At 68.1% G+C, this 57,141-nt stretch carries 45 protein-coding genes (1 of these 45 only partly in view); 16 read left to right on the forward strand and 29 right to left on the reverse strand.

What is annotated here, in order from left to right; genetic code table 11:
- Positions 1 to 3: 3 nt before the first annotated feature.
- Together AC6LJ9_RS08315 and AC6LJ9_RS08320 are read right to left on the reverse strand one after the other, a co-directional pair.
- On the reverse strand, positions 4 to 1,857 hold the full coding sequence (locus tag AC6LJ9_RS08315) for an ABC transporter ATP-binding protein (RefSeq protein ID WP_212313480.1): 1,854 nt from the start codon (positions 1,855 to 1,857) through the stop codon (positions 4 to 6).
- Between the two features lie 128 nt (positions 1,858 to 1,985).
- Positions 1,986 to 2,504, reverse strand: a complete 519-nt coding sequence (locus AC6LJ9_RS08320) for a MarR family winged helix-turn-helix transcriptional regulator (protein WP_498147188.1) — start codon at positions 2,502 to 2,504, stop codon at positions 1,986 to 1,988.
- A 219-nt stretch (positions 2,505 to 2,723) separates the two neighbouring features.
- Between AC6LJ9_RS08320 and AC6LJ9_RS08325 the strand changes: the two genes are divergently transcribed.
- Together AC6LJ9_RS08325 and AC6LJ9_RS08330 are read left to right on the forward strand one after the other, a co-directional pair.
- Positions 2,724 to 3,704 carry a tripartite tricarboxylate transporter substrate-binding protein gene (locus tag AC6LJ9_RS08325; protein ID WP_498147189.1) on the forward strand — a complete coding sequence of 327 codons (981 nt, stop codon included), beginning with the start codon at positions 2,724 to 2,726 and terminating at the stop codon, positions 3,702 to 3,704.
- Between the two features lie 14 nt (positions 3,705 to 3,718).
- Positions 3,719 to 5,287, forward strand: coding sequence for a sulfatase-like hydrolase/transferase (locus tag AC6LJ9_RS08330; protein ID WP_498147190.1), 1,569 nt, complete (start codon positions 3,719 to 3,721; stop codon positions 5,285 to 5,287).
- Between the two features lie 67 nt (positions 5,288 to 5,354).
- On the opposite strand, the gene AC6LJ9_RS08335 is transcribed toward AC6LJ9_RS08330, so the two are convergent.
- From AC6LJ9_RS08335 to AC6LJ9_RS08380, 10 genes are all read right to left on the reverse strand, one after another.
- A complete protein-coding gene (locus tag AC6LJ9_RS08335) occupies positions 5,355 to 7,052 on the reverse strand; it encodes an AMP-binding protein (protein ID WP_498147191.1) in 1,698 nt (565 codons plus the stop codon).
- 17 nt (positions 7,053 to 7,069) lie between these two features.
- Positions 7,070 to 7,660, reverse strand: coding sequence for a chalcone isomerase family protein (locus AC6LJ9_RS08340; RefSeq protein ID WP_212313485.1), 591 nt, complete (start codon positions 7,658 to 7,660; stop codon positions 7,070 to 7,072).
- Positions 7,624 to 8,169: a DUF4442 domain-containing protein gene (locus AC6LJ9_RS08345; protein ID WP_498147192.1), complete on the reverse strand. Its 546-nt coding sequence runs from the start codon at positions 8,167 to 8,169 to the stop codon at positions 7,624 to 7,626. The genes AC6LJ9_RS08340 and AC6LJ9_RS08345 overlap by 37 nt, the downstream gene beginning before the upstream one ends.
- Before the next feature lie 15 nt (positions 8,170 to 8,184).
- Entirely contained in the window at positions 8,185 to 9,381 is a 1,197-nt protein-coding gene (locus AC6LJ9_RS08350) for an acetyl-CoA C-acyltransferase (RefSeq protein WP_498147193.1), read from the reverse strand.
- A gap of 147 nt (positions 9,382 to 9,528) precedes the next feature.
- Entirely contained in the window at positions 9,529 to 11,919 is a 2,391-nt protein-coding gene (locus AC6LJ9_RS08355; RefSeq protein ID WP_498147194.1) for a 3-hydroxyacyl-CoA dehydrogenase/enoyl-CoA hydratase family protein, read from the reverse strand.
- A 223-nt stretch (positions 11,920 to 12,142) separates the two neighbouring features.
- Positions 12,143 to 13,471, reverse strand: coding sequence for an OmpP1/FadL family transporter (locus AC6LJ9_RS08360; protein ID WP_498147195.1), 1,329 nt, complete (start codon positions 13,469 to 13,471; stop codon positions 12,143 to 12,145).
- A gap of 93 nt (positions 13,472 to 13,564) precedes the next feature.
- Entirely contained in the window at positions 13,565 to 15,499 is a 1,935-nt protein-coding gene (locus tag AC6LJ9_RS08365; RefSeq protein WP_498147196.1) for a 3-hydroxyacyl-CoA dehydrogenase NAD-binding domain-containing protein, read from the reverse strand.
- A 40-nt stretch (positions 15,500 to 15,539) separates the two neighbouring features.
- The gene (locus AC6LJ9_RS08370) at positions 15,540 to 16,832 is read right to left on the reverse strand and encodes an acetyl-CoA C-acetyltransferase (RefSeq protein WP_498147197.1); all 1,293 of its coding nucleotides are present in this window, start codon (positions 16,830 to 16,832) and stop codon (positions 15,540 to 15,542) included.
- A 17-nt stretch (positions 16,833 to 16,849) separates the two neighbouring features.
- Positions 16,850 to 19,195 carry an acyl-CoA dehydrogenase gene (locus AC6LJ9_RS08375; protein WP_498147198.1) on the reverse strand — a complete coding sequence of 782 codons (2,346 nt, stop codon included), beginning with the start codon at positions 19,193 to 19,195 and terminating at the stop codon, positions 16,850 to 16,852.
- Positions 19,196 to 19,237: 42 nt separating this feature from the next.
- Entirely contained in the window at positions 19,238 to 19,909 is a 672-nt protein-coding gene (locus tag AC6LJ9_RS08380; protein ID WP_498147199.1) for a TetR/AcrR family transcriptional regulator, read from the reverse strand.
- Between the two features lie 381 nt (positions 19,910 to 20,290).
- Here AC6LJ9_RS08380 and AC6LJ9_RS08385 point away from each other — a divergent pair, with 381 nt between their 5' ends.
- The 3 genes from AC6LJ9_RS08385 (at position 20,291) to AC6LJ9_RS08395 (ending at position 24,192) form a co-directional block, all read left to right on the forward strand.
- Positions 20,291 to 21,880 carry a glucosamine inositolphosphorylceramide transferase family protein gene (locus AC6LJ9_RS08385; RefSeq protein WP_498147200.1) on the forward strand — a complete coding sequence of 530 codons (1,590 nt, stop codon included), beginning with the start codon at positions 20,291 to 20,293 and terminating at the stop codon, positions 21,878 to 21,880.
- A 554-nt stretch (positions 21,881 to 22,434) separates the two neighbouring features.
- Entirely contained in the window at positions 22,435 to 23,184 is a 750-nt protein-coding gene (locus AC6LJ9_RS08390) for a helix-turn-helix transcriptional regulator (RefSeq protein ID WP_498147201.1), read from the forward strand.
- 345 nt (positions 23,185 to 23,529) lie between these two features.
- Positions 23,530 to 24,192, forward strand: coding sequence for a response regulator transcription factor (locus AC6LJ9_RS08395; protein ID WP_498147202.1), 663 nt, complete (start codon positions 23,530 to 23,532; stop codon positions 24,190 to 24,192).
- Positions 24,193 to 24,206: 14 nt separating this feature from the next.
- On the opposite strand, the gene AC6LJ9_RS08400 is transcribed toward AC6LJ9_RS08395, so the two are convergent.
- From AC6LJ9_RS08400 to AC6LJ9_RS08460, 13 genes are all read right to left on the reverse strand, one after another.
- Positions 24,207 to 25,463 (reverse strand): glycosyltransferase WbuB, encoded by a 1,257-nt coding sequence (locus tag AC6LJ9_RS08400; RefSeq protein WP_498147203.1) that lies wholly within the window; start codon positions 25,461 to 25,463, stop codon positions 24,207 to 24,209.
- Positions 25,460 to 26,101, reverse strand: coding sequence for a putative colanic acid biosynthesis acetyltransferase (locus AC6LJ9_RS08405; protein ID WP_498147204.1), 642 nt, complete (start codon positions 26,099 to 26,101; stop codon positions 25,460 to 25,462). Before AC6LJ9_RS08405 ends, AC6LJ9_RS08400 begins: the two co-directional genes overlap by 4 nt.
- Positions 26,098 to 26,985 (reverse strand): glycosyltransferase family 2 protein, encoded by an 888-nt coding sequence (locus tag AC6LJ9_RS08410; protein WP_103276587.1) that lies wholly within the window; start codon positions 26,983 to 26,985, stop codon positions 26,098 to 26,100. The genes AC6LJ9_RS08405 and AC6LJ9_RS08410 overlap by 4 nt, the downstream gene beginning before the upstream one ends.
- A 13-nt stretch (positions 26,986 to 26,998) precedes the next feature.
- Positions 26,999 to 28,135: a glycosyltransferase gene (locus AC6LJ9_RS08415; RefSeq protein ID WP_498147205.1), complete on the reverse strand. Its 1,137-nt coding sequence runs from the start codon at positions 28,133 to 28,135 to the stop codon at positions 26,999 to 27,001.
- Complete coding sequence (locus AC6LJ9_RS08420) at positions 28,128 to 29,417, reverse strand: O-antigen ligase family protein (RefSeq protein WP_498147206.1); 1,290 nt, start codon at positions 29,415 to 29,417, stop codon at positions 28,128 to 28,130. Before AC6LJ9_RS08420 ends, AC6LJ9_RS08415 begins: the two co-directional genes overlap by 8 nt.
- Before the next feature lie 42 nt (positions 29,418 to 29,459).
- Positions 29,460 to 30,362 (reverse strand): glycosyltransferase family 2 protein, encoded by a 903-nt coding sequence (locus AC6LJ9_RS08425; protein ID WP_498147207.1) that lies wholly within the window; start codon positions 30,360 to 30,362, stop codon positions 29,460 to 29,462.
- 23 nt (positions 30,363 to 30,385) lie between these two features.
- Entirely contained in the window at positions 30,386 to 31,702 is a 1,317-nt protein-coding gene (locus AC6LJ9_RS08430; RefSeq protein WP_498147208.1) for a lipopolysaccharide biosynthesis protein, read from the reverse strand.
- A gap of 36 nt (positions 31,703 to 31,738) precedes the next feature.
- A complete protein-coding gene (locus tag AC6LJ9_RS08435) occupies positions 31,739 to 32,692 on the reverse strand; it encodes a GDP-L-fucose synthase family protein (RefSeq protein ID WP_498147209.1) in 954 nt (317 codons plus the stop codon).
- A gap of 6 nt (positions 32,693 to 32,698) precedes the next feature.
- Positions 32,699 to 33,808 (reverse strand): GDP-mannose 4,6-dehydratase, encoded by a 1,110-nt coding sequence (gene gmd / locus AC6LJ9_RS08440; protein WP_103275454.1) that lies wholly within the window; start codon positions 33,806 to 33,808, stop codon positions 32,699 to 32,701.
- A 10-nt stretch (positions 33,809 to 33,818) separates the two neighbouring features.
- Positions 33,819 to 34,226 carry a VanZ family protein gene (locus AC6LJ9_RS08445; RefSeq protein WP_498147210.1) on the reverse strand — a complete coding sequence of 136 codons (408 nt, stop codon included), beginning with the start codon at positions 34,224 to 34,226 and terminating at the stop codon, positions 33,819 to 33,821.
- Positions 34,213 to 35,643, reverse strand: coding sequence for a mannose-1-phosphate guanylyltransferase/mannose-6-phosphate isomerase (locus AC6LJ9_RS08450; protein ID WP_498147211.1), 1,431 nt, complete (start codon positions 35,641 to 35,643; stop codon positions 34,213 to 34,215). Before AC6LJ9_RS08450 ends, AC6LJ9_RS08445 begins: the two co-directional genes overlap by 14 nt.
- Complete coding sequence (locus tag AC6LJ9_RS08455; protein ID WP_498147253.1) at positions 35,640 to 36,101, reverse strand: GDP-mannose mannosyl hydrolase; 462 nt, start codon at positions 36,099 to 36,101, stop codon at positions 35,640 to 35,642. Before AC6LJ9_RS08455 ends, AC6LJ9_RS08450 begins: the two co-directional genes overlap by 4 nt.
- A 274-nt stretch (positions 36,102 to 36,375) precedes the next feature.
- Positions 36,376 to 37,785 carry an undecaprenyl-phosphate glucose phosphotransferase gene (locus tag AC6LJ9_RS08460; protein WP_498147212.1) on the reverse strand — a complete coding sequence of 470 codons (1,410 nt, stop codon included), beginning with the start codon at positions 37,783 to 37,785 and terminating at the stop codon, positions 36,376 to 36,378.
- Between the two features lie 248 nt (positions 37,786 to 38,033).
- Between AC6LJ9_RS08460 and AC6LJ9_RS08465 the strand changes: the two genes are divergently transcribed.
- The 6 genes from AC6LJ9_RS08465 (at position 38,034) to AC6LJ9_RS08490 (ending at position 46,634) form a co-directional block, all read left to right on the forward strand.
- Complete coding sequence (locus AC6LJ9_RS08465; RefSeq protein ID WP_498147254.1) at positions 38,034 to 39,170, forward strand: polysaccharide biosynthesis/export family protein; 1,137 nt, start codon at positions 38,034 to 38,036, stop codon at positions 39,168 to 39,170.
- A 65-nt stretch (positions 39,171 to 39,235) separates the two neighbouring features.
- Positions 39,236 to 41,497, forward strand: coding sequence for a GNVR domain-containing protein (locus AC6LJ9_RS08470; protein WP_498147213.1), 2,262 nt, complete (start codon positions 39,236 to 39,238; stop codon positions 41,495 to 41,497).
- 21 nt (positions 41,498 to 41,518) lie between these two features.
- A complete protein-coding gene (locus tag AC6LJ9_RS08475; RefSeq protein WP_498147214.1) occupies positions 41,519 to 42,922 on the forward strand; it encodes a phosphomannomutase/phosphoglucomutase in 1,404 nt (467 codons plus the stop codon).
- Between the two features lie 13 nt (positions 42,923 to 42,935).
- Positions 42,936 to 44,600, forward strand: a complete 1,665-nt coding sequence (gene pgi, locus AC6LJ9_RS08480) for a glucose-6-phosphate isomerase (RefSeq protein ID WP_498147215.1) — start codon at positions 42,936 to 42,938, stop codon at positions 44,598 to 44,600.
- A gap of 213 nt (positions 44,601 to 44,813) precedes the next feature.
- Complete coding sequence (epsC, locus tag AC6LJ9_RS08485; RefSeq protein WP_498147216.1) at positions 44,814 to 45,761, forward strand: serine O-acetyltransferase EpsC; 948 nt, start codon at positions 44,814 to 44,816, stop codon at positions 45,759 to 45,761.
- 54 nt (positions 45,762 to 45,815) lie between these two features.
- The gene (locus tag AC6LJ9_RS08490) at positions 45,816 to 46,634 is read left to right on the forward strand and encodes an NAD-dependent protein deacetylase (protein WP_498147217.1); all 819 of its coding nucleotides are present in this window, start codon (positions 45,816 to 45,818) and stop codon (positions 46,632 to 46,634) included.
- A 194-nt stretch (positions 46,635 to 46,828) separates the two neighbouring features.
- Here the strand turns inward: AC6LJ9_RS08490 and AC6LJ9_RS08495 are convergent, their stop codons facing one another.
- Entirely contained in the window at positions 46,829 to 47,683 is an 855-nt protein-coding gene (locus AC6LJ9_RS08495; RefSeq protein WP_212313528.1) for an inositol monophosphatase family protein, read from the reverse strand.
- Between the two features lie 45 nt (positions 47,684 to 47,728).
- Here AC6LJ9_RS08495 and AC6LJ9_RS08500 point away from each other — a divergent pair, with 45 nt between their 5' ends.
- The 3 genes from AC6LJ9_RS08500 to AC6LJ9_RS08510 all read left to right on the forward strand — a co-directional run bounded on the left by AC6LJ9_RS08500 (position 47,729) and on the right by AC6LJ9_RS08510 (position 49,642).
- Positions 47,729 to 48,358: a PM0498 family protein gene (locus tag AC6LJ9_RS08500; RefSeq protein ID WP_498147218.1), complete on the forward strand. Its 630-nt coding sequence runs from the start codon at positions 47,729 to 47,731 to the stop codon at positions 48,356 to 48,358.
- 161 nt (positions 48,359 to 48,519) lie between these two features.
- The gene (locus AC6LJ9_RS08505) at positions 48,520 to 48,975 is read left to right on the forward strand and encodes a DUF6911 family protein (protein WP_498147219.1); all 456 of its coding nucleotides are present in this window, start codon (positions 48,520 to 48,522) and stop codon (positions 48,973 to 48,975) included.
- Between the two features lie 94 nt (positions 48,976 to 49,069).
- Positions 49,070 to 49,642, forward strand: coding sequence for a hypothetical protein (locus AC6LJ9_RS08510; protein WP_498147220.1), 573 nt, complete (start codon positions 49,070 to 49,072; stop codon positions 49,640 to 49,642).
- Positions 49,643 to 49,785: 143 nt separating this feature from the next.
- On the opposite strand, the gene AC6LJ9_RS08515 is transcribed toward AC6LJ9_RS08510, so the two are convergent.
- Positions 49,786 to 51,246, reverse strand: a complete 1,461-nt coding sequence (locus AC6LJ9_RS08515; RefSeq protein ID WP_498147221.1) for an NAD-dependent succinate-semialdehyde dehydrogenase — start codon at positions 51,244 to 51,246, stop codon at positions 49,786 to 49,788.
- A 250-nt stretch (positions 51,247 to 51,496) separates the two neighbouring features.
- Positions 51,497 to 52,762: a 4-aminobutyrate--2-oxoglutarate transaminase gene (locus AC6LJ9_RS08520; protein ID WP_498147222.1), complete on the reverse strand. Its 1,266-nt coding sequence runs from the start codon at positions 52,760 to 52,762 to the stop codon at positions 51,497 to 51,499.
- 95 nt (positions 52,763 to 52,857) lie between these two features.
- On the opposite strand from AC6LJ9_RS08520, the gene pdxR reads away from it, so the two are divergent.
- Positions 52,858 to 54,363: a MocR-like pyridoxine biosynthesis transcription factor PdxR gene (gene pdxR / locus AC6LJ9_RS08525; RefSeq protein ID WP_498147223.1), complete on the forward strand. Its 1,506-nt coding sequence runs from the start codon at positions 52,858 to 52,860 to the stop codon at positions 54,361 to 54,363.
- Positions 54,364 to 54,392: 29 nt separating this feature from the next.
- Here pdxR and AC6LJ9_RS08530 read toward each other — a convergent pair whose 3' ends face one another.
- Positions 54,393 to 55,292 (reverse strand): DUF72 domain-containing protein, encoded by a 900-nt coding sequence (locus AC6LJ9_RS08530; RefSeq protein WP_498147224.1) that lies wholly within the window; start codon positions 55,290 to 55,292, stop codon positions 54,393 to 54,395.
- A 219-nt stretch (positions 55,293 to 55,511) separates the two neighbouring features.
- On the opposite strand from AC6LJ9_RS08530, the gene AC6LJ9_RS08535 reads away from it, so the two are divergent.
- On the forward strand, positions 55,512 to 57,141 hold the 5' portion of the coding sequence (locus tag AC6LJ9_RS08535; RefSeq protein ID WP_498147225.1) for an ATP-dependent helicase. Its footprint extends 494 nt past the window's final position; only the first 1,630 of its 2,124 coding nucleotides appear in the window; the start codon lies at positions 55,512 to 55,514; the stop codon falls past the right edge of the window.

A 57,141-nucleotide genomic window follows, 5' to 3' on the forward strand; every position in this document is an offset into this window, starting at 1 on the left:
CGCTCAATCCAGCCCCACGAACCCACCCGTCTGGTGGCTCCACAGCCGTGCATACAGCCCGCCCCGGGCCACCAGCTCGGCATGCGTGCCGACCTCGACGATGCGGCCCTGGTCCAGCACCACCAGCCGGTCCATGCGGGCGATGGTGGACAGCCGGTGCGCGATGGCGATCACGGTCTTGCCCTGCATCAGCGTCTCCAGGCTTTCCTGGATGGCGGATTCGACTTCCGAGTCCAGCGCCGAGGTGGCTTCGTCCAGGATCAGGATGGGAGCGTCCTTGAGCAGCACGCGGGCGATGGCGATGCGCTGGCGCTGGCCGCCGGACAGTTTGACGCCGCGTTCGCCGACGTGCGCGTCCAGGCCGCGGCGGCCTTCGCCGTCGACCAGGCCGGCGATGAAGTCGCCGGCCCGCGCGCGCCGCACCGCGTCCTGCAGCTGTTGCTCGGACGCGTCGGGGCGGCCATAGAGCAGGTTGTCGCGGATGGAACGGTGCAGCAGCGAGGTGTCCTGCGTGACCACGCCGATCTGCGAGCGCAGGCTTTCCTGGGTGACGCCGGCGATGTCCTGGCCGTCGATCAGGATGCGTCCGCCCTGCAGGTCGTACAGGCGCAGCAGCACGTTGACCAGCGTGGACTTGCCGGCGCCGGACGGGCCGATCAGGCCGATCTTCTCGCCGGCGCGCACCGTCAGGTCCAGATGCGGAATGACCTCGCGGGCGCCGCCATAGTGGAAGGACACGTCGTCGAAACGCACCTCGCCGCGCGCGATCGCCAGCGGGCGGGCAGCCGGCGCGTCGAGCACCTGCTTGGGCTGCGAGATGGTGCTCAGCGCATCCTGCACGATGCCGACGTTCTCGAAGATGCCGCTGACTTCCCACATGATCCAGGCCGACATGTTGTTGATGCGGATCACCAGGCCCAGCGCCAGCGTGATCGCGCCCAGCGTGATGCTGTCCTGGCTCCACAGCCACAGCGCCAGGCCGGCGGTGCCGACGATCAGCACGCCGTTCAGCGTGTTGATGGACACGTCCATCGCGGTGATGACGCGGGTCGACAGCTGCTGCTTTTCCGTCTGTTCGGCCAGCGCCTGGCGTGCGTAGTTCTCTTCCTGCCGGGCATGGGCGAAGAGCTTGAGCGTGCCGATGTTGGTATAGCCGTCGACGATGCGGCCCATGAGCTTGGAGCGCGCTTCCGACGCGGTCACGGCGCGCGCCTGCATGCGGGGCACGAAATAGCCCAGCATGCAGCAGTAGCCGACGATCCATAGCACCAGCGGGATCACCAGCCGCCAGTCGGCCTCGGCGAACAGGTACAGCGCGCTGACCACGTACAGGATGACGTGCCACAGCGCGTCCACCGACTGCACGGCGGAATCGCGCAGCGCGCTGCCGGCCTGCATGACGCGGTTGGCGACGCGGCCGGCGAAGTCGTTGTGGAAGAACGCCAGCCCCTGGCCCAGCACGTAGCGGTGGTTCTGCCAGCGCACCAGCGTGGTCAGGCTGGGCGCGATGGTCTGGTGGGTCAGCAGGTCGTGCGCGGCGATCGCCAGCGGGCGCAGCACCATCACCACCACCGCCATCCACAGCAGCAGGCCGGCGTGGCGCTGGAAGAACTCGGCGGGCGGCGTGTCGCGCGCCAGGTCGACGATGTCGGCCAGGAAGCTGAACAGCGCCACCTCGACCAGCGCGCCCGCCAGTCCCACCACCAGCAGCACGGCGAAGATCGGCCAGACCTGCAGCAGGTAGTAGGCGTAGAAGCGCAGCACGCGGCCGGGCGGGGTGATGTCCGGGGCGTCCTTGAACGGGTCTATCAGGCTTTCGAAACGACGGAAGATGGATTTGCTCTGGACGCCGGGCATGGATGATCCGTAGGGGCGCCTGGCCGGCCTTGTGGGCGCGGCGGGCGCGGACGGCCGTGGCGCGGCTGCGCGGACGGCAGACGCCTAGCGTAGCAAATGTTTGTGGAGACGCCGTTGAATGGGGGCCTCTACCTCGCCCGGCGGGTGCCGCCGGCGCGCCGGCTGGCTTTATCGGAAACGATGTTGTCCTCGGCCATGCGCCGGCCGCGTTGCTCGATGCGCGCCAGGAAGCCGCGCAGCTGCTCGACCTCGGTCGCGCTCAGGTCCTGCACCAGCATGTCGTTCAGGCGCGCGACCTCGGGCAGCAGCGCCAGGTAGCGTTCCTGCCCGCGCTCGGTGGCCTCGACCCTGACCACGCGCCGGTCGGCGCTGTCCTGCAGCCGGCGCAGCCAGCCCTTCTCGCACAGCGTGCCCAGCGTGCGCGACGTGCGCGCCAGATCCAGCTTGGCCGCCGCCGCCAGCTCGGCCGAGGTCATGATGCCGCCTTCCACCGCGCAGGCCAGCAACCGCCACTCGCGCCGTGTGATGCCGTAGCGGCCTTCGCACAGGCGCACGAACACCGGGTTGGATTGCGACCAGGCCTGGTAGAGACGGTACATCAGCATATCGGACAGGCTGGCCTGGCCGGGGGCTGGGGGCGTTGCCATGGCGTCTCCCGCGGGCCGAGCTGTTGCCCGTCGCGCATGCATATCGTTATGGAAAGTACTGGATTAGATCAACAAAGCGTCGCGTTGCTAAATTCATTTTGCCCATTTGGGCATGCGCCGGGCATAGGGAATAGCCCCCGGAGCAACCACGGGGAATGGCCCCGGCATCCGGCCAACCGGCCGGGGAGCGCCAGGGCCGCAGCGAACCAGGAGATAGCGATGCGCAACAGATTGAGCGGCTGGGCGACGGGCCTGGCCTTGGCGGCCAGCGTGGCGGCCTGTCCCGCCGTACAGGCCCAGCCGCCGCTGGACGGCGCGCTGACCATCGTGGTGGGCTATCCGCCCGGCGGCAGTTCCGACCGCGTTGCGCGGCTGGTGGCGGACCGGCTCAAGGAGCGCATCGGTGCGCCGGTGGTGGTCGAGAACAAGACCGGGGCTGGCGGCCGCATCGCCGCCCAGGGCCTGCATGCGGCCGGGGCGGCGCAGAACGTGCTGATGCTGGCCAATCCGGCCGTCATGGTGGTGGCGCCGCTGGTCTACGACAAGCCTGGCTACGACGCGCAACGCGATTTCAAGCCGGTGTCGCTGGTGAGCCGCTACAAGTTCGCGCTGGCGGTGGCGGCGGATTCCAAGGTGCGCGACGTGGCCGGCCTGCGCCAGGTCCTGCGCGACGATCCCCGGCTGTTCTCGGTGGGCGTGCCCGCCACCGGCAGCCTGCCGCATTTCTTCGCGCTGATGCTGGGCCGCGCCATCAGCCAGGAGCCCGAGATCGTCGGCTACCGGGGATCGGCGCCGCTGATCTCCGAGCTGATCGGCGGCGTCCTGCCGCAGGCCATCGACACGCTGGACACGCTGCTGCCGCAGCACCGCGCCGGCAAGATCCGCATCCTGGCGACGTCGGGCCAGACGCGCGATCCCGACCTGCCAGACGTGCCGACCTTCCGCGAGACCGGCGTGGACCTGGCCGCCGACGGCTGGAACGCCTTCTTCGCGCCGGCCGCCATGCCGGCGGACAAGGCCGAGCGGCTGGGCCGCGACATCGCCGCCGTGCTGGATGAGCCGGCCCTGCGCGAGGCCGTGCGCGCCGCCTACCTGGAACCGGTGTCGGCCGACGCCGCCCGCAGCGCCGAGGCGCTGGACGCCTACCGCAAGCAGTGGGAGCCGGTGGTGCGCGCGTCCGGCTTCACGGCCACGCAATAAGGACGGAGGCAGACATGGGCGCCGTCCAGAATGTGCTGTTCATCATGGCCGACCAGCTGCGGGCCGACCACCTGGGCTGCTACGGCCATCCCTACCTGGAGACGCCCAGCCTGGACGGGCTGGCGGCGCGCGGCGCGCGCTTCACGCGCGCCTTCGTCAACTCCGGGGTGTGCGGCCCGTCGCGCATGAGCTATTACACCGGCCGCTATCCATCGCGCCACGGCGCGACCTGGAACCGCGTGCCGCTCTCGGTCAACGAGATCACGCTGGGCGAGTATCTGGCCGGCCAGGGCCGCGACCTGGCGCTGGCCGGCAAGACCCACGTGATACCGGACAAGGCGGGCATGGAGCGGCTTTCCCTCGACGGCGCGTCCGAACTGGGCATCCTGTTGAACCGGGGCGGCTTCGTCGAGCTGGACCGCTACGACGGCCACCATGAACCCGGGGCCGAGAGCGGCTATCCGGCCTTCCTGCGGCGTCACGGCTACGACAGCGCCGATCCCTGGAGCGACTACGTCATCGCCGGCGTGGACGCGTCCGGGCAGGTGGTCAGCGGCTGGAACATGCGCAATGTGCATCTGCCCTCGCGCGTGGCCGAGGCGCATTCCGAGACCGCCTACATGACGGACCAGGCGCTGGACTTCATGAAGCGGCGCGGCGGCCAGCCCTGGGTGCTGCATCTGAGCTATGTGAAGCCGCACTGGCCCTACATGGCGCCGGATCCCTACCATCGGCGCTACCGCGCGGACCAGTGCCTGCCCGTGCGCCGCAGCCTTGCCGAGCTGGAGAATGCGCATCCGGTGGTGACCGCCTACCGGCAGCACGAGGAAAGCGTCAGCTTTTCCAGCGACGATTGCGTGCGCGTGGTGCGTCCGGCCTACCAGGGCCTGATCCGGCAGCTGGACGACCATCTGGGACGCCTGTTCGACTACATGGAAGGCGCGGGCCTGATGAAGAACACGCTGATCGTGTTCACCGCCGACCACGGTGATTTCCTGGGCGACCATTGGCTGGGCGAGAAGGAACTGTTCTACGACACCGTGCAGCGCGTGCCCTTCATCGTCATGGATCCGTCCGGCGAGGCCGACGCCACGCGCGGCCAGGCGCTGGACCACATGGTCGAAAGCGTGGACCTGGTGCCCACCGTGCTGCGCGCGCTGGACGCGCCCCGGCCGGCGCACCGGCTGGAGGGGCGCGAACTGCAGGACGTGTTGCATGGCCTGCCTGCCGGCCAGCCCTGGCGCGACTGCGTGTATTCGGAGCTGGACTACAGTTTCCGCCAGGCTCGATTGCTGCGCGGCAAGACGCCGCGCAATGCCCGCGCCTGGTCGGTGCGCACTGACCGGTGGCGCTATGTGTACTGGCTGGACGAGCCCGAGCAGCTGTACGACCTGCAGGCCGATCCCGACGAGTTCCAGGACCTGGGGACCAGCGCCGCGCACGCCGAGGTGCGCGCGGCCTTGCGCCAGCGCCTGCTGGAGTGGATGCTGCGCGGCCGCACCCGCACCACGATGAGCGACGAGGCGGTGGAGCGAGCCACCAACGCGCACAAGCGCGCGGGCGTCTATTTCGGGCAGTGGTAGGCGGCGCGCCGTCGCGGCCGCGCCAAATCGAAGCGGGCCGGCGTCGCCGGCCCGCCGCGACGCGGGATCAGGCCTGGGCGGATGCCTTGGCCTTGGCCTGCGCCTGGGCTTCCGGCTTGAGTTCGCGCCGCAGGATCTTGCCCACGTTGGTGCGCGGCAGGTCCTCGCGGAACTCCACGTAGCGCGGCACCTTGTAGCCGGTGAGCTGGGTGCGGCAATGGGCGATCAGCGTCTCGGCGTCCAGGTTCGGATCCTTGCGGATGACGTAGAGCTTGACCGCCTCGCCGGAGCGTTCGTCCGGCACGCCGACCGCCGCCACCTCGCGCACGCCGGGGTGCAGCGCGGCCGCGTCCTCGACTTCGTTCGGATAGACGTTGAAGCCGGACACCAGGATCATGTCCTTCTTGCGGTCCACCAGGAACACATAGCCGGCTTCGTCCACGTAGCCGATATCGCCGGTGCGCAGGAAGCCGTCCGCGTACAGCACCAGCGCGGTCTCGTCCGGGCGCTTCCAGTAGCCGCGCGTGACCTGGGGGCCGCGCACGCAGATCTCGCCGCGTTCGCCGATGGGCAGTTCGCGGCCCTCGTCGTCGCGGATGGAGATGTCGGTGGACGGCACCGGCAGGCCGATGGAGCCGGTGAATTCCTTCACGTCCAGCGGGTTGATGGTCACGGCGGGCGAGGTCTCGGTCAGGCCATAGGCCTGGGCCAGCGAGCGGCCGGTGACGGCGCGCCAGCGGTCAGCCACCGAACGCTGCACCGCCATGCCGCCGCCCAGCGTCAGGCGCAGGCGCGAGAAATCCAGCTTGGCGAAATCGGGGTTGTTCAGCAGCGCGTTGAACAGCGTGTTGACCCCGGTGAAGGCGCTGACCGGCGCCTTGGACATTTCCTTGATCAGCCCCGGAATGTCGCGCGGATTGACGATGAGCAGGTTGCTGGCGCCGATCTTCATGAACGTCAGGCAGTTCGCCGTCAGCGCGAAGATGTGATACAGCGGCAGCGCCGTCACGATGAGTTCTTCGCCGTCCCGGACCAGCGGCCTGACCCAGGCGTGCGCCTGGCTGACGTTGGCCATCAGGTTGCTGTGCGACAGCATGGCCGCCTTGGCCACGCCGGTGGTGCCGCCCGTGTATTGCAGGCAGGCCAGGTCGTTCTGGTTCAGCTCGACCTCGGTGAAGGGCAGGGCGCGGCCGGCGCGCAGCGCCTGGCCCAGCCGCTGCGCGCCGGGAATCGACCAGGCCGGCACCATGCGCTTGACGCGCTTGACCACCAGGTCGACCAGCCGGCCCTTGAGCGGGCCCAGCAGTTCGCCGATGGAGGTGACCAGCACGCGCTCGATGGCGGTCTTGGGCAGGGCCTGCTGCAACGTGGCCGCGAAGTTGTCCGCCACCACGATGGCGCGCGCGCCCGAGTCGGCCAGCTGGTGCTCAAGCTCGTGCGCGGTGTAGAGCGGATTGCAGTTGACCACCACGCAGCCGGCGCGCCAGGCGCCGAACAGGCAGACAGGATATTGCAGCAGGTTGGGCATCATCAGCGCGATGCGGTCGCCCTTGCCCAGCCCGTTGGCGTGCAGCCAGGCGGCGAAGTCGCGCGTCAGCGCGTCCAGCTCGGCGTAGCTGATCGACTTGCCCATGCTGATGTACGAGGTCTTGCCGGCATATTGCCGGCAGCTGTCCCGCACCACCGTCACCATCGTCGACACGCCGTCGAGCTGGATGTCGGCGGGCACGCCTGGGGGGTAGCTCTTTTGCCAGATTCGTTCCATATCGTTGGGGATTCCGCCTAGTTGCCCAGCAGGGCCTTCTTCAGAGAGGACTGCGACGGGTTTTCGCCCAGCCATACACGCAGCAGGGCACGGGCGAAGGCGGGATCGTCGATGCGTCCGCGCGCCTTGCCGTTGTCGCTGACCGACACGCCCTTGGCGTCGAAGTCCAGGTCGATCACGTCGCCTTCCTTGGCCGAGCCCACGCTGGCCATCAGGGCCGAGAGGCGTTGGGCCGGTTCCTTCAGCGCTTCCAGCTCCTGCTTGGGCGTATTGTCGCGCAATCCGTCCTGCAGCGCCCCGTCCAGGCTCTTGCTGTCGACGTCGCGCAGCATGTGCAGCCGCATGCGGCGGGGTTCCGCGCTATTGACCAGCGCGGCGGCGTCGCTGGTCTTGGCGGTCGCGTACAGCGCGGCCACGTAGACCTTCACGACGAACTTGGTGCGCACGCCGGCGCCGTTGAGCACCAGCGCGCGGCCGCCCTCGGACAGCTGGTCCGGGACGCGCAGGCCGCCGACTTCGACGTCGGCCGCCAGGGCCGGGGCGCCCGCCAGCGCGGCGGCCAGGATCAGGCTCAGGGCGGCGATTCGCCCTCCGGGGATGCGATGCATGTGTCACCTCCTTGGGTCTTCTGCTTGTAGAACTTCTTGTTTGCGATATAGATCGTTCGTTCCACGACGGCGTAGACAACGCCGTCCTTGTCCTGCAGTTCCACCGTGTACGTCCGGGTGGTTTCATGCTCGCGCGCCAGGATTTCGCGGATTTCCGCGATTTCCCCGGCAGGCAGGCGGAAATCCACGTACAGGGTGGTGAAGGCGGGCTTGCGGTAGCGGATGGACGCCGCCTTGTCCCACACGATGTGATCCGAGCCGAGCGCGGCCATCAGCATCGTGGGGTGGGCGCCGTCGGTCACCGCGAACAGCGAGCCGCCGTACATCGAGCCAACGATATTGCGGGTGCGCCGCAACAGCGGCAGCTTGATCCGGATGTGATGAAAATCCGGAGATACGTGCAGCACCCGCCCGCCGGTGGCGCGGAACGCCGGATGCAGGTTGAATCCCACCCGCATCAGCCGCGCGCGCCATTCGGGGGACAGGCGCTTGAACCAATAAGGCTTCACTGGATACCCGCCGTCCTACAGCGCCTCGAACAGGCCCGCCGCGCCCATGCCGGTGCCGATGCACATCGTCACCAGCCCGTGCTTGCCGCCGGTGCGGCGCAGGCCGTGGACCAGCGTGGCCGTGCGGATCGCGCCGGTGGCGCCCAGCGGGTGGCCCAGGGCGATGGCGCCGCCCAGCGGGTTGACCTTGGTCGGGTCCAGCTTGAGTTCGCGCATCACCGCCAGCGACTGCGCGGCGAAGGCTTCGTTCAGTTCGATCCAGTCCAGCGCATCCTGCGCGATGCCGCCGCGCTCCAGCACCTTCGGGATCGCGGCCACCGGCCCGATGCCCATGACCTCGGGCGGCACGCCGGCCACGGCGAAGCTGACGAAGCGCGCCAGCGGTTGCAGGTTGAATTCGCGCAGGATGCGGTCGGACACCAGGATCACGGCGGCCGCGCCGTCGGACATCTGCGAGCTGTTGCCGGCCGTGACGCTGCCGCGCGCGGCGAATACCGGGCGCAGCTTGGCCAGCGATTCGGCGCTGCTGTCGGGGCGCGGGCCTTCGTCCGTCTCGACCAGCCGGCGCGCCACGCGCACCGCGCCGTTGGCGTCGGGCAGGTGCGACACCACCTCGAAGGGCGTGGTCTCGGCCTTGAAATGGCCGGCCGCGATGGCGGCGCAGGCCTTCTGGTGCGAGGCCAGCGCGAAGGCGTCCTGGTCCTCGCGCGACACCTTCCAGCGCTCGGCGACCTTCTCGCCGGTCAGGCCCATGCCGAAGGCCATGCCCAGGTTTTCTTCGTGCGCGAAGATGGCCGGGTTCATCGACACCTTGTTGCCCATGATTTGCGGCATGGCGCTCATGGACTCGGTGCCCGCGCCGATCATGATGTCGGCCTCGCCGGTGCGGATGCGGGCGGCGGCGTCGGCCACCGCCTGCAGGCCGGAGGCGCAGAAACGGTTGACGGTGACGCCCGCCACGCTCTGCGGCAGCCCGGCCAGCAGCAGCCCGATGCGCGCGACGTTCATGCCCAGTTCGGCCTCGGGCATGGCGCAGCCCGCGATCACGTCCTCGATGCGCGCGGGATCCAGCCCCGGCGCCTGCGCCAGCGCCCCATTCAGCGCCGCCGCCAGCATGTCGTCCGGCCGCGTGGTCGCATACGCGCCATTGCGCTTGCCCACCGGCAGCCGCGTCGCGGCAACGATATACGCGTCTTGAATTTGCTTGCTCATCTCATATCCTCAAATATCCATGGACCCAAACTCTCCCAACCCACAACGGCGCCCCACGATCGGGGCCGCGCGGATCCGGCTCCGCCGGTCCGCAGCCGGCGCCCCCTTGAGGGGGAAGCGCCAAAGGCGCTTCGGGGGTGGACCCCATCAATTCCGCAGAGGCTTGCCGGTTTCCAATGTGTGGCGGATGCGGGCCTGGGTCTCTTGCGTGCGCAGCAGCGCCACGAACTCCTTGCGCTCCACGGTCAGCAGCCATTCCTCGTCCACGCGCGTGCCGGTCTCGATCTCGCCGCCGCACAGCGCCACGGCGGCGCTGCGCGCCACGCGGTAGTCGTGCGCGCTGATCATGCCGCCCTCGCGCATGTTGACCAGCATCATCTCGAAGTTGGCGATGCCGTTGCGGCCGGCGACGGGCACGCTCTGCAGCCTGGCCGGCGGCACGTAGCCGGCCTGGGCGGCGGCGCGGGCCTGGCCGATGGCCACGAACAGCAGCTCGTCCGGATGGAACAGCACGATGTCCTGCTCGCGGGCGAAGCCGGTTTCGATGGCCTCGCGCGCGCTCTTGGCGACCTGCGCGGTGGCGATGGTCTGGAAGATCGGCTGCAGGAACGGGAAGACCTCGCCCGGCGTGGCGGTCTTGGCCGCCAGCGCGGCCGCGCGGCCGGCGAATTCCTTGCTGCCGCCGCCGGCCGGGATCAGGCCCACGCCGGCCTCGACCAGGCCGACGTAGCTTTCCAGCGCCAGCACGCGGTGCGAGGCATGCATCAGGAACTCGCAGCCGCCGCCCAGCGCCATGCCCTGCACGGCGGCGACGGTGGGGATCTGCGCGTACTTGAAGGCCTGCGAGGCGCGCTGGAATTTCTCGACCGTGGCTTCCAGCATGTCCCACTGGCCGGCGGCGCAGGCTTCGACCACCTGCTGCAGGTTGGCGCCCACGGCGAAGGGCGCCGGATGCCAGATGACCAGGCCGTCGAACTCGCGCTCGGCGCGGGCCACGGCCTGCAGGATGCCTTCCAGCACCTCGGCGCCCAGCGTGTGGTTCTTGGAGATGACCGACAGGATGGCCACGCCCGGATCCACCTCGGGCAGGTTCCACAGGCGCACGCCTTCGTTCTCCCAGACGGTGACGCCGCGATTGTCGGGCGCTTCGCCGAACACGCGCTCGGGATAGATCTGGCGGCGGTACACCGGCAGGGCCGAGCGCGCATGCAGCTTGCCGCTGCGCGCCGAATACGAACCCTCGGGCGCGTGCACGCCCTGGCGGGCGGGCTCCAGCGCCCAGGCGGGCAGCGGGCTGTCGCTCATGGCGCGGCCGGCGGCGATGTCCTCGGCCACGGCCTGGGCGATCTGTTGCCAGCCGGCGGCCTGCCAGGTCTCGAACGGGCCCTGGGCCCAGCCGAAGCCCCAGCGCATGGCCAGGTCCAGGTCGCGCGCATTGTCGGCCACGTTGGCCAGCTGCGCGGCGCTGTAGTGGAAGATGTCGCGGAACAGGCTCCACAGGAACTGGGCCTGCGGATGGCTGCTGGCGCGCAGCGCGGCGAAGCGCCTGGCCGGATCGCGTTCCTTGAGGATCGCGGCCACCTCGTCGGCCAGCTTGCCGGCGCCGGGGCGGTAGTCTTGGGTTTTCAGGTCCAGCACCTGGATCTCGCGGCCGGCCTTGCGATAGACGCCGGCGCCGCTCTTCTGGCCCAGCGCGCCCTTGGAAATCAGCGCGGCCAGCCACTCGGGCTGCTTGAAATAGCGGTGCCAGGGATCGTCGGCCAGGTTCTTGTCCATGGTGCCGATCACGTGCGCCAGCGTATCCAGGCCGACCACGTCGGCGGTGCGATAGGTGGCGCTCTTGGGACGGCCGATCTTCGGGCCGGTCAGCGCGTCGACTTCGTCGAAGCCCAGGCCCAGGCGGGCGGTGTGGTGCATGGCCGCCAGGATCGAGAACACGCCGATCCGGTTGGCGACGAAATTGGGGGTGTCCAGCGCGCGGATCACGCCCTTGCCCAGCGTCGACGTGAGCCAGGTTTCGAGCTGGTCCAGCACGCGCGGCTCGGTGTGCGAGGTGGCGATGATCTCTACCAGCCGCATGTAGCGCGGCGGGTTGAAGAAATGGATGCCGCAGAAGCGGTGGCGCAGCTGCTCGGGCAGGGCGTGGCCCAGCGCGTCGATCGACAGGCCGGACGTGTTCGAGGCGATGATGGCGCCGGGCGCCACGTGCGGCGCGATGCGCTCGTACAGCGCGGTCTTCCAGTCCATGCGCTCGGCGATGGCCTCGATGATCAGGTCGCAGCCCTGCAGCCGTTCGATATGGTCGTCATAGTTGGCGGGCTGGATCAGGGCCAGGCGCGCGGCGCCGGCCAGCGGCGCGGGTTCGAGCTTCTTCAGGCCGGCCAGCGCCTTCTTGACGATGCCGTTGCGGTCGCCTTCTTTGGCGGCGAGATCGAACAGCGTGACGGGCACGCCGGCGTTGGCCAGGTGGGCGGCGATCTGCGCGCCCATGACGCCGGCACCCAGCACGGCGACGTGTTTAACGACGAACTTGCTCAAGGAAGTCTCCAAAAAATGCCCAAGGCTGTGCGCCTTGTTGCGCTTGCCGTCCCCGCGCAAGAAGGGACATGTTGCTCCGGTCCTTCACGAAACGGGCGCCACCCGCCGCGCATACAACGGGTGGCCCCTATCTCTGTCCAAACCGCGCGGAGCCGGCTTTGCCGGTCCGGTCCGCGGCGGCGCCCTTGATGGAGAGCGCGTGGCGCTCCAGGGTGGGCAGCCCTTAGAAGCGCGACGAGACCTGCAGGCCGAAGATGTGGCCGCTGCTGTCGTAGCTGCCCGCCACGCGGCCCTTGGCCAGGGCGTTGCCGGAGTTCGTGTCGATGTACGTCTTGCGCAGGTACAGGTAGGTGTAGCCCACGTCCAGCGTCGTGTTCTTGGTGGCCTGCCACTGCACGCCGGTCGAGAACCAGTAGCGGTCGTTGTCCGGCAGCGAGGTGGGGCGGTCGGCTTCCTTGTGGACCGGCGACTGGTCATAGGCCAGGCCGAACTTCCACTTCCAGTCGGGCGCGAACTTGTAGTTCGCGCCGACGGCCAGACGCCACGTGTCGCGGAAGTTCAGCGGCAGCTCGTCATCCTTGGCGCCGGTGCCCGAGTTGCGGATCTTCAGCGCGGGGATGCTGCTCCAGCCGGTCCAGGAGATGTCGCCCAGCAGTTCCCAGCGCTCGTTCAGCTGGTGCGTGGCGCTCAGGATCAGCGTGTCCGGCAGGTCCACGTTGGCCTTGGCGTCGAACGACACGGATTGCCGGGTCGGCCCGATGTTGTCGATGTCGGTGTCGCCCTTGGCCGTCTGGCGGATCTTGGAGCGGTACGACAGGCCGATGCGGGTGTCCTCGGTGGGTTGCAGCATGAAGCCCACGTTCCAGCCCCAGGCGTCGCCCTTCATGTCGAGGTCGGCGTCGCCGTTGGTGAAGACCGGACGGCCAGGCATCGGCACCTGCACCACGGTCTTCTTCTTGTAGTTCGCGTCGATGCGCTGCCAGTTCAGGCCGAAGCCCATCGAGAACTTGTCGTTGACCTTGTAGGCCACCGAGGGATTCACGTTGATGGTCTTGATGTCGAACTTGTTGGAGTGGTATTGGCCGGCCCAGCCCTCGTCGTACTTGGTCATCAGGCCGAACGGCGCGCCGATGCCCAGGCCGATGAACCACTTTTCATTGAGTTGCAGCGAGGCATACATGTTCGGCACCACGCCCAGCTTGCCGGCGTCGCCGCCGTTGCCGCCGGTGGGACGTGCGCCGCTCAGTCCAGAGCCGGGTATGCCGGGCACGCCGGGATTGCGGCTGTCGCCGTTGTCCGAGAACTTGAACGAGGGCTTGATCAGGTTGACCCCGCCCGAGAAGTTGAAGCCCGGCAGGTATGTCATGCCGGCCGGGTTGTAGTAGATGATGCTGGCGTTTTCCGGATTTGCCGCCGAGCCCGCGTACGCGTTGCCCAGGCCGCTGGCGTTCTGCTCCAGGAGCTGGAAGCCGGCGGAGTGGGCGACGGTGGACGCGCCCAGGCCGGCCACGATGACCGACAGGGTGCTCAGGGACAATGAACGTCTGCTCATGGTACTGCCTCCTCGTGTTGGATAGGTGTCGTTATGGCACTGCCGGGCTCGGCGGCCCGGTCTATCGGCGTGAGCCGTATTTCTTCTACCGCGCTACGTATTGGTCCTGCCTTGGTAATGCAAGGGACCGCCCGTGAAGGGGGCGAATCCCGTTCCGAAAATCACGCCGGCGTCGGCCAGGTCGGCGTCGGCGACGATGCCCTGGTCGACGCGCTGCCGGGTCGCGTCGATCAGTGGCTGGATCAGGCCGGCCGCGAGGCCGGCGGGGGCGGCGGAGGCCCCGGGTTTGTCCTTGACGGGCTTGCCGTCGCGCCAGGCATAGAAGCCCTGGCCGGTCTTGCGGCCCAGCTGGCCGCGCGACAGCCGTTCCGCCAGGCAGCGCGGCGGCTCCTGGCCGCCGGCCAGTTCCTCGCCGGCGGCGCGGGCGATGTCCAGGCCCACGGTGTCGGCCAGTTCCAGCGGTCCCATCGGCATGCCGAAGGCCACCAGGGCCGCGTCGATCGCGGCCGGCGCGACGCCCGCGTCCACGCTGCGCATGGCCTGCAGCATGTAGGGCGCCAGCACCGCGTTGACCAGGAAGCCGGGCGCGCTCTTGACCGGCAGGGCGAGCTTGTCGATCTGGCCGACGAAGGCGCTGGCGCGCGCCAGCGCATCGGCCGCCGTGCCGTCGGCGTGCACCACTTCCACCAGCGGCATCTTGGCCACGGGATTGAAGAAGTGGATGCCGACCAGACGCTCGGGCCGCGCCAGTCCCGCGCGCAACGTTTCCAGAGACAGGCTGGACGTATTGGTGGCCAGCACCGCATCGGGCTTCATGCGCGGTTCCAGCGCGCGGTACAGCGCGAGCTTGGCCTCGGGCTGTTCGCTGATGGCCTCGATCACGATGTCGGCCAGCGCCGCGCCGGTGCCGGCGGGATCGGGGATCAGGCGGTCCATGGCGGCGCGGGCCGCGCGCGGATCCTTCAGGCGGCGCGCGTACAGCGTCGCGGCGCGCTTGATGGCGGGCGCGATGCGGGCCATGTCCTGGTCCTGCAGCGTGACGGTCAGGCCCTTGTAGGCGCACCAGGCGGCGATGTCGCCGCCCATGACGCCGGCGCCGACCACGTGGATCCGTTGCGCCGGGGCGGCGCCGGGCTGCCGGCCGTTGGCCTTGAGCCGCTCCTGCAGGCGGAACACGCGCAGCAGGTTGCGGGCGGTGTCGGACGCGATGATGCCGTCGATCAGCGAGGGCGCGCGCTGGGCGTCGCCGTCATGCCGTTCCCACAGCGTCACGATGGCCGGCGCGGCGGGATAGTGGTCCAGGGGATCCTTGGCCGCGATCTGCTTGCGCGCGCGGTTGGCGACAATGGCCTTGAGCGGCCAGCGGTTGGTCCAGGCGGCCAGGCCGCGCGCCTGGCGCGCCGGCTTGCCGGACAGCACCGTGGCGCGCGCGGCGGCTTCCAGCAGGCGCGGCGGCACGCGCGCGTCGGCCAGGCCCAGCGCGGCGGCGCGGCGCGCGTCGGCGCCTCGGCCGGTGAGCATCATGTCCAGCGCAGCCGGCGCGCCGATCAGGCGCGGCAGCCGCAGCATGCCGCCCCAGCCGGGAAAGATGCCCAGCATGACCTCGGGCAACGCCAGCGACACGCCGGGCTGGTCCGCCACGAGGCGATAGCGGCAGGCCAGCGCCAGTTCCAGGCCGCCTCCCAGGCAGTGACCCTGGATCAAGGCCAGCGTGGGATAGCGCACGGCGGCCAGACGGTTGAACAGGTTCCAGCCGCGCGCCACCAGCGCGCGGCCCTGGTCGGGCGTGTCCAGGCTGGCGAATTCATTGACGTCGGCGCCCACGATGAAACCGGTCGGCTTGCCCGAGCGGATCACCAGGCCCTTGGGCGGGTCCTTGTCCAGCGCGTCCAGCACCAGGGCGAGTTCCGCCATGGTGTCGGCCGACAGGGCATTGACCGCGCTGGCTGCGCGGTCGAAGGTCAGCCAGGCCAGGCCGTCGGGGTCGCGCGCCAGGCGCCAGTGCGAGAGGGTATCCAGTGCGCTCATCGGGCGGTCTCCGTGATACGCGTCGAGGCGGTGTTGCGGCTCATGCGCGCTCCTCCAGGGTTTCGACCAGCATGGCGCCGCCTTGGCCGCCGCCAATGCAGATGGCGGCCATGCCGCGCCGCGCGCGGCGGCGCTTGAGCGCGTCCAGCAGGTGCAGCACGATGCGGGCGCCGGACGCGCCGACGGGATGGCCGATGGCGATGGCGCCGCCGTCGATGTTCAGGCGATCGGTGTCGAGCTGGCCCCAGGCCGGCGTGCCGAAGTGCTCCTGGCAATAGGCCTCGTCGCGCCATGCGGCCAGGCAGCCTAGCACCTGGGCGGCAAAGGCCTCGTTGATCTCCCACAAGTCCAGGTCATTCAGGCCCAGGCCGTGGCGTTGCAGGATGGGCGTGGCGGCATGCACCGGACCCAGGCCCATCTGCGCCGGATCCAGGCCGGCCCACTGGCTGTCGACGATGCGGCCCAGCGGACGCAGGTTCCAGCGCCGCACGGCCTCTTCCGAGGCCAGCACCAGCATGGCCGCGCCGTCGGTGACCTGCGAGCTGTTGCCGGCGGTGATGTTGCCCCAGGGCTTGTCGAACACGGGCTTGAGCTTGGCCAGCTTTTCCGGGGTGGAGTCGGCGCGCACGCCGTCGTCCTCGGGATAGAGCGTGCCCTTGGCGTCGATGATCGGCACGATCTCGGCCAGGGCGCCGGCGGCGCGCGCCGCCAGCGCGCGCTGGTGGCTGCCGGCCGAGTAGGCGTCCATGGCGGCGCGGTCGATGCCGAAGCGGGTGGCGACGTTTTCGGCCGTCTGGCCCATCGACAGTCCGACCACGGGATCGGTCAGGCCTTTCAGCAGGCCGATGACGGGCGCCAGGTTGCGCAGCTTGAAGCGGCGTAGCGCGGACAGCTTGGCGCCCAGGCCGCGCGCGGCGTACCAGCCGGACAGCCAGCGCACCATGTCGTCCGAGAACAGCAGCGGCGCGCGCGACAGCGCGTCCACGCCGCCGGCCACCACCAGCTGCGAACGGCCCGACTGGATGTTGGCGATGGCCGAGTCCAGCGCCTGCATGCCCGAGGCGCAGTTGCGCATCACGGTCCAGCCCGGCACGCGGTTGCCGCAGCCCAGGCGCAGCGCGATCACGCGGCCGATGTTGACTTCGTCGGGCGAGGGCGCGGCGCAGCCGATGATGACCTCGTCCACGTCGGTGGGCGAGAAGGGCTGGCGCAGCAGCAGCGCGCGCCCGGCCTGCACGGCAAGGTCGCCCGCCGAAAACGGGCCGGGACCCGTGCGCGCCTTCAGGAAAGGCGTGCGGGACCCGTCCACGACATATACCGGTTTGAATGCCATCCGTGCGTCCTCGGTGCTCATGCGGCCCGGCGCTCGGCGGCGGGACGGATCGCGCCCGCGCCAAGATCGAAGGGGAAATCGTCCACCTTGACCACGGTGTCGCGCAAGGTGTTTCTGCGCTTGACCACGGCGTATTCCTCGTCGGTCAGGCCGCCGGCCGCATAGGCGGCGTCGGCGATGTCGCGCACGTTGGCCTGCGGATTGCCGTCCAGCGCGCCGCGCTTTTCCAGCTCGCGGATCTTGGCCTCGATGGGTTCGGCCTCCAGCGTGGCGGCCAGCGCCAGCTCGATGGCGCCCACCGGCTCGTCGGCGGTGGCGGGCAGGTGGCAGCCGGCGGTCAGGCGGTCGCGGGCGGCGCCCGGGTTGATCAGCAGCTTGGCGACTTGCTGGCCCAGTTCGTCCGAGGGCAGCGATTGTGGATGGCCCCAGGGGAAGACGATGCGGCGCAGGCCCCAGGCGACGAAGCGGTTCGGGTAGTTTTCCAGCACGCCGTCGAAGGCTTCTTGCAGGCGGAACAGCGCGTCCTGGATCGACCAGTGCGCCAGCGGGGCGTCGGCGGCCTGGCGGCCTTCGTCCTGGTAGCGCTTGAGCGTGGCGCTGATCAGGTACATCTGCGACAGGATGTCGCCCAGGCGGGCGGACAGGCGCTCGCGGCGCTTCAGGCTGCCGCCCAGCACCAGCATGGAGGTGTCGGCCAGCAGCGCGAAGGCAGCGCTGTAGCGGCTGAGCTGCTGGTAGTAGCGCTTCATCTCGGGCGCGACGTCGGCGTTCACGCCGACCAGGCGGGCGCCGGTCAGCGAGGTGCCCAGCGCGCGCAGCTTGTTCTTCACGACGAAGCCCACGTGGCCCCAGAAGGCGCGGTCGAAGTCATGCAGCCCTTGCTGGCGGTCGGACGATTGCGCGGCCTGCATCTCGGCCAGCACGTAGGGATGGCAGCGGATCGCGCCCTGGCCGAAGATGATCAGGCTGCGGGTCAGGATGTTGGCGCCTTCCACGGTGATGCCGATGGGGATCTGCTGGTAGGCGCGGCCCAGGAAGTTGGACGGTCCCAGGCAGATGCCCTTGCCGCCGATCACATCCATGCCGTCGTTGACGACCTGGCGCGCGCGCTCGGTGACGTGGTATTTGACGATGGCGGAGACGACCGAGGGCTTTTCGCCCAGGTCCACCGCGCCGGCGGTCATGCTGCGCGCGGCGTCCATCATGTAGGTGTGGCCGCCGATGCGCGCCAGCGCTTCCTCGACGCCCTCGAACTTGCCCACCGGGGTGCGGAACTGGCTGCGCACGCGGGCATAGGCGCCCACGGCGCGGGCGGTCAGCTTGGACATGCCGGTGTTGGAGGACGGCAGCGAGATTGAGCGGCCGGCCGCCAGGCATTCCATCAGCATGCGCCAGCCCTGGCCGGCCATGGCGGGACCGCCGATGATGAAGTCCAGCGGCATGAACACATCCTGGCCGCGCGTCGGGCCGTTCATGAACATGGCGTTCAGCGGGAAGTGGCGGCGGCCCGTGTCCACGCCGGGGTGGTCGTGCGGCACCAGCGCGCAGGTGATGCCCAGGTCCTTCTCGTCGCCCAGCAGGCCGTCCGGATCATAGAGGCGGAACGCCAGGCCGAGCAGGGTGCAGACCGGCGCCAGCGTGATGTAGCGCTTGTCCCAGGTGACGCGCATGCCGACGACTTCGCGGCCCTGCCATTCGCCCTTGCAGACGATGCCGCTGTCGGGAATGGCGGCGGCGTCCGAGCCGGCCCAGGGGCTGGTCAGCGCGAAGGCCGGCACTTCCTCGCCGCGCGCCAGGCGCGGCAGGTAGTGGTTCTTCTGCGCATCGGTGCCGTAGTGCAGCAGCAGCTCGGCCGGGCCCAGCGAGTTCGGCACCATGACCGACACGGCCAGCGCCGACGAGCGGGTCGACAGCTTGGTCACGATCTCGGAATGCGCATAGGCGGAAAAGCCCAGGCCGCCGTAGGACTTGGGAATGATCATGCCCAGGAAGCCCTGGCTCTTCAGGTAGTTCCAGACATCGGCGGGCAGGTCGAAGCGTTCCTGCGTGACCTCCCAGTCATTGACCATGCGGCAGGCTTCTTCGGCCTGGTTGTCCAGGAAGCGCTGCTCATCGTCGGACAGGCACGGGCGCGGATAGGCGTGCAGGCGGCTCCAGTCGGGACGGCCGCGGAACAGCTCGCCCTCCCACCATACGGTGCCGGCCTCGAGCGCGTCGCGCTCGGTGTCAGACATCTGCGGCAGCACCTTGCGGTACATGTTGAAGATCGGGGCCGACAGCACGGCTCGCCGCAAGGGACGCAGCCCCAGCAGGACCACGGCCAGAAGCGCCAAGACGAGCAGCGCAAGAAGGATCGGGTGCATTTTCTTGTCTCCTATCGCAATGTTCGGCCCGTTGCCGGGGGCCTAACAGGATGGCCGCTGCGGCAGCGGCGCGCGCAAACCCCCGAGCAGGAAGCTCATCAGGCGCGGCAGCAGCAGTTCGGGATTGTTGGGTTGTTCGGCTTCGTCGATGACCCAGCCGGTGACCGAGCGCAGCAGGTCCGTGCCGATGATGGCGTAGGACGTCGCGCCCAGCATGAATTGAAAGCGCCACATGATTTCGGCGCGCGGCACGTCCGGCAGCGCCGCGAACAGCGCGTTGCGGTAGCGGTCCAGCACGTCCGCGTACTCCTCCGCGAACAGCGCGCGGATGAAGTCCGTGGGGTCGGTCATGGTGCGTTCGAGCAGCGGCAGGAAAGTGCTGCCTGCCTGCTCCGGGTCCGCGGCCAGGCGCAGCAGCGTGCCGAAGAAGGCGTCAACGATTTGCGAGGGCTTGAGCGGCTTGCCCTCGGCTTGCGCTTCGAGCTCGTCCAGCAGGCGCATGCGCTCGCTGTTGAGCACAGCCAGGCGGCGCTTGAGCACCGCCTGCACCAGCGACTCCTTGAAGCCGAAGTGGTAATTCACGGACGCGAGATTCACGCCGGCCGCGCCAGTGATCTGGCGCATCGACGTGCCGTCATGACCCTGCTGGGCGAACAACGCCTCGGCAGTGTCCAGGATGGATTCCCGGGTTGAGGAGGATCTGAGTTCTTGCATGAGGTTGAATTCAAACGTTCGTTTAAATTTAGTATGCGACAGATTTTCGGCCAGAGCGAGTCCCTGCAATCCCGAATAGGGTTTACCCCAGGGGGATGGGATGAGACGGGTGGATGCCGTCCGGCGCGAACCTTGCGCGGCGCGCTGCCACGTCCGGATGGATGAGCGCCGCTAGCGAAATTGGCCGAGGCGGGCGCGGCGGAAGGGCGCGCCATGCGCCATTTGGCTTCGTGCGGCGGTCCTAGGCTGAAAGCTCGCTGGAAGATGCCTGCGAAACGTTTCAGTATCCGCAGGAAGGCTGTGTAGCCATGCCCCATGGTTGCGCCGCCAGCCCGCCGGCTGGCGGCGGCTGGCCCTTGCCCCGACACAGGAGCTGGAACGATGAAGACCTACAGAGTGGGACTGCTGGTCGACGGATACGAGCAGCCCGGCTGGATGCATGAACTGGTCGAATGGCTGGCGCACAGCCAGGACTTCCAGATCGCTGCCCTGCTGGTGGTCGGCCGCGCGGGCGTGGAAACGAAGGCGCGTTTCGGCGCCAGGGCTTTCTTCGGCGCGCTGTCCCGTTTCGAGTCCCGGCTGCTGGGAGCCAAGCCGCGCGCGCAGCTGGCCTGCCGCGACCTGCGCGAACACCTGCCCGGTCCCGACACGGAGATCGTCGAGATGACGGCGGGCAGCGGCGCGGAGCGGCTGGCGCCGCCGGGTCTGGACCTGGTGATCGTGCTGGGCGCGCCGCCGGTGCCGCGCGAGCGGATCGCGGGCTGGGCGCGGCAGGGCGCATGGCAGTTGAGCTATTCCGACGTTGCCGTTGCCAGCGGCAGTTATGCGGGATTCTGGGAGGTTTATCAACGGGCGGATCACACCACGGTCAAGCTGTGGCGCCTGGGCGCGAGCGAGTATGACGACGAACTGCTGGACCAGCGCAGTTTCAACACCGAGATCTTTTGGCTGAAGAATCGGGCGCGCGCATTCTGCCTGGGCAACTTCATGGTCCGCGACGCGCTGCAGGCGCTGGCGCGCGCGCGCCGCACGCCGCCGGCAGGCATGCAGATCATGAGCGGGGAGCGGCGCCGGGATCCGGCGGCGTGGGACGGAGCGGCGTATGTCGCGCGCCAGGCCTGGTTAATGGCTGATTTTATTGTGCGGCGCATCATGAAACGCAACGTACGCTGGCGCATAGGCCTGTTTCCGTCGGGCCGCCAGCAGGCGGTGATATCCGAAGCGATTGTGTTGCAGCCACCCAAGGGCAGGTTTTTCGCCGATCCCTTCGTATATACCCACGATAAGAAACCCTATATATTTTTCGAGGACTACGATTTCTCCTCGCGCAAAGGGACGATCTCTGTCGCGACCTACTCCGACGGGGCTTTCCGCCTTCTGGGGACAGCGCTGAACCTGCCATACCATTTGTCGTTTCCGTATATATTTGAATATGATGGCGTCACCTACATGGTGCCGGAAACTTGCGGAAATCGCAGCATAGAATTATGGAAATGCACGGATTTTCCATTGAAGTGGGAGCTTCAATATAATCTCATGAGTAATGTCTCTGCTGTCGATACAATAATATTCAAACACGGGGAATACTGGTGGCTATTGACCAATATCGACAGGACGGACGGGCAGAGCCATTGCGATGAGCTGTTCGCATTCTTCGCGGATTCGCCGCTCTCCACCAACTGGCAGCCGCATGCCTGCAACCCCATCGTGCGCAACCCGATGCGGGCGCGCAACGCCGGAATCGTTGTCTCTCCTGGCGGAGACGTCATCCGCTGCGCGCAGTACCAAGGCTTCTGCCACTACGGCAAGGGCGTGTCGCTCAACCGGATCGAGCAGCTGTCGCCATACTCCTACGTCGAGGATGATGGCGAAATACACTACGCCAGTTTTCTGAGACGGCGTCATGCTTCGATGCACCATTGGCACCATCAGGGCGGTCACACGGTATTCGACTTCGCCTATATGGAGTAAATGACCGGGTGCCTGAAAAAATAAAAATGTTACCTATATTGCGATTAATCGGCCCATCTCCCGGGGCGTTGTGTCCGGCGCAACATATCGATAATTCTTGCCACGCCAGCGTCGCGCCGCTGCAGGCACCAAGATGGTGCCGTGCTCATCCCTCAAAGCTCGCCAGCCGCCGCATTCCAGGCTGTCATTAGGCTTTCTCCGCCTATGGGAAGGCCTTTTTCCCTCTATGAAACTCCGCGTAAACCCTAGCGTCGAAATGGATGAGAACGTGTTTTCATCCTTATTTATGAGGGCGATTAAGGCTAACGATTGATTTCTGTTTTTATCGGATTATATCGCCCTGAAACGTCTTGATTTTGCAAATCCCGAACCATAAGATGGACTCATGCCATCCGCCGTATTGGTGGCTACCAAAGTCTCCCAGCCAAAATACCCGGATGCGATGTATTCACATATTCCGGGGCGCCGCGGACCTGCTTCGCGGGGCTGGAAAAATAAGTCTTCAGTACAGCGAAGATCCCTTCTAGGCCTGTCTAGTAAACCGGGAGGACATCATGGCCAAGATGGTCCTGATTGAAGCTCATCCGCTGCTGCGGCTGGGTTTGTGGCAGATTCTGAGCAAGTTGGATGACGTTTGGGAGATCGAGGGGATGGGCCTGGCGGACGTGTCCACGGCCGATGGCGTCCATGCCGGCGCCGATCTCCTGATCTACGGACTTCCGGTGGACACGGATGAGGCCTGGAGCGCGTTGCATGAGATCCAGCGCGTGCTCACCCCCAAGCGCATCCTGCTGTTGACCGATGTGATGCCCCTGCCGATGCCCGTCCAGGGCCTGCCGGGCGCCAGCGTCTACGGCTGTCTGATGAAGACCGCGTCGGTCGAGATCCTGGAGGCCGCGATCCGGCTGGTGATGGCGGGCGGACAGTGCTTCCCCAGCGAACAGGCCTTGCAGGCGCCCGCCCAGGCGATCTGCGCGTTGCCGGCGCATGACGCCGATGACGCCGCGGCCAAGGGCGCCATGCCGATCAGCGCGGGCGCACAATTGCTGCAGATCACGCCGCGCCAGTACGAGGTGCTGGTGTTGCTGGCCAGGGGCTATCCGATCAAGACGGTCAGCCGAATGCTCAACATTTCGGTCGCCACCGCCAAGACGCATGCCTGCACGCTCTATCAGCGCCTGCATGTGAAGAACAAGGGCGAGGCCGTGTACGCAGCGTTGCAACGCGGCGCCACGCTGGAATGGCACGAGCCCAACGGCAGGGAAGTCGACGCAGGACAACTGTACGGCCGCAAGGCAGGCTGATACCGCGCGCGCCAGCTGCCGACCCGGCAGGCAGCCTGGCCCGACGCGATGCCGCCCCGCCTTCCCTCCTAGTGCATTCATCGCAGTTCCGCCTGCATTGCGCAGCGCCTCAGTCCTCCCCCAATCATCCTCCTGAACGAGATTCAACGGCGATAGCCGCTGATAGCATGGTTCGTGTCCGCAAGTGCGGGCCGGGACGGCGAACCACAGCACGCCGCCCGGGCCGCAGCAGCGGACGGGATTCCCGTGAACCGCGCCGTTGCGCGGCCGCGCGCGCATCGCGATCCGTCGCGCGTGCGACATGGGAACCGCATTTGGGCCCTGTGTCGCAAGGTTCCATCCGGGATGACAACCGTTCTAATCGAAGACTATGCGCTGCTTCGCGTCGCCATTCAGCATGTGCTGGAACGCGTGCGCAAAACGGACGACATCCTGGCGATCTCGCCGGCCCAGATGCTCAACCTGCCCAATTCGCTCAACCGCCCGGTGGAAATGCTGGTGGTCGGTTGCGGCGGCATCGCCGAGAACGATATCGCGCTGTTGACGCAGGCCATCGCCTTCTTCGGGCCCAGGCTGGCGATGGTGCTGTATTCCGTGCTGGATCAGGGCGTGATGGCGGCCTGCGCCCGCGCGGGCGTGGCCGGCTATCTGCCCAAGGCCTCCAGCCCCGACGCCCTGGCGGCCGCGGTCAGCCTGGTCCAGGCGGGAGGCGAATGCTATCCGCAGCCTGCCGGCCGGCCGCTGCCGCGCACCACCGCGCCGGCGCTGGAGCTGCGCGAGCTGACGCAGCGGCAGGCGGAGATCCTGCAGCTGCTGGTGCAGGGCAAGACCATGCGCGAGATCGGCGAGCAGGTGGGCATATCGGTGGCCACCGTGAAGAGCCATGCGCGCACGCTGTACTGGAAGCTCAATGCGCGCAACCAGGCCGAGGCCGCCTATGTCGCCGTGCAGCTGGGACTGGTCAGCGGCGTGGGCCTGCCGCCGACGCCGCGCGAACCTTCGGATTGATCGGGCGGACGCCGTCAGGCGTCGCGGGCGCGCGAGGCTTGCGTCCTGCCTTGGACGGCCAGGGCCGTCAGCTCGCGCTCGGCCGCGCCCAGCACCGCGTCCACGTGCAGATGAGCCAGGGCATGGCGCCGCGCGGTCTGGCCCAGCGCGGCCCTGGCCGCGCCATCTCGCGCCAGGCTGAGCACGGCCTCGGCCATGGCCGGCGCGTCTTCGGGGGGAGTCAGCAGGCCGCAGCGCGTGATCACGCCCGCCAACTCCGTGCCCGGCGCGGCGCCGCAGACCACCGGACGGCCGCTGGCCAGCATGCCGGTCAGCTTGGACGGCATGACGAGGTCGGCCGCGCCCGCGCGCTGAGGCAGCAGATGGATGTCCGCCATGCACAGCAGCTCGCCCAGGCGTTCGACGGGCTGCAGGTCCAGGAAGCGCACGCGCGCCAGTCCGGCGCAGCGCGCCTGCAGCGCGGCCCGTTCCGGTCCCTGGCCGCAGAACACGAACCATAGTTTTTCTTCGCCATCCAGAAGGCGGGCGACGTCGGCCAGGATCTGCAGCCCTTGCTTGCCGCCCATGTTGCCCGAATACAGCGCCACGATCGCGTCGGCGGGGATGCCGAGTTGCGCGCGGCAGGCGCCGCCGTCCAGGTCCGGCGTGATCGCGTGCGCGTCGATCCAGTTCGGCAGCAGCACGGCGCGGGCAGGCTCCACGCCCTTGTCCCCGGCCAGCGCCAGCATGCGCTCGGAAATGGTGGAAACGCGGTCGAAGCGGCGCATCAGCCAGCGCTCGGCCCGGGCGACGGCGCGGCGCAGCCACGCGCCCTTGAGCAGGCCCAGTTCGAACGCGGCGTCCACTTCGTAATCCTGTACGTGCAGCCAGGCGCGGGCGCCGCACATCCTGGCTGCCAGCCAGGCCGCGGGCGCGCAGAACAGCGCCGGCTCGACCACCAGGATGACGTCGGGCCGTCCGGCGGCGGCGCGCAGCAGGCTGGGCAGGCTGGACAGGGCGAAGCTGGCCAGGTGCAGCAGGCGCTTGGCGCCGCCGGGCCGCGCCGGCACCCACAGCGGGGCGCGGCGCACGGACACGCCGGCGCGCTCCTCGCGCGCGTAGCGTCCCGCGCGATAGCCGTCCTGCACACGCCATTGCGGATAGTAGGGCGGGGCCGTGACCACGCTGACGCTGTGTCCGCGCGCGGCGAGCCATTCGGCCATTTCCGCGCTGTACTTGCCGATGCCCGTCAGTTCGGGAGCGTAGTTGATGCCGTAGATCAGGATCTTCATGCGCGCTCCGAACCGCGCGGCCGCACCGGCCGGCAGGGCGTGCCATGGCAGATCATGGCGGGCGGCAGGCTGCGGAAGACGGCGCTGCGCGCGCCCACCACGGTTTCGCGGCCCACGGTCACGCCGGGGGCGACGAACACGTCGGTGGCGACCCAGGCGCCGTCCTCGATGCGCACCGCGCGCTCGCGCAGCGGGAAGTCGGGCTGGTCAGGATCGTGGTCGGCGGCGCACAGGTAGCTGCGCTGCGACACCACGGCATGCGCGCCGATGTGCACCGGCCCCAGGCTGTAGATCACTGCGTCGTCGCCGATCCAGGCATGTTCGCCGATGTCGACCTTCCAGGGATAGGTCACGGTGGCGCTGGGCCGGATCAGCACCTTGGCGCCGACGCGCGCGCCGAACAGCCGCAGCAGCCAGCGCCGGAACCCATAGGCGAACTGCGGCGACCAGCGGAACAGGGAACCCTGGACCAACCACCAGAGCTGCACCGTCAGCGCCGAGCGGCCGCGCTGGCCGGGCGCCAGCTTGAACTGGTCCAGCCGCTGCAGCGCGCAGGGCGGGTCGCCGGCGCGGTGCGCGGCATCCGCCGCATCCGCCTCGCGCGCCGGGCCGGCGTGGAATCGCCGGGCGGGGATCATTTTGCCGCTCCCGCCACCACCTTGTCGTCGCCATCCTCGGCGCAGGCCTGCCGCGCCTTGCGGATTTCCTCGGTCTTGATGCGGATCTGCCAGTAGTACATGGCGCGCGCGACCGCGTAGTCGAAGCCGGCCTTGCCGTCCAGGAAGCCCAGGCGAAACACATACGAATGCAGGAAGGAGATCGGGGCCTTGAACGGCAGCGCGTGGAACAGCCGCTTGAGCAGCGCGCGGCCGCCCAGGTTGGCTTCGCGCGGGTCGTTCATCAGGCCCTTGACGCGCAGGCTTGCCTCCCAGTCCGAATAGCGGTTGTGCTTGTCGAAGTAGTGGAACAGCGAGTCGTGGTCGTTGTGGACCATGGGTTCGCGCAGCGCGAAGGTCTGCCCCTGGACCTGCGGCTGGTAGTGGCCCTCGACTTCCCACATATGGGCCACGTCCAGGTCGTCATAGTCCAGGAAGCGCGAGCGGTCGCGGGCCAGCAGCGCCAGCTTGTAGACGCGATGGCCGTGCCGCAGCTTGCGGCCGCAGAACACATAGTCGAAGGGCACGAAGGCGCCGCCGGCGCCGGCCTCGAAGCGCGGCAGGCTGGCGCGGATCTCGCGCGCCAGCGCCGGCGTCATCTCCTCGTCGGCGTCCACGTACAGGACGACCGGGTGCGAGAACGGCAGCTGCTCCAGGCACCATTGCTTCTTCTTCGGATACTTGCCGTTCCACTGGAAGTCCACCACCTTCGCGCCCAGCGAGGCGGCCAGCGCGCACGTCGCGTCGGTGCTGCGCGAGTCGATGACGAAGACTTCGTCGAACTCGGCCAGCGCCTTCAGGCACTTGGCGATGTTGCGCTCTTCGTTCTTGGTCATGACCACAACGGATACCGGTATTTTCTGCATGATGCGATCCAGGTCAGGGCGCGCCACGGCGCATCAAGGGCTGGAACAGCGCAATGACGTCGCGGCAGTGCCGGTCTAGGGAAAATGCGTCGGCGCGGGCCGGCCCGTCGGCGGCCAGCCGTTCCCGCGTCGCCGTGTCGTAGGCCAGGCGCCGGACCGCCGCCGCCAGCGCTGGCGCGTCGCCGACCGGGACCAGCAGGCCGTAGCGGCCGGCGTCCAGGATCTCGGCCGGGCCGTGCGGACAGTCGGTGGAAATCACCGGCACGCCCAGGCACAGGGCCTCCACCAGCACGTTGCCGAAGCTCTCGCGCACGGAGGTCAGGGCGAAGGCGCCGGCCCGGGCGATCGTGGGGAAGGGGTTGTCGATATGTCCGGCCAGGCGTACCGCCGAACGCGACGGACGCGCGTCGATGCGGCGCTGCAGGGCCGCGTGCTCCGAGCCTTCTCCCAGGATGGTGAAGGCGATGCGCGGATCGTCCAGCAGCGCGGCCGCGTCGATCAGCGTGGCGTAGTCCTTGACCGCCTCCAGCCTGCCGACCGCGACGACCTGGTACGGCTCATCCGTGGCGGGCGCCGCCGGGGGCTTCGGCGCGGCGCTTTGTTCGCGCACGTCATCCAGCGGCACGCCGTTGTAGATGGTGTGTACCTTGCCGCGCAGCGGCGGGAACATGCTGACCAGGTCTTCCTTCACGCCTTCCGAGACGCCGACCACGGCGTCATGGCGGCGGTAGGTCTGGCTGACCAGCCAGTACTTCAGGCGGCGCATGCGCGAGGCGCCGTAGTGGATCGCGGGGCTGCTGTGCTCGAAGGCCACGATGGCGAAGCGGCCGCGCAGGATCTTGCGGGCGGCCACGGCCAGCATGTTGCACAGCAGTCCGTGCGAGCAGACGATGGCCGGCTTGTCGCGGCGGATCTGCGCCAGCAGCCTGGCGAAGGCCAGCGGCAGCGCCAGCCGCAGCGCCAGCGGCGATTCCATGACCGGCAAGGCCTTGACCACCTTCGGATTGTCGATGGGGTACTCGCGGTTGCGGGCGCGCAGCAGGAACAGCGAGGCATCGACGCCGTGGGCGGGCAGGCCGTCGGCGATGAAGGCCACGCATCTTCCCACGCCGCCGTGCAGGTCCGGCGCGACAAACAGGACATCAGGCATGGGGCAGCACTCGCGTCAGGGTCCGGCGCGGCGCGTCCGGACGGTTGCTGGGGCTGGCGGAATCCAGCACGGGCACCGGCATGGCCCGCGCGTTGCGCAGCAGGGACAGGCAGTAGCACAGCAGGAACCCGGTGAAGGCGGTCTTGGGCGCATAGGCCAGGCCGCCCGACATGGAATCGATGAAGATATAGATGGGCACGGTGGCCAGCAGGTAGCGCCGGTGCAGCTCCAGGCCGGGATGCGCGTAGCGCCGGAACAGCGACAGCAGCAGGATCAGCAGGGGCGGCAGCATGATCATGACGGTGCCGACCAGGCCGAACTTCATCAGGTAGAAGGCCCAGGAGTTGTGCGCGAAGGTGCTCAGCTCGAAGCCGTTCTCGCCCATGACCCAGCTGCGGAATCCCGCGCCCTTGCCGAACACCGGGCTTTGCGCGAAGAAGTCCATCTGGCCTTGCATCTCCTGCACGCGCGCGCCGTAGCTGGAGTCCTCGTCCAGCCGTTCGACGCTGAAGATGCGGTTGGTCAGCACGTCCAGGTAGCCGATGCTGGCGAACACCAGCACGCCGGCGACGGCGGCGGGCGCGAAGATCAGCACGACCCGACGGCGCACCTCGGAGCCCGACGCCAGCATCATGGCCAGCAGCACGGACACGGCCAGCTGCAGGTACTGGCTGCGGTTCAGCGAGAACACCAGCGCCAGCAGCATATAGAGCGTCAAGGCGTAGGCCTTGGGGCCCGAGATCCTGAGCGTGCGCCGGAAGTAGAGCAGCGACACCACGCCCAGCGGAATGGCCCAGACGCCCAGCCGGACATTGCGCACCGGGTTGGCGATATTGAAGCCCTGCAGCTGTTGCAGCAGCATCAGCGTGGCCACCGTCAGGCAGGCGGCGATGATGTACTTCTGCAGCACGGCATAGGCATGCGGCGTGTCGATGTCCTTGTAGCAAAGAAAGGGCGTGCTGAGGAAATAGAAGACGATGCGCAGATCGCGCGCCACGTCGCCGGTCTCGATGCCGGGATGGTCGATGGACACCAGCAGCAGGTAGGCCACCGACAGCACCTGCGCGCCCAGCAGCAGGCCCAGCGTGCCGCGCGGCAGCGCGTAGGCCGCCGGATCCGCCAGCCGCATCGCCTTGACGACGAGGATGGCGACGAAGATGACGTCGAAGGGCGACAGCTTGAAGCTGCCCACGCCGAGGATGAAGCTGTCGTCGTTCAGGGCCAGCGCCGTGAAGGCGAACAGGCCCAGCAGATGCAGAGTGGAAAGGTGGCGGCTGGGCATGGCGGCGGCTCCGTGGCTCAGGGCGGATGGTGGAAGGCGCGCCTAGTGCGCGGTCCAGTCGTCGCGGCCCAGCAGCCGGGTGGCAAGCTTTTCGAACAGGTAGGACAGGTCGCCCTGGCGGGCATGGGCCGCTACCTTCGAGGCGCGGCAGGACAGCTGGAACAGCCTGCCCAGGCCGGGCTCGCTGTCGCGGATGCGTTCCACGATCTGCTTGCGCTCTTCCAGCAGCACGTCCTGCATCAGCGCGGTCTTGGTCTCGTCGTGCACGGTGTACACGCCCATGGCCTCGGGAACGATGACGTTCTTGCCTTCGCGCAGCAGGCGACTCCACAGTTCCAGGTCCATGCAGTAGCGCATGCTCTCCTGCAGCAGGCCGTGTTTCTTCAGCAGGTCGCGGCGGAAGATGGCGGACTGGTTCGGAATGGACGCCTTGACCACGGTCAGCGTGCCCCGGCTGACCGGGGTGTAGTGGATCTTGCGGAAGATGCGGTTGTCGGCGTCGGCCACGAACAGGTTGCCGCTGACGATCGGCGCCCGGCCGCGCGCGGCCGCCGCGCCCAGCTTGCGCAGCGCGCCCGGGAAGTACAGGTCATCCGAGTTCTGCCAGCCCACGTATTCGCCGGTGGCGCGCTCGAAGCCCTTGTTGATGGCATGCGACTGGCCGCGGTCGGGCCGGCTTTCCCAATGGGCCAGGTAGCGTTCGTATTTGCGGATGATGTCCACGCTGCCATCGGTGGAGCCGCCGTCGATGATGATGTATTCCAGCCGCGGATAGCCCTGGTTCAGCACGGACAGGATGGTCCGTTCCAGGAAGCGGGCCTGGTTGTACGAGGGCGTCACGATGCTCAGCTTGGGCAGCAGGCCGCCGGCGATGGGGGCGGGCGGACGCAGCTCGCGGACGAAGTCGACCAGTTCGCGGGTACATTCGTTGTGGCGCTTGCTCATGTGGGGCCTCTTCCTGGTTCGGCTCAGCGGGTGGCGGCGGGCATGGCGCCCTGGAATTCCGGGCGGGACTGGCGGATCGCCAAGGCGACGCCGGCCAGGGTGATGGCGGCATAGGCCATGCGGCCCCAGGCCGCGGCCTGTTCGCCGGCGCTGGTGGCGAGCGCGGCCATGATGGCGAGCATGGCCAGTCCTCCCAATCCATTCAGAATGGCGACGGCGCGCGAATTGCCCATGCCCAGCAGCGAAAAATGCGCGGCCGCGTTCAAGGACAGCAGGCCGGACGCGGCGATCAGCAGCCGGAATGTGTGCAGATGGCCGGCCGCGATGGCGGGTCCCAGCATCAGGTCCAGCAGCGGCCGGCTGGCGGCCAGCACGGCCAGCGTGGCGCCGGCCGACAGCGCCAGGTTCCACAGCATCTGCCGGCGGACTTCGCGTTCGGCGGCGCCGGGAAAGGGCGGCGCCGCCAGCAGCCGGCTGACGCGCGGCATGGCTTTCTGGAACACCGCCACCGAGGCGGTATGGATCATCTGGCCGACCTGCACGCCGACGGTATAGATCGCCAGCGCGGCCGGGCCCATCAGGCCGCCGACCAGCACCCGGTCCACCGAGCCGAAGGCCAGCGCGCTCAGGCTGTTGAGCCAGGACCAGCGCGAGAAGCGGAAGGCCGCCATCATGGCGGGACGGTCGATCACCGGGCGCAGCAGCGCATGGCCGTAGGCGCGCGAGAACACGAACATCTTGACGGTGCCGGCCAGCAGCAGGCCGAGCGCCTGCGCCAGGGCGGTCCAGGTCGGGGAGGCCGTGAACAGCGCCACGGCGCAGGCCAGCGCCATGGTGCCGGCGCGGCTGAAGGCCTCGCACAGCGCCGTGGCGCGGAAGTCCTCGCGTCCTTTCAGGCAGCCGGACAGCAGCTGGTCGTATTGCTGGGTCAGGTAGACGGCCAGCGCCGGCATGGCCAGCAGCGTGACCGCCACGCCGCCGAAGGTGGCGCCGGGCCAGCCCAGGCCCACCACCAGCCACAGCAGCATGGCGATGGCCGAGACCACGGCCAGCGCGCAGCTTATCAACGCCATGCCCACGCCCGCGGCGCGGTAGGCGCCGCGCGGTTCGTGCGCGCGTTCGGACACCAGCTTGGTGGCCGTGACCGCGGCGCCCAGGTTGGCGGCGTTGCCGAACCCGGCCAGCGCGATGATCATGGAATACTGCCCGAAGCCCACCGTGCCCAGCTGCCGGAACAGCAGGGGCAGGGCGACCAGCGCGGCGGCCGGTCCCGCGCCGTACTCCACCAGCCCCCAGAAGGAGGCATTGCCGGCGACGTGTCTGCTGAGGAAAGCGCGCATCGGTAAGCCTGTCTGTCGTCCTCGCGGGCGCGACCCTCAGGCCACGGGCACCGCCTGTTGCGGATGCTCCCGCAGGAAATGGCCATAGGCCAGCTCGATGCCGTGCGCGAGCGAGATCTCCGGACGCCAGCCCAATGCCCGGATGCGTTCGGAATCCATCAGCTTGCGCGGCGTGCCGTCGGGCTTGGAACGGTCATAGTCGATCTCGCCGCGAAAACCGACCACGCGCGCCACCAGCGTGGCCAGTTCCGCGATCGCGATGTCCTGGCCGGCGCCGATGTTGTAGACGCCCGTGGCGTCCGGGTGCTCCATCAGCATGACGCAGGCGCGCGCCAGATCGTCGACGTAGAGGAACTCGCGCAGCGGCGCGCCGGTGCCCCAGATCGTCACGCTGGCCTGTCCGGCCTCGCGGCCTTCGTGGAACTTGCGGATCAGCGCCGGCAGCACGTGGCTGCTGTGCAGGTCGTAGTTGTCGCGCGGGCCATACAGGTTGGTCGGCATGGCGCAGATGAAGCGCGCGCCGTATTGCCGCTGGTAGGCCTCGCACAGCTTCAGGCCGGCGATCTTGGCGATGGCGTAGGGCTCGTTGGTCGATTCCAGCGGGCCCGTCAGCAGCGCGTCCTCGCGCAGCGGCTGCGGCGCCTCGCGCGGATAGATGCACGAGGAACCCAGGAACAGCAGCTTGCGCACGCCGGCCGCGTAGGCGGCGCGGATGACGTTGCACTGGATCATCAGGTTCCGGTAGAGGAAGTCCACCGGGTGGTTCTGGTTGGCCAGGATGCCGCCGACCTTGGCGGCCGCCAGGTACACCACGTCCACCTGCGTGGTCGAAAAGAAGCGGTGGACCTGGTTCTGGTTCTCCAGGTCCAGCTCCTGCCGGCCGCGCGTGATCACGTTGCGATAGCCGCGCCGGTCCAGCTCGCGGGCCAGCGCCGCGCCCACCATGCCGCGATGGCCGGCGACAAATACCCGCTGATCCAGGTTCGTCATGGCGGCTTACTCCTTGTAGGCGTAGATTTCATAGCCGTTCTGCTCGACCAGCGCGTCGCGCCGGGCTTCCTTCAGGTCGCTCTCGACCATTTCCTTGACCAGCTGCGCGAAACTGGTGCGCGGCGACCAGCCCAGCTTCTCGCGGGCCTTGGTGGGGTCGCCCAGCAGCGTCTCGACCTCGGTCGGGCGGAAATAGCGCGGGTCCACCCGCACGATCACCTGGCCCGGCTTGATGTCGTGGATGGGGCTGAACAGCACGGTGGCGGTTTCTTCCACCCCTTCGCCTTCCCAGGCCAGCAGCAGGCCCAGCTCGCGCGCGGCGGTGTTGATGAACTCACGCACGCTGTACTGCCGGCCGGTGGCGATGACATAGTCCTCGGGCTTGTCCTGCTGCAGCATCAGCCACTGCATTTCCACGTAGTCGCGCGCGTGGCCCCAATCGCGCAGGGCGGACAGGTTGCCCAGGTACAGGCATTCCTGCAGGCCCAGCACGATGCGCGCCAGGCCGCGCGTGATCTTGCGCGTGACGAAGGTCTCGCCGCGCTTGGGCGACTCGTGGTTGAAGAGGATGCCGTTGCAGGCGTACATGCCGTAGGCCTCGCGGTAGTTCACGCTGATCCAGTAGGCGTAGAGCTTGGCGGCGGCATAGGGGCTGCGCGGATAGAACGGTGTGGTCTCGCGCTGCGGCGTTTCCTGCACCAGGCCGTACAGCTCGGAGGTCGAGGCCTGGTAGAAGCGTGACTTGTCTTCCAGCTTCAGGATGCGAATCGCTTCCAGCAGGCGCAGCGTGCCCAGGCCGTCGGCGTTGGCGGTGTATTCCGGCTCCTCGAACGACACGCCGACATGGCTCTGCGCCGCGAGGTTGTAGATCTCGTCGGGCTGTACCGATTGCACGATGCGGATCAGGCTGCATGAATCCGTCATGTCGCCGTGGTGCAGCACGAAGTTGCGCGGCTGGTCGTGCGGATCCTGGTACAGATGATCGATGCGCGCGGTGTTGAACAGCGAGGCCCGCCGCTTGATGCCGTGCACCTCGTAGCCCTTGGCGAGCAGGAACTCCGCCAGATAGGCGCCGTCTTGGCCTGTGACGCCGGTAATCAGTGCCCGTTTTGGCATGGTTGTATCCTTAAGACTTAGTGACTGCACGAAAGGAGCCGATGGCTGCGGAACCAATGTGCAATGAGATTACTGTTGCACCCGCCGCCGAGATATCGGCCAAAAGGTCTACGAGATCCGCCTGTCTGTACGGGAAGAACGATTGGATGCCTTCGTCCAGCGCGCCCAGCGCCGTGGCGGACAGGAATGCCCACAGCGCGGGCCGCCGGTTGAACGAGGCGTAGGCCAGGCAGGTCAGCGTGGCGTAGGCGGCCAGGTGCAGGCGCTTGTCGCCATAGGCGTCGGACATCTGCGCGGCCAGGCCGGGCAGGTTGCCGATCGTCACCAGCGCCAGGAAGAACAGCGCCGCCGCCGGCAGGCAGACGCGCGCCAGCCCCGGACGCCAGAACGGCGCGCGCGCGGTGTCAGGCGCGGCCATACATGTCCTGGAATCTGACGATGTCGTCCTCGCCCAGATAGGCGCCGGACTGCACCTCGATGATTTCCAGCGGGATCTTGCCCGGGTTCTCCAGGCTGTGGACCTCGCCCAGCGGGATGTAGGTGGACTGGTTCTCCGTCAGCAGGTATTGCTTGTCGCCGTTGTAGATGCGGGCCGTGCCGGACACCACGATCCAGTGCTCGGCGCGGTGATGGTGCATCTGCGACGAGAGCCGGGCGCCGGGCTTGACCGTGATCCGCTTGACCTGGTAGCGCGGGCCCTGGCCCACCGAGTCGTAGGAGCCCCAGGGCCGCTGCACCTCGCGGTGATGGTTCAGCTCGGAACGGTGCTGGACCTTGAAGGCTTCCACCAGGCGCTTGACGTCCTGCGAACGCGACTTGTGGGCGACCAGCACGGCGTCCGCGGTTTCGATCACCACGATGTCGTCCAGCCCCACCGAGGCGACCAGCCGGCTGGTGGAGTGGATCAGGCAGTTGCGCGAATCCTCCACCATCACGTCGCCGGTGGTCGAATTGCCTTCCACCGATTTGGGGGCGATGCCCCAGACCGCGTCCCAGGCGCCCACGTCGCTCCAGGGCGCGGCCAGCGGAATGACCACCGCGCTGTCGGTGCGCTCCATGATGGCGTAGTCCATCGAATCGCTGGGGCAGGCCTCGAAGGCCGGACCGTCCAGCTGGAACAGCGCATCGTCGCCATGTCCGGCGGCGATCGCGGCGCGCACCTGTTGCAGCATGCGCGGCGCCAGCCGGTCCATTTCGGCCAGGAAGACCGAGGCCTGGAACGCGAACATGCCGCTGTTCCAGTAGTAGTTGCCTTCCTCGATGAAGCGCTGCGCCACCTCCGGCGAGGGTTTTTCGACGAAGCGGCGCACGCGGCGGGCGGGCGCCATGGCGGCGGGCGCGTCGGCCTGGATGTAACCGTAGCCGCTGAGCGGCGCGGTCGGGGTGATGCCGAAGGTCACCAGCGCGCCCTGGCGCGCCGCCAGATAGGCCTGCGCATAGGCAGCGGCCAGCACCTCGCCGTCCTCCAGCACGTGGTCTGACGGCATGATGAGCATCACCGGGTCCTCGCCGCCGCGCATCGCGCGCAGCGTGGCGGCGGCGATGGCCGGCGCGGTGTTGCGGGCGTGGGGCTCCAGGATCAGCTCGGCATCCTTGATTCCCAGCTCTTGCGCCTGTTCGGCCGCGATGTAGCGGTGCGCCTCGTTGCAGACCAGCGTGGGGTGCGCCTGGGCGCCGGCCGAGTCCAGCCGCAGCAGGGTGTTCTGCAACAGGCTGCGGTCATCGGTCAGACGGATGAACTGCTTGGGCAGCAGCTCGCGCGACAGCGGCCACAGCCGCGAGCCCGATCCGCCGCAGAGGATGACGGCGCGGTAGGGGGGAGGAGGGTTGGTCATGGCGCGTACTCCTTGAAGTAGGCCCGGGTGTAGGGATGCACGCCGGGATCGGCGGCGATGGCGGCAGGGAGCAGCCAGCGGTATCCGTGGTGCTGGGCCAGCGGCAGGACGGCAAGGTCCGGCGCCAGCTCGGCCTCGTAGGCCAGCACGACGTAGTGGGTGGAACGGCCGGTCTCGCCGGCGAAATTGGTGGCGTAGAAATGCTCATGGACGCCGCGCGGAGTCCAGGCGCAGACCGGCACGGTCAGGCCCAGTTCCTCCCGGACGATGCGATCCAGCGCCCGCTGCAGCCGCTCGTTCTTGCGAATGCGCCCGCCAGGCACGAACCACGACCCCTGCGCCGGCGGATTGTTGCGCAGCCCGGTCAGGTAGCGCCCCTGGTCGTCGCGCAGCAGCAGGTCGATGGACACCAGCGGCAGCATCTCCACCGCCCGCCGGAAATCCGCCGGCGACAACAGGCCGCCGGCCGGTTCCGCCGACTGAACCGCTCCAGGCACTGCCGTCCCGCGCACATCAGACGCACCGCAAACACCTGGCGCCTCCCGCCCGGACGCACCCCCAGCGGCGGCGGCTTCCAGCCCGGACGCACCACCAGCGGCAGCCTCCAGCACAGCCCCCCCGCACGCCACCGCTGCCCCGCTATCGGGATGCCGCGGATCCGGCTCCGCCGGTCCGCAGGCATGCCCCCCTGGGGGGGAAGCGCGCAGCGCTTCGGGGGGGGGCCTAACCCCTCTAGTAGACATCGCGGCCCGTCCATCCGGAGATCGCCGTGCGGGCGATGATCCGCAGGTCCATGCGGAAGGTCCAATGCTGGATGTAGTACAGATCGTGCTCGACGCGGTCGCTCATCTTGCGCAGCGTGTCGGTCTGGCCCCGGAATCCGTTGACCTGTGCCCAGCCGGTGATGCCGGGCTTGACGCGGTGGCGCATCATGTAGCGCTGCACCAGGTCCTTGTACATCTCGTTGTGCTCCAGCGCGTGCGGCCGGGGGCCGACCACCGACATGTCGCCCAGCAGCACGTTGATGAATTGCGGCAGCTCATCCAGGCTGGTGCGCCGCAGGAAGGCGCCGACCCGGGTCACGCGCGCGTCGCCCCGGGTGGCCTGCGTGACCACGCCGTGCTCCTGGTGCACCGTCATGGTGCGGAACTTGTAGACGCGGAATACCTTGCCGTCCACGCCCAGGCGGGGCTGGGTGAACAGCACCGGACCGCGCGAGGACAGTTTCACCAGCGCGGCCACGGTCAGCATGATCGGCGACAGGCCGATCAGCGCGCACAGCGCGAACACCCGGTCGAACGCTTCCTTGGCCAGGCCGCGCACGCCGGCGGCGGGCAAGGTGTTGAGCTGGATGGCGGGCAGGCCCAGGAAGTCGCCGATCCGATGGCCCAGCAGCTGGATCGACAGCACGTCCGGGATCCAGCGCACGTCCACCAGGTCGTTGCGCAGGTGGTGCAGCACTTCGCGCAGCTCCTGCCCTGCCTCCATCGGCAGCACGATCCAGATCTCGCGCACGCCGTGATCCAGGACGAAGGCATGCAGCTGGTCCAGGCTGTGCAGGCGTCGTACCTGCGACGGCAGGTTCTCGTGCGGCTCGGCATAGATGCCGGCGACTTCGTAACCGGCCTCGCTGTGGCGCCGGACCCGGCGCCACAGATCGTGCCCCAGGGCGCCGAAGCCGACGATCAGCACGCGCTTCCTGTTCAGGCCGCGATCGCGCGCCGCGCCCAGGATGGAGTAGGCGCCGACGCGCGCGCCGACCAGCGTGACGGCGGCCAGCGCGAACCAGGCGCCCGCCCACATGCGCGATAGCGCGGCCGCCTGGTGCATGAGGAAACTGATCAGGATGCCCAGCGCGAACACCGTCGCCCAGGCGGCCACGCAGCGCGCCGCCAGGTCGGCCAGGCGCCGGCCGCGCCAGGACTGGTAGAGGCGGAACGCGGGGAAGACGGCGACCACGCCCAGCCCGCACAGGTAGATGAGGAACAGATGGATGGGCGGCGGATCGCCGGTCATGTCCTCGGCGAACTTCAGCTCGGTGGCCGCGAGCCCGCAGGCGATCACGATCCCCGCGTCCAGCAGGCGATAGAGCAAGCTGGCGCCATTGAATCTTGCCGACGCGTCCGATTGGGGCGTGTCCATCGCGCACTCCTGTGTTCTTGGCTAGACGCCAGAAGGAACCGGGAACAGGCCGCTGCATTGCCGCAAAGCCTGGGGCCACGGGAAAAATCTTATTGATTGGAGGGCGCACTCGAAACCTCCAAACGATGTAGGAGAAGGCTTAGGGCATCCGTCGAATGTGCGGGCCGGAAAAAAGAGAGTGGAATGTCGCAACCCGTTACGCATCGGGCTCTCTTGCTGGCAACGAAGTCATTCACCGTGGAGTCGCCATGACGACAATTTTCGGAACCGTGAGCCGGGCCCTGGCAGCCATCGCGCTCGTGTCCTCGTTGGGCGCTTGCGCCTTGTCCCCCGGCATGACCTTCAAGGCCGGCCACCTCGTCGATCCCAATGATCCGAATTCCGTCTCGGAGGTCCGCGAGCTCACGCCGGCGCTGGTCATGGACGACGTGCGCGCCCGCAACGCGCTGATCGACAACGACGGCGTGGACCGCCTGTACGGCAAGAGCGAGCCGTACCGCATCGGCCCCGGGGACATCCTTTCGATCGTGGTCTGGGACCACCCCGAACTCGTGCTTCCGACGCAAACCTACGCCATCGGCGCGGGGGCGACCGAACTAGCCATTGGGGACACCGCCTCGGGCATTCCGGGCTATGCCGTATCAGCCACTGGATTCATCCAGTTTCCGTACACGGGATTGCTGAAAGTGGCCGGGTTGACGGAGCTTCAGGCGCGCAATCTCATAGTCAATAGTTCGAGCAAATACATCCAGGATCCGCAGATCACCGTGCGCGTGCTGGGCTACCGGAGCAAGCGTGTCTATGTGGAAGGCGAAGTGAAGACGCCGGGCGCGCTGGCGATCAACGACATTCCCATGACCCTGATGGAAGCGGTCAACCGGGCCGGGGGCATCCTGGCGACGGGCGATCGCAGCGGCGTGTATGTCATCCGCGAAGGCCGTCGCACGCGCATCAATCTGCCGGCCCTGATCGAACGCGGCAAGGACCTGAACCAGGTCCTGCTGAAGGCGGGAGACATCGTGCGGGTGACGCCGCGCGATGACAGCAAGATCTTCGTGATGGGCGAGGTGACCACGCCCACGGTGGCGGTGATGCGGGACGGCCGCATGTCGCTGAACGAGGCGCTGGGACTGGCCGGCGGCCCCAGCCAGTTGAACTCGGATCCTTCGCAGGTGTTTGTCGTGCGCAGCACGGAGGAGGCAAAACCGCTGGTCTTTCACCTGAACGCGGCATCGCCGCAAGCGCTCGCGGTGGCGGAGAAATTCGAGTTGCAGCCCAAAGACGTCGTATTCGTGGATACGGCCGGCCTGGTGCGTTGGAACCGTTTCATCAGCAACCTGTTCCCCAGCGCGCAAACGGTGCAGACCGTCAATTCCATCAAGTAGTCGCCTGACAAACAACGCCTTTGGAGGCGCCGCGACGGCGGCGGCGCCTTCTCCTGGAGAGCTGCATGTCGTTGCCCATCGAGTCCTTTGAACCCTCGGCGCCTGCCCGTCAGCAGGAAACCCCACTGTCTTCGCACGTGGACGCGATCTTCTCCAACCTCTGGATGATCATCGGCATCACGCTGCTGGCGCTGCTGGGAGCGGTGATCTACGTGATGATGACGCCGTCGGTCTACCAGGCCGACATCATCGTCCAGGTGGAGGAGGAACAGCCCAACGGACAGGCCCGCAGCCTGCTGGGCGATGTGTCCGCGATCTTCGACACCAAGACCGAGACCTCCGGCGAAATGGAAGTGCTGCGCTCGCGCATGGTGGTCGGGCCTGCGGTCGACAAGTTCCTGCTCTACATCCAGGCCAGGCCGAATTACTTCCCGGTGGTGGGCGCCTGGCTGGCGCAGCGCCACGAGAGCCTGCCCTATCCCGGCGCCCTGCCCAGGGGCGGCTACGCCTGGGGCGGCGAGACCATTTCCGTGTCGCAGCTGGATGTGCCCAATGAATGGCTGGGCAAGCCGCTGCGGGTGACGACGCTGGGCGACGGGCGCTACACGCTGTTCGACAAGATCACCGGCTCGACCTTCACCGGCGCCGTGGGCGCGCCGCAGCATTTCGTGCTGCCGGGCGGCGGCGCGCTGGACGTGCACATCGATGCGCTCAGCGGCCGTCCGGGCACCGAGTTCACCGTGTCGCGCAGCTCGCGGCTGGCGGCCATCGAGGACGTGCAGGCGCGCATGGGCATCTTCGAGCGCGGCCGCGCCTCGGGCGTGATCGGTGTCACGCTGGAAGGCAACGATCCCACGCTGACCACCGCCGTGCTGAACGAGATCGGCGCGGAATACGTGCAGCAGAACGTGAACCGCAAGGCGGCGCAGGCGGAGAAGTCGCTGAGTTTCCTGGAGCAGCAACTGCCCCAGATGAAGAAGGACCTGGACGCCTCCGAGACCAAGTACAACGCCTTGCGCAACAAGCGCGGCACCATCGACCTGAGCGAGGAAGCCAAGCTGATCCTGGCCCAGTCGGTGGACGCGCAGACCAAGGTGATGGAACTGCGCGCCAAGCGCCAGGACCTGATCACGCGCTTCGCGCCCACCCACCCCAGCATCCTGGCCATCGACCGGCAGATCGCCTCGCTGACCGGCGACGTGAACCGCATCGGCAACAACATCAAGCAGTTGCCCGACCTGGAGCAGGACGTGGTGCGGCTGGTGCGCGACGTGCGCGTGAACACCGAGCTGTACACCGCGCTGCTGAACAACACCCAGCAGCTCAAGCTGATCCGCGCGGGCAAGGTCGGCAACGTGCGCATCCTGGACGCGGCGGTGCAGCCGGACAAGCCGGTGCGGCCCAAGGCCGCCATCATCATCCTGGTGGCCAGCGCCATCGGCCTGATCATCGGCCTGCTGTCGGCCCTGGTGCGCAACGCGCTGTTCGGCGGGCTGTCCGAACCGGAAGAGGTGGAGCGCTACACAGGCCTGCCGGTGCTCGCGGCCATTCCCTACAGCGACATCCAGGACAAGCTCTGGCGCCGCAGCCGCCGCAAGAACGCGACCGTGCCCGCGCTGCTGGCGCAGAGCCAGAGCAACGCGCCGCCCATCGAAAGCCTGCGGTCCTTCCGCAACGTGCTGCAGGCCTCGCTGCGCCAGTCGGCCAACAACATGGTCATGTTCACGGGCCCGGTGGCCGGGGTGGGCAAGTCTTTCCTGTCGGCCAACTTCGCCTTCATCCAGGGCGGCGTGGGCAAGCGGGTGCTGCTGATCGACGCCGACTTCCGCAAGGGCCAGCTCAACCGCTATTTCGGCGTGCCCAAGGAAGACGGCCTGTTCGAGGTGCTGTCCGGCACGATCCCGCTGGAGCAGGTGCGCCGGCACAGCGTGTCCGAGGGCGTGGATTTCATTTCCACCGGCGCCGTCACCTTCGACCCGTCCGAGCTGCTGGCCTCGCCCGTGTTCGGCCAGACGCTGCGCGAGCTGTCGACCCAGTACGACATGGTGGTGCTGGATACCGCGCCGGTGCTGTCCTCGCCGGACGCCGCGGTGGTGGGCAGCCATGCGGCCGCGGTGATGGTGGTGGTGCGGTCCGGCATGAACACGGTGGGCGAGATCCGCGAGACGGCCAAGCGGCTGATCCAGGCCGGCGCGCCAGTGGACGGCGTGCTGTTCAACGGCCTGAAGCTGCTGCCCGAGCGCTTCGGCCTGCGGTCCAAGTATGGCGGATACCGCTATTCCCGGGCGGCGTACTACGGCGATTTCAAGCAGAACGGTCCCAAGTGACGCCAGCCGGAGGAAACGGACATGCACGGAACTTTTGGCTGGGACGCTCCGAACATCCTTGATTCGGTTTTCAAGGCCTACGACATCCGTGGCACGGTGCCCGAAGAGATCGACGCGCGCTTTGCCCATAGCCTGGGCATGGCGGCGGGCGTGAAGGCGCTGGAGCTGGGCGCCCGCGCGATGGTGGTGGCGCGCGACGGCAGGCTGAGCAGCGTGGAGCTGTCGGCCGCGCTGCAGGCAGGCCTGCGCGCTGCCGGCCTGCATGTGATCGACATCGGCATGGCGACCACGCCGATGCTGTATTTCGCCACGCGGCTGATGGATACCGGCGCCGGCATCGCGGTCACCGGCAGCCACAATCCGCCCAACCACAACGGCTTCAAGCTCGTGCTGGATGGCGCTTCGCTCTACGGCGACGGCATCGCCGCGCTGCGCGACGCCATGCGGCGGCCGATAGAAGGCGCGGCCCATGCCGGCGGGCGCACGCAGATGCAGATGCAGCCCTGCTACGCCGCGCGCGTGATGGGCGATATCCGCCTGACCCGGCCGATGAAGATCGCCGTCGATTGCGGCAACGGCGTGGCCGGCGCGATCGCCCCGGCCCTGTTCCGCGCGCTGGGCTGCGAAGTCACCGAGCTGTTCTGCGAGGTGGATGGCACCTTTCCGGGACATCATCCGGACCCCGCCGATCCGCAGAACCTGCAGGACCTGATCTATTGCCTGCGCTACTCGGACTGCGAAATCGGCCTGGCCTTCGACGGCGACGGCGACCGGCTGGGCGTGGTCAGCAAATCCGGCCAGATCATCTGGCCGGACCGGCAGCTCATCCTGTTCGCGCGCGATGTGCTGTCGCGCAACCCGGGCGCCGAGATCATCTACGACGTGAAGTGCAGCCGCCACGTGGCCCGCGCGATCACCGAGGCCGGCGGCAAGGCCACCATGTGGAAGACCGGCCATTCGCTGATCAAGGCCAAGATGCGCGAGACCGGCGCGCTGCTGGCCGGCGAGATGAGCGGGCACCTGTTCTTCAAGGAACGCTGGTATGGCTTTGACGACGGGCTGTACGCCGCCGCGCGCCTGCTGGAAATCCTGTCCGCGGCGCCCGATCCCTCGGCCATGCTGGAGGGATTGCCGCAGTCCTGCGCCACGCCCGAGATCAAGCTGGAGACCGCCGAGGGCGAGCAGTTCGCCCTGGTTGAAGCGCTGCGCGCGCAAGGCGGATTCCCTGGCGCGCTGACGATCAATGACCTGGACGGCGTGCGGGTGGACTACGCCGACGGCTTCGGCCTGGCGCGGCCATCCAACACCACGCCGACGGTCGTGCTGCGTTTCGAAGGGGACACGATGGCCGCCCTGGCGCGCATCGAGGAGGACTTCCGCAACGCCTTGCGTCGCGTCGCGCCTCATGTCCGTTTACCGTTCTAAGGAGCACCACGCGATGGATAGGGCTGAATTTGCGAGGGAAGAGGCGCAAGCCGCGGGATTGCTGGACTGCGCCGAATGGCGGGCCTTCGACCATGCGGCGCGCTGCGCGGAACTGGATGCCGGCGCGCTCAAGCTGATCGAGGCGGCGGGCCTGAGCCTGGACTTGTCCATGCAGCGCCAGTCGCCCGCGCTGGAGACGGCGGGGCTGGCCCTGCTGCGCGCCCGTGGCGTGCCGAGGGCCGTGCAGGCGCTGTTCGCGGGCGAGGCGGTGAACTGGACCGAGGACAAGCCCGCCTGGCATACGGCGCTGCGCGCGGGACGCACGCGCGAGCAGCCCGACGGCCAAGACGCCGGCTCCGTCTGCGAGTACGCGCGCATGCTGGACTTCGTGCGCGCGCTGGACCAGGAGGCGGACATCGGCGCCGTGCTGCACATCGGCATCGGCGGCAGCGACTGGGGGCCAAGGCTGGCGGTGCAGGCCTTTGGCGGCGCCACGCAGTGCCGGCAGATCCGTTTCGTCTCGAACATCGACGGCCATGCGTTCAACGACGCGGTGGCCGGGCTGGATCCACGGCGCTGCCTGGTGGTGGTGTCGTCCAAGTCCTTCACCACCGCCGAGACCCTGCACAATGCCCGGGCCGCCATCGCCTGGCTGCGGCGCGGCGGCGTGGCCGACGTGGCGGCGCATCTGGCCGCGGTCACGGCCAACGCGCCGGCGGCGCGCGCGCTGGGCGTGCCGGCCGAGCGGGTGTTCTCGATGTGCGACTGGGTGGGCGGCCGCTATTCGGTGTGGTCGGTGGCGGGCCTGTCCATCGCGCTGACGGTGGGCGCCGAGGTGCTGATCGGCATGCGGGCCGGCGCCGAGGCCATGGACCAGCATTTCCGGCTGGCGCCGCTGGCGTCCAATGCGCCGGTGCAGCTGGCGCTGGCCGGCCTGGTCAATTGCAGCGTGCTGGGCCACAACTCGCTGAACATCGCGGCCTACAGCGCGCGGCTGCTGCACCTGGTGACCTACCTGCAGCAGCTGGAGATGGAATCGCTGGGCAAGCGGGTGGCGGGCGATGGCGAAGCCGTGGGCGTGCCGTCCGCGCCCATCATCTGGGGCATGCCCGGCACCGATGGGCAGCACACCTTCTTCCAGTGGCTGCACCAGAGCGAGAATGGCGCGCCGGTGGATTTCATCGCCAGCCTGCAAGGCTGCCCGGACAACCCCGACGCGCACCGCATGCTGCTGGCCAACTGCCTGGCGCAGCGCCAGGCCCTGTTGCGCGGCAAGAGCCTGGAGCAGGCGCTGCTGGACGTGGCCCATATCGACGACCGCGAGCGCGCGCTGTGCCTGGCGCGCCACATGGTGCATCCCGGCGGGCGTCCGTCCTCGCTGATCGTGCTGCGCAAGCTGGATCCGCGTGGCCTGGGCGCGCTGCTGGCCTTGTACGAGCACAAGGTGTTCGTGCAGAGCGTGGTCTGGGGCATCAATCCCTTCGACCAATGGGGCGTGGAACTGGGCAAGCGGCTGGCCACCGGCATCGAGCGCGAGCTGGCGGTGCCGGTGTCGGCGGCCGTGGCCGACCGGGGGCACGACGCGTCCACGTCCTATTGGATCGATTGCTACCGGGGCCATGCCCAGGCGCCGCAGCCGCGCCATGCCTGGGTGCCTGGCGTCGCGGCGCATCTGTGAGCGGCGGCAGGGGCCGGCCCCTGCCGCATAACCCCTATGTCGTGTCGGGGGGATTCCGCGAAGGGCGCCGCAGCGGTTACAGTTGACGGGAATATTGCAAAGCAGCATCGGCCCGCCGGCCTGGCCGGCGGCCGCTGCTCCGTCAGCGAGGCACTCCATGTTCGACCTTCATTTCCACGCCGGCGCCGCCGGCATTTCCTGGCGGGCGCAGCCATGAGCGGACCCAGTCACATCCCGGCCGCGCACTGGAACCTGGACGGCATCGTGTCCGGCCTGCGCGAGGCGCGCCTGGCCTGGCGCGGTCCGCGCGGCCGCCTGCGCGAAGACGCCGGCCTGCGCGAGTTCCCGTCGCAGGAAAGCCTGCGCCAGATCGTCAAGGACCTGAGCGGCGCGCTGTTCCCCATGCGCCTGGGGCCCATCGACCTGCGCGAGGAAGTGGAAGACTTCTACGTCGGCCACACCATCGGCGCGGCGCTGGACGCGCTGCTGCACCAGGTCTGTCTTGAGCTGCAGTACGCCGGCCGCCACGATCCGGCGCTGCTGGCCGACACGCAGCAGCGTGCCATCGGCATCGTGCGCCAGTTCGGCGCCGAGCTGCCCAAGGTGCGCGAGGCGCTGGACCTGGACGTGACCGCCGCCTACCAGGGCGACCCGGCCGCGCACAGCGCCGACGAGGTGCTGCTGTGCTATCCCGGCGTGACCGCGATGATCCACCATCGCCTGGCCAACGTGCTGTACCGGCTGGGCGTGCCCATGCTGGCGCGCATGGTGGCCGAGATCGCCCATGCCGACACCGGCATCGACATCCACCCGGGCGCCACCATCGGCCGCAGCTTCTTCATCGACCACGGCACCGGCGTGGTGATCGGCGAGACCGCCATCATCGGCGACCGCGTGCGGCTCTACCAGATGGTGACGCTGGGCGCCAAGCGCTTCCCGCCCGGCGAGAACGGCGAGCTCAAGAAGGGCCTGCCGCGCCACCCGTTGATCGAGGACGATGTGGTGATATACGCTGGCGCCACGATCCTGGGCCGCATCACCATCGGCAAGGGATCGACCATCGGCGGCAACGTCTGGCTCACGCGCAGCGTGGCGCCGGGCAGCAACGTGACCCAGGCGAGCCTGGTCAGCGACATGCCCGACTGCGGGCTGGGCGGCTGATCGTCGCGCCGGGCGCGGCCGCCGGTCCGCGCATCGGTGATTCTGGGAGCCTGGATGGACACACGCGTTTCGGATCTGGCCGCGCTGCGCGGCTTCGTCGACCGCCACCCGCGGCTATTCGTGCTAACGGGGGCGGGCGTCAGCACCGATTCCGGCATCCCGGACTATCGCGACACCGAGGGCGAATGGAAGCGCAAGCCGCCCATGACCCTGCAGATGTTCATGGGCGGCGACCTGGCCCGCGCGCGCTACTGGGCGCGCAGCATGATCGGCTGGCGCCGCTTCGGCCGCGTCCTGCCCAATGATTCGCACCGGGCGCTGGCGCGGCTGGAATCGCGCGGCCGGCTCAGCCTGCTGGTGACGCAGAACGTCGACGGCCTGCACGAGGCCGCCGGCAGCCGCGAGGTCGTGGACCTGCACGGCCGGCTGGATCAGGTGCGCTGCATGCAGTGCGACTGGCGCGGCGAGCGGCAGGCCTGGCAGGATGAACTGGCGGGGCTTAATCCGCATTGGGAATCGCTGGAGGCCAGCGACGCGCCAGACGGCGACGCCGATCTGGACGGCGTGGATTTCTCCGGATTCCGCGTTCCGCCCTGTCCGCGCTGCGGCGGCGTGGTCAAGCCCGATGTGGTCTTTTTTGGCGAGACGGTGCCGCGCGAACGCGTGGACCGCGTCAACGCGGGCCTGATGGCCGCCGACGCGGTGCTGGTCGTGGGGTCTTCATTGATGGTGTATTCGGGCTACCGCTTCGTGGCCGCCGCCGCGCGCAACGGCATGCCGATCGCGGCGGTCAATCTGGGCCGCACGCGCGCCGACGCCTTGCTGACCCTGAAGGTGGAACAGCCTTGCGCGCAGGCGCTGGATGCCCTGTGAAAGCGTCCGCTGGCCGCCAGCCTGCGGCCGGTTTTTGAGCGGTTTATACAAGCCCTTGTCCTGCAAGGGTTTTTTTCTGCTGTTACAGAGCTTTCCATAGGGTTGTCCACAGATAGTGGGGATAACTCCTAGGGATAACCCGAGGCGGAGTCCCGGAAAATGGGACTCCAGACGGGGACCGACCCCGCCCGGACTCAGCTTTCCGAGGCCACGAAATCCTCGCCCATCAGCGCTTTCTGCGCGGCATGCCAGCTGCCCGCGTCGGGCGCGTACAGCAGGCCGCCGCTGCGGTGCGTGGGCTTGTACGGCGAACCGTCGAAGCGCGCGGCGTAGCCGCCGGCCTCGCGGTGCAGCAGCCAGCCGGCGGCGTGGTCCCAGGCGGTGAGCTGGTTGTACAGGGCAATATGGCAATGGCCTGCCGCCAGCATGCGGTATTCATGGGCCGCGCAGCGCAGCGAGGCCGTGCTGCCCAATTTCGACAGGTTGCCGTTGACCGTGCTGCGCAGCGGCTCGGGCAGCGCGCCGGTGGAGATCAGGCCGTCCATGTCCTCGGGCGGCGCGGGGCTGGCCACGGCCAGCGGCGCCTGCTTGCCGTTCTCGTATTCCATCCATGCGCCTTCGCCGCGCACGGCCAGCGCGCTGTCGCGGCTGACGGGGTCGTAAATCACGCCGGCGATCACGTCGCCGCGATGGCAGGCGGCGATCATCATGCCGAACAGCGGCAGGCCCGCCACGTAGTTGCGGGTGCCGTCGATGGGATCGATCAGGAAGGCCAGGTCGGCGTCGACCAGCATGTTCAGCAGCGCCGGATTGCGGGTCGAGGCTTCCTCGCCGATCAGCACCGCGCCGGGATACAGCTTGGCCAGGCGTGCGCTGATCATGCGTTCGGCGGCCTCGTCGGCATCGGTGACCAGGTCGCGCGCGGAGGTCTTGCCGCGCACGGCGCCCTCGGGCAGGTTGCGAAAGCGCGGCATGACCTCGGCCTGGGCCGTATCGGCCAGGATGGACGCCAGCCGGCGCGTTTCTTCGCGGGTGAAAGATCTGCTCATAGTATTCGTCCTAGCAACGCGCAAATCTAGCATGCCGGCAAGGCAATGGATCGTGTCGGGGAAGGGGTTGAATCAAAAGAGCATTTCAGGGACGGCTTGGCGTCGCATCGCTTGGGGAAGATGGAGCTTCCCACGACTGATGAGATAGATTCAGGTACTGACGTACGATGGGCGACGGGTATGTCTTTCGCCAGGAAAAAAATGAAGTGCAATGCATTGATGTTGGCCGAGTTGAAGAAAACCAGGTTGAGCGGATTGGCGCTGCCCTTCGAGCTTGCTTCGTGGGTGAGCAGCGGCTTTATTCAGAAGGACGGTTGCGTATTCTTGTCCGCACAGTACAAATCTCATCCAGGCAATGCGCATTTCATCGACAAGACTGGCCTCGAATGCTTTGTCAATTCATTTCACATCGAGGACCACGTGAATGAAAGACACCTCGACTACGCCTGCCTGTTCTGCAATGAAATACTCGGGAAATGGGCAGATGAGGGACACAATGAGGCGCTGAGAGCGATTGTGTCCTTGAACGGAGCGGGCGTCGTTGTCAAATTCCATATCGTGCGTCCAGGAGAGCATTGGTTGAGCGCCGATCTGGACGGGTACGACGATGCTGTCCTTGAAGTGGACAGCGAGCCAGGAATGCCATTTTCTGATTTCATCAAACCGGCGGCATGAACCGCCCAGCCGTAACGAAGGATTCCGGGTATTGAAGACGACACGAAACGCTGACGTAAAGAAACTTGCGCCTGACGTTGTCCTGGCTGAAACCTACGATGAGGCAAAGGTGAACGCGATGTTGACGCAGAGGGTTGGGATATCTAATCGGAATGGGCTGAATGTGGAGTCATGAAGAACGCAGCGGGACGGTTCTGGAACTTTCCTGTCTGGACAAATCGAATGATTCTCCCGCACGTATTACCGAGCAGCCTGTGGGGGAGCGAGTAAACACAGCGATTGAGCGTGCCTTTGAGTATGGCGGATTCGTGAATTTGAGCGTCCTGTTACCCAAGAATGCCTTCATCAAAAAATTGAACATGACATCTCTTCCGGGGCAATACCGGCTGGTTGCGCTGACCAGGTCTGACGATCCCCGGGCTGGGTTGCTGGAGTGGTGGGAGCCGGGGCATGCTCCGTTCAGAGGCCTCGTGCGTTTTGGCGATGACCCTTGGGATGCCAGGACAGTGAGTGCCGATCCGGCTATCGCTCAGGATTTGTTCAAAGAACTCTTCGATCACGGACAACTGTCGGTTGGATTGGCACAACTTCGATCGCCGTGGGATCCGAAGCCTTAGTCCGCGTTACGAAAATCGAGGTGCAAATGGAGACGCCGACGCGATGTGACACGGCGCGAGGGCCATACCGCGCACTCAGCAGAGGAAATGGATAATGATCGTCGGGATGTTGGCCCCGCAGTGGTCCGAAGCGTATTCACGTTTTGAACTTTCTGGAAGAACCGTGGCCGCTTCGGATGAGGCGGCAAGGCTGGGCCGAGGCGCGGAAGAAATAGCCGCATGGCTGGCTGATGACGTTAGGGATGCTGCGTCGGCGGAGCGGTGGCTCCGTCAGTTCTCCTCCATCAAGGCCGGATCTGAAAGAGAGGGGTACCAGGGTACGGGCAATGCCCATAGTGTGGGCGTGCAGGGGAGGCTGGTGTATCTGGAATGCCTGTACGTCGATGAATTCAAAGTTGCCCTGACGCTCGATCAGATGGTGGATGTGTTGAACCACTACCTTGCCTTCCTGAAGCACAAACGCGGCAATATGGATCATCCTCCTGCGTCTTTTTTGGTCGAATTCGAGCGGGAAGGGGATGCTGCCTTGGAAGCTTACTCAGGTTCAGGGGGGCGTATGGGGTGGACCAAGGAAGAGATGGCGCAGGCCAATGCCAAGGGCAAGCGGGACAAGCGCGATAGCAAGCTCCGGGCGCTTGCTGAGAATTCAAAACCGCACGGACGCTAGTATGTCCGCCAATGAAACAGCGCCGTCGGCAAGACACACGGGAATCCCCCCACATGCCTTGCCGACGGCGCTGTCGCGTTCGTAAACCTCCGAAACGCGTAAAGCCATTCGCCCCGAAGCGCCATGCGCTCCAGGGCCGGGCTTTAACCCAGATCCAGGCAGAGGTACTTGATCTCCAGGTATTCCTCGATCCCGTACTTCGAGCCTTCGCGGCCCAGGCCGGATTGCTTGACGCCGCCGAACGGGCCGACTTCGTTGGAGATGAGGCCCGTGTTGATGCCGACGATGCCGTATTCCAGCGCTTCGGACACGCGCCAGACGCGGGCGTAGTCGCGGGTGAAGAAGTACGCGGCCAGGCCGAAGATGGTGTCGTTGGCCTGTTCGATGACTTCCTGCTCGGTCTCGAAGCGGAACAGCGGCGCGACCGGGCCGAAGGTTTCCTCGGTGGCGAAGCGCATGGCCTTGGTCACGTCGCGGACCACGGTGGGTTCGAAGAAGGTGCCGCCCAGCGCGTGGTGCTTGCCGCCGGCCACGACCTTGGCGCCGTGCGCGGTGGCGTCGGCGATGTGCTCCTGCACCTTCTCGACGGCGTTGGCGTCGATCAGCGGACCTTGCGTCACGCCGTCGCCGAAGCCGTCGCCGACCTTCATGGCCGCGACCTTGGCGAGCAGGCGCTTGGTCACTTCCTCGTACACGCCGGCCTGGATGTAGATGCGGTTGGCGCAGACGCAGGTCTGGCCGGCGTTGCGGAACTTGGAGGCCAGGATGCCGTCCACGGCGCGGTCCAGGTCGGCGTCGTCGAACACGATGAAGGGCGCGTTGCCGCCCAGTTCCAGCGACAGCTTCTTGATGGTGGGCGCGCATTGCTCCATCAGCGTGCGGCCGACTTCGGTCGAGCCGGTGAAGCTCAGCTTGCGCACCGCGTCGCTTTCGCACAGGGCCGCTCCGATCTCGCGCGAGCTGCCGGTGACGACGTGGAACACGCCGGCCGGCACGCCGGCTTCCTCGGCCAGCACGGCCAGCGCCAGCGCGGTCAGCGGGGTCTGCTGGGCGGGCTTGAGCACCATGGTGCAGCCGGCGGCCAGCGCCGGGCCGGCCTTGCGCGTGATCATGGCGGCCGGGAAGTTCCACGGTGTGATGGCGGCGGTGACGCCGATGGGCTGCTTGAGCGCCAGCAGGCGCTGGCCGGCCTTGGGGCTTTGCAGCACGTCGCCGTCGATGCGCTTGGCTTCCTCGGCGAACCATTCCAGGAACGAGGCGGCGTAGGCGATTTCGCCGGCGGCCTCGGTCACGGGCTTGCCCTGTTCCGAGGTCATGATGGCGGCCAGGTCCTTCTGGTGCTGCATCATCAGCTGCGACCACTTCAGCAGGATGGCGGCGCGTTCCTTGCCGGTCTTGGCGCTCCAGGCGGGCAGGGCGGCCTCGGCGCTGGCGATGGCGGCCTCGGTTTCCTTGCGGCCAAACTTCGGCACGGACACGATGGTCTTGCCGGTGGACGGGTTGCTCACGGGAATGGACGGGCCATTGCCGGCGCCCACCCACTTGCCGCCGATGTAGCAGGCGTCGCGCAGCAGGTCGGGGCGGGTCAGATTGATTTGGGTCATGCTGTAAGTCTCCTAAAGGGGGGGGCCACCCCCGCAGCGCTGCGCGCTTCCCCCTAGGCGGGCCCCCCTCAAGGGGGCATGCCTGCGGACCGGCGGAGCCGGATCCGCGGCATCCCGATTTTGGGGGGACGGCCGTTTCAGGGGGCGTGGGGGCGGCGCGATAGCGCCGTGTAAACGGATATCCGGCCGGGGCGGGCTCAGCCCTTTCGGGCTGGCGCCACCGGCCGGATGATCGGGGGGCGCCCGGTTCTTATGCTGCCAGCGCCTCGGACAGGATGTCCAGCGCTCGGGCGAACTGGGCGTCGGGAATGGTCAGGGGGTACAGGAAGCGCAGTACGTTGCCGTACACGCCGCAGCTCAGCAGGATCAGGCCGCGTTCCATGGCGCGCGCCTGCACGCGCTTGACGGCGTCGGCGTCCGGCTTGCCGGTGGCCGGGTCGTTCAGTTCCAGCGCCACCATCGAGCCCAGGCCGCGCACGTCGACGATGCCGGGAACCTTGGCGCGCAGGCCCTCGAGATGGGCGCGCAGCTTGTCGCCCAGCTGGACGGCGCGCTCGCACAGTTTTTCCTCGGCGATCACGTCCAGCACCGCGTGCGCGGCGGCCACGGCCAGCGGGTTGCCGGCGTAGGTGCCGCCCAGGCCGCCGGCGGCGGGCGCGTCCATGACGTCGGCGCGGCCCACCACGCCCGAGATCGGCATGCCGCCGCCCAGGCTCTTGGCCATGGTGATGAGGTCGGCCTGCACCGAGTGGTGTTCCATCGCGTACAGCTTGCCGGTGCGGCCGAAGCCGGTCTGGACTTCATCGGCGATCAGCAGGATGCCGTGCTCGTCGCAGAGCTTGCGCAGCGCGGTCATCAGTTCGGGCGGGGTGATGTTGAAGCCGCCTTCGCCCTGCACGGGTTCGATGATGATGGCGGCGACGCGCTTGGGATCGATGTCGACCTTGAACAGCAGGTCCAGCGCCTTGAGCGAGTCGGCCACCGTGATGCCCTGGGTGCCGTTGGGGAAGGGCACGTGGTAAACGTCGCCCGGCATGGGGCCGAAGGACAGCTTGTACGGGGCGACCTTGCCGGTCAGCGCCATGCCCATCATGGTGCGGCCGTGGAAGGCGCCGGAGAAGGCGATCACGCCCGAGCGGCCGGTGGCCGAGCGCGCGATCTTGATGGCGTTCTCGACGGCCTCGACGCCGGTGGTGAAGAAGGCGCTCTTCTTCAGGCCGTCGATGGGGGCCAGGCGGTTGATGCGTTCGGCCAGCGAGATGTAGCCCTCGTAGGGCACGATCTGGTAGGCGGTGTGGGTGAAGTTGTCGAGCTGGGCCGAGATGGCGGCCTTGACCTTGGGATGCAGGTGGCCGGTGTTCAGCACGGCGATGCCGCCGGCGAAGTCGATGTATTCCTTGCCGTTGGCGTCCCACAGCGTGGCGTTCTCGGCGCGCACGGCATAGAAATCGCACATCACGCCGACGCCGCGCGGCGTGGCCAGGGAACGGCGGGTATTCAGATCCTGATTCTTCATCTCAGCCTCGCATCGCGGGTAATGGGTTAGCCCCTAATTTAATGCTACGATGGCCCCATTGTTGGGAACCACTTTTGTAAAATAGGTAGAACCAATTGCGTTCCATCGTAGGCGACCTGCTGCTGCTTCGGCTGGCCGAGGCCAGCGGCGAGCCGATGAACCGGCGGCTGTACCGTGGCCTGCGCGAAGCCATCCTGGAAGGCGCCATCGCCGCCGATACCCGCCTGCCGGCCTCGCGCGACCTGGCGGCCGAGCTGGGCATCGCCCGCAACACCGTGGTCCACGTCTACAGCCAGCTGCTGGCCGAGGGCTATACCCGCAGCCGGCAGGGCAACGGCACCTTCGTCAACGCCTCGCTGCCGGACTCGTTCCTGAGCAGCGGACGGCGCGCCCGCCTGGCGGCCGCGCCGCAGCCGCGTCCGGCGCTGTCGCCGCGCGGCGCGGCCATCGTCGATGGCGCCTCGGCCTCGCCCTACCAATGGGGCGCCTTCATGCCGGGCGTGCCCGACCTGACCGAATTCCCGCACCGCAAGTTCGGCCGCATCGTCAGCGCGCTGTGGCGCAATCCGCCGCCCGACCTGCTCACCTACGCCCATGGCGGCGGGCTGCCGGCGCTGCGCGAGGCGCTGGCGCAGCACCTGGCGCTGACGCGCTCGATCGATTGCGATCCCGAACAGATCATCATCACCGAGGGCTCGCACCAGGCCATCGACCTGGCCTCGCGCATCCTGGGCGATCCGGGCGAGGTGGCCTGGGTCGAGGATCCGGGCTATTGGGGCGCGCGCACCGTGCTGCAGGCCAATGGCCTGCGCATCCGCCATCTGCCGGTGGACGAGGAAGGTATGCAGGTGCCGCAGGAAGCCGGCGGGGAACCGCCGCGCTTCATCTTCGTCACGCCGTCGCATCAGTATCCGTTGGGGCCGGTGATGTCGCTGGCGCGCCGCCGCCAGCTGCTGGCGGTCGCGCGGCGCCATGGCAGCTGGATCATCGAGGACGACTACGACAGCGAGTTCCGCTTCTCGGGGCGACCCATCGCCTCGCTGCTGGGGCTGGAGCCGGACGCGCCCGTGATCTACATGGGCACCTTCAGCAAGACGCTGTACCCGGGGCTGCGCGTGGGCTATCTGGTGTTGCCGCGCCCGCTGGTGGCGGCATTCCAGGCGGCGCACGCCGAGCTGTACCGCGAGGGCCACCAGATGACGCATGCCGCGCTGGCGGCCTTCATCGCGGACGGCCACTACGCCGCGCACATCCGGCGCATGCGCATGCTGTACGGCCGCCGCCGCGCCATGCTGGTCAACCTGATCGAGCGCCGCCTGGGCGCCGACTGGCTGCACCGCGACGCCAGCCTGGCCGGGCTGCACCTGGTGCTGACGCTGCCCCCCGACATGGACGACCTGCGCGTGGTCGAGGAGGCGCGCGCGCGCGGCGTGCTGACGCGTCCGCTGTCACGCTACTACGCAGACCCGGCGCTGCGGCGTCCGGGGCTGCTGCTGGGTTTTGCCTGCGTGCCCGAGCAGGACATCGCGCGCAAGTTCGAGGTGTTGCTGGACAGCCTGGCGGAGGTGGCGCGCAAGCCGGCGCGCGCGGCCCGCGCTTGAGCCGCCAAGGGCGCATCGGCGACCGCGTCTCAGAACCCCGGCAGCGCCGCCGCGAACGCGGCCGCGTTGCGCATGCCCTGGTCCTCGAAATTGGTGTTGAAGACGGCGTGCGCCTGCGCGCTTTGCGCGGCCAGCCGGGAAAAGCGCTGGGCCAGCTCCGCCAGCTCGGCCTCGGAATACTCGTACTGGAAGCGTCCCGACGAGGCTTGCGTGGTCCGGTTCCAGGCGGCCGCGTTGCGGCCATGCAGCCGCAACAGCGTCAGCTCGGGATGCGTGCTTGCCCAGACGGCGGGCACGCTGTTCTCCGGCCCGGCGGGCGCGTCCACCACCGTGTGCACCGCGCCCAGCTCGCGCAGCAGCGCCAGCGTGCCGGCCGTCGCGGCGGCGCTGTCGAACCAGCTGCGGTGGCGCAGCTCGATGGAGACCAGGTGCTCGTCCATGCGCCGCGCCGCCTCGGCCAGCGCCGCGTGGCCGCGCGCGTCGCGCCGTATCCAGGGCGGGAACTGGAAATGCACGGCGCCCAGCTTGCCCGGCAGGCGCAGCGGCTCCAGCGCCAGCGTGTAGCGCCGCCAGAGTTCGTCGCGCAGCTCGCCAGGCACATCGTTGTAGTAGATGAACGGATCCGGCCAATCGTCGAGCTCCGCGCGGATGTCGGGGGGCAGGGCGGACAGCGGCGTCTGGTGGCTGGTGAACAGCCGGAACGCCTTGATGTTGAAGACGAAGCCGTCCGGCGTGCGCTGGTCCCAGCGCCAGGCGTTCTCGGCCGTGGGCAGCGCGTAGTAGCTGGAATCGATCTCGACCAGCGGGAAGCGCGCCGCGTAGTAGCGCAGCCGGGCCTCGGCGTTGGCGGCCACGGCCGGCGGATAGAAGCGGCCGCAGGCCAGCAGCGTGGGATCGGTCCAGGAGGCAGCGCCGGTGAGGATGCGCATGGCGGTCGGGGGCGACTAAGGGCGAGGAAACGCGGGCGGGTCGGGCGCGCGGGACGGGGCGATGGGCTGCCATGGCGCTCCGGGCGAGGGCGCCGGGGCGGAGCGGGCACCGGGTTATGATAGCTGGATATATGAACAGTTGTCTGACCTGTGCGCGCCCTGGCTGGTCCCGCCTTCCGGGCCGTGGGCGCGCATGGGCCTGTTGCCATTCTCCCGCCCATGTCCGATACGCAATCCCCGTCTTCCTCAGCGCAGCAGGACCGCCCCGATCCCCTGGCGGACCTCAACCCCGCCCAGCGCGCGGCGGTGGAATTCGGCGTGGCCCCGGCCGGGGCCGGCCAGGGCGGCGGCGAGGACGGCCCGCTGCTGGTGATCGCCGGCGCTGGTTCGGGCAAGACCAATACGCTGGCCCACCGCGTGGCCCATCTGATCCTGAACGGCGCTGATCCCCAGCGCATGCTGTTGCTGACCTTCTCGCGCCGCGCCGCCCTGGAAATGGAGCGTCGCGTGGGCGCGGTGCTGCACCGGGTGATGCGCCTGAACGCGGCGCAGCAGCCGCCGGCCCTGCCCTGGGCGGGCACCTTCCATGCCATCGGCGCGCGCCTGCTGCGCGATTGCGCGCAGCGCATCGGCCTGTCCGAGTCCTTCACCATCCTGGACCGGGGCGACGCCGAGGACCTGATGGGCATGGTGCGGCACGAACTGGGCCAGTCCTCGGCCAAGTCGCGCTTTCCGCTCAAGGGCACCTGCCTGGCCATCTATTCGCGCGTGATCAACAGCCAGGCGCCGGTGGAAGACGTGCTCAAGACCGCCTTCCCCTGGTGCGCGCAATGGGAGACCGAGCTCAAGGCCCTGTTCCGCGCCTATGTCGCGGCCAAGCAGGACCAGCAGGCGCTGGACTACGACGACCTGCTGCTGTACTGGGCCGAGATGATGGGCGATCCCGGCATCGCGGCCGATGTGGGGGCGCGCTTCGACCATGTGCTGGTCGACGAATACCAGGACACCAATCGCCTGCAATCCGCCATCCTGCTGGCCATGAAGCCGGACGGGCGCGGCCTGACCGTGGTGGGCGACGACGCGCAGTCGATCTATTCCTTCCGCGCGGCCACCGTGCGCAACATCCTGGACTTTCCCACGCAATTTCCGCGGCCCGCGCGCGTGGTCACGCTGGACCGCAACTACCGTTCCACCCAGCCCATCCTGAACGCGTCCAACGCCGTGATCGGATTGGCGGCGGAACGCTATGCCAAGGATCTCTGGACCGACCGGCAATCCTCGCAGCTGCCCGAAATGGTCAACGTCAGCGACGAGGCAGGGCAGGCGCGCTGGGTCGCCGACCAGGTGCTGGCGCAGCGCGAAGCGGGCGCCACGCTCAAGTCGCAGGCGGCGCTGTTCCGTTCGGCCAGCCATAGCGCGGCGCTGGAACTGGAGCTGACGCGGCGCAATATCCCCTTCGTGAAATTCGGCGGACTACGCTTCCTGGAGGCGGCCCACATCAAGGATCTGCTGTCCCTGCTGCGCTGGGCCGAGAATCCGCGCGGCCGCATGGCGGGCTTCCGCGTGGCGCAGCTGCTGCCGGGCGTCGGTCCGGCCACGGCCGGCAAGCTGATGGATGCGATGTCGGCCTCGGCCGAGCCGCTGGCGGCCCTGCGCGCGTTCAAGCCGGGCGCGGCGGCGCAGCAGGACTGGGGCGCCTTCGCCGACACCTATGCCGCGCTGCGCGATCCCGCGCTGACATGGCCCGCCGATGTAGACCTGGCCTTGCGCTGGTACGCGGGCCAGCTCGAACGGCTGTACGACGATGCGCGCGTGCGCCGCGCCGACCTGGAACAGCTGGCCCGCATCG

It is taken from the genome of Achromobacter sp. 1011811831 (assembly GCF_059760905.1).

What these genes read in the sequence shown, in the direction of transcription:
- AC6LJ9_RS08405 (WP_498147204.1), bottom strand. Translation starts at nt 26,101, where the DNA reads ATGATCCCCGCCCGGCGATTCCACGCCGGCCCGGCGCGCGAGGCGGAT.
- AC6LJ9_RS08465 (WP_498147254.1), top strand. Translation starts at nt 38,034, where the DNA reads ATGACGACAATTTTCGGAACCGTGAGCCGGGCCCTGGCAGCCATCGCG.
- AC6LJ9_RS08470 (WP_498147213.1), top strand. Translation starts at nt 39,236, where the DNA reads ATGTCGTTGCCCATCGAGTCCTTTGAACCCTCGGCGCCTGCCCGTCAG.
- AC6LJ9_RS08385 (WP_498147200.1), top strand. Translation starts at nt 20,291, where the DNA reads ATGAAGACCTACAGAGTGGGACTGCTGGTCGACGGATACGAGCAGCCC.
- AC6LJ9_RS08420 (WP_498147206.1), bottom strand. Translation starts at nt 29,417, where the DNA reads ATGCCCAGCCGCCACCTTTCCACTCTGCATCTGCTGGGCCTGTTCGCC.
- AC6LJ9_RS08490 (WP_498147217.1), top strand. Translation starts at nt 45,816, where the DNA reads ATGGACACACGCGTTTCGGATCTGGCCGCGCTGCGCGGCTTCGTCGAC.
- AC6LJ9_RS08495 (WP_212313528.1), bottom strand. Translation starts at nt 47,683, where the DNA reads ATGAGCAGATCTTTCACCCGCGAAGAAACGCGCCGGCTGGCGTCCATC.
- AC6LJ9_RS08330 (WP_498147190.1), top strand. Translation starts at nt 3,719, where the DNA reads ATGGGCGCCGTCCAGAATGTGCTGTTCATCATGGCCGACCAGCTGCGG.
- AC6LJ9_RS08315 (WP_212313480.1), bottom strand. Translation starts at nt 1,857, where the DNA reads ATGCCCGGCGTCCAGAGCAAATCCATCTTCCGTCGTTTCGAAAGCCTG.
- AC6LJ9_RS08395 (WP_498147202.1), top strand. Translation starts at nt 23,530, where the DNA reads ATGACAACCGTTCTAATCGAAGACTATGCGCTGCTTCGCGTCGCCATT.
- AC6LJ9_RS08510 (WP_498147220.1), top strand. Translation starts at nt 49,070, where the DNA reads ATGATCGTCGGGATGTTGGCCCCGCAGTGGTCCGAAGCGTATTCACGT.
- AC6LJ9_RS08325 (WP_498147189.1), top strand. Translation starts at nt 2,724, where the DNA reads ATGCGCAACAGATTGAGCGGCTGGGCGACGGGCCTGGCCTTGGCGGCC.
- AC6LJ9_RS08400 (WP_498147203.1), bottom strand. Translation starts at nt 25,463, where the DNA reads ATGAAGATCCTGATCTACGGCATCAACTACGCTCCCGAACTGACGGGC.
- AC6LJ9_RS08445 (WP_498147210.1), bottom strand. Translation starts at nt 34,226, where the DNA reads ATGGCCGCGCCTGACACCGCGCGCGCGCCGTTCTGGCGTCCGGGGCTG.
- AC6LJ9_RS08435 (WP_498147209.1), bottom strand. Translation starts at nt 32,692, where the DNA reads ATGACGAACCTGGATCAGCGGGTATTTGTCGCCGGCCATCGCGGCATG.
- AC6LJ9_RS08410 (WP_103276587.1), bottom strand. Translation starts at nt 26,985, where the DNA reads ATGCAGAAAATACCGGTATCCGTTGTGGTCATGACCAAGAACGAAGAG.
- AC6LJ9_RS08350 (WP_498147193.1), bottom strand. Translation starts at nt 9,381, where the DNA reads ATGAGCAAGCAAATTCAAGACGCGTATATCGTTGCCGCGACGCGGCTG.
- AC6LJ9_RS08360 (WP_498147195.1), bottom strand. Translation starts at nt 13,471, where the DNA reads ATGAGCAGACGTTCATTGTCCCTGAGCACCCTGTCGGTCATCGTGGCC.
- AC6LJ9_RS08425 (WP_498147207.1), bottom strand. Translation starts at nt 30,362, where the DNA reads ATGAGCAAGCGCCACAACGAATGTACCCGCGAACTGGTCGACTTCGTC.
- gmd (WP_103275454.1), bottom strand. Translation starts at nt 33,808, where the DNA reads ATGCCAAAACGGGCACTGATTACCGGCGTCACAGGCCAAGACGGCGCC.
- AC6LJ9_RS08460 (WP_498147212.1), bottom strand. Translation starts at nt 37,785, where the DNA reads ATGGACACGCCCCAATCGGACGCGTCGGCAAGATTCAATGGCGCCAGC.
- AC6LJ9_RS08380 (WP_498147199.1), bottom strand. Translation starts at nt 19,909, where the DNA reads ATGCAAGAACTCAGATCCTCCTCAACCCGGGAATCCATCCTGGACACT.
- pgi (WP_498147215.1), top strand. Translation starts at nt 42,936, where the DNA reads ATGGATAGGGCTGAATTTGCGAGGGAAGAGGCGCAAGCCGCGGGATTG.
- AC6LJ9_RS08530 (WP_498147224.1), bottom strand. Translation starts at nt 55,292, where the DNA reads ATGCGCATCCTCACCGGCGCTGCCTCCTGGACCGATCCCACGCTGCTG.
- AC6LJ9_RS08370 (WP_498147197.1), bottom strand. Translation starts at nt 16,832, where the DNA reads ATGGCATTCAAACCGGTATATGTCGTGGACGGGTCCCGCACGCCTTTC.
- AC6LJ9_RS08375 (WP_498147198.1), bottom strand. Translation starts at nt 19,195, where the DNA reads ATGCACCCGATCCTTCTTGCGCTGCTCGTCTTGGCGCTTCTGGCCGTG.
- AC6LJ9_RS08415 (WP_498147205.1), bottom strand. Translation starts at nt 28,135, where the DNA reads ATGCCTGATGTCCTGTTTGTCGCGCCGGACCTGCACGGCGGCGTGGGA.
- AC6LJ9_RS08430 (WP_498147208.1), bottom strand. Translation starts at nt 31,702, where the DNA reads ATGCGCGCTTTCCTCAGCAGACACGTCGCCGGCAATGCCTCCTTCTGG.
- AC6LJ9_RS08500 (WP_498147218.1), top strand. Translation starts at nt 47,729, where the DNA reads ATGGATCGTGTCGGGGAAGGGGTTGAATCAAAAGAGCATTTCAGGGAC.
- AC6LJ9_RS08320 (WP_498147188.1), bottom strand. Translation starts at nt 2,504, where the DNA reads ATGGCAACGCCCCCAGCCCCCGGCCAGGCCAGCCTGTCCGATATGCTG.
- AC6LJ9_RS08505 (WP_498147219.1), top strand. Translation starts at nt 48,520, where the DNA reads ATGTGGAGTCATGAAGAACGCAGCGGGACGGTTCTGGAACTTTCCTGT.
- epsC (WP_498147216.1), top strand. Translation starts at nt 44,814, where the DNA reads ATGAGCGGACCCAGTCACATCCCGGCCGCGCACTGGAACCTGGACGGC.
- AC6LJ9_RS08365 (WP_498147196.1), bottom strand. Translation starts at nt 15,499, where the DNA reads ATGAGCGCACTGGATACCCTCTCGCACTGGCGCCTGGCGCGCGACCCC.
- AC6LJ9_RS08335 (WP_498147191.1), bottom strand. Translation starts at nt 7,052, where the DNA reads ATGGAACGAATCTGGCAAAAGAGCTACCCCCCAGGCGTGCCCGCCGAC.
- AC6LJ9_RS08390 (WP_498147201.1), top strand. Translation starts at nt 22,435, where the DNA reads ATGGCCAAGATGGTCCTGATTGAAGCTCATCCGCTGCTGCGGCTGGGT.
- AC6LJ9_RS08340 (WP_212313485.1), bottom strand. Translation starts at nt 7,660, where the DNA reads ATGCATCGCATCCCCGGAGGGCGAATCGCCGCCCTGAGCCTGATCCTG.
- AC6LJ9_RS08520 (WP_498147222.1), bottom strand. Translation starts at nt 52,762, where the DNA reads ATGAAGAATCAGGATCTGAATACCCGCCGTTCCCTGGCCACGCCGCGC.
- AC6LJ9_RS08515 (WP_498147221.1), bottom strand. Translation starts at nt 51,246, where the DNA reads ATGACCCAAATCAATCTGACCCGCCCCGACCTGCTGCGCGACGCCTGC.
- AC6LJ9_RS08450 (WP_498147211.1), bottom strand. Translation starts at nt 35,643, where the DNA reads ATGACCAACCCTCCTCCCCCCTACCGCGCCGTCATCCTCTGCGGCGGA.
- AC6LJ9_RS08475 (WP_498147214.1), top strand. Translation starts at nt 41,519, where the DNA reads ATGCACGGAACTTTTGGCTGGGACGCTCCGAACATCCTTGATTCGGTT.